Raw genomic sequence first — 55,649 nt, forward strand, 5'->3', positions numbered from 1 at the left:
AGCCGGCCCCGGCGATGACGAGCCGCGGTGTCAGGGGCGAGGAGATGATCAGGGACTGTTCCGCCGTCGGGCTGTTCTTCTCCCCCAGCATGGCGGAAAGTTCCTCCGGGCTGAACCGCGGCGCGGGAACACCCCCGGACGTCGGCCCTGCAGGCGGTTCTGCCGGGCCGGCCGGGCTGGCTTCGGGAGTCATTCAGTAACCTGCTTTCCCCGCACGCACAGCGGGCACACTTCCGGGAGCCGGCAGCCGTGGCCGCCGTGGCTTCCCTTGGACGGATCATGGCGGGCCTGGAAGGTCCGGCCGGCCATGAGGCGGGCGGCGTCACCGACCATCTCCAGCGCCCAGTTGTCCTGCGGATCCAGGGGCGGCTGGGCCTGGATCCCCGGGCTCTTGGTGGTGGTGCCGAGCTGGGCCAGGACAGCCCCGCCCGGCAGCGGCGGCGGCCCGTCGTCCGGACCGGCGAAGCCGCCGGCCAGCACGGCGGCCTGATAGGCGCCCAGCTGCGGGTGCCGCTCCAGCTCCGCCTTGCCGGGCTGGCGCTTGCCGGTCTTCAGGTCCACGATCACCAGCCGTCCCTCGGCATCGATCTCCAGCCTGTCCACCTGGCCGCGAAGCACGGCGGGCCGCGCCGGGCCTGTGGTGTCGCCGTCGCCGCCTGCTCCGCCGGCGGTGTCCGCGGGAAGGTCCGCCAGCTTGACCTCGAAGTCCTGCTCGATGCCGACCAGGCTCCGGCCTTCGCTGCGCATCACGAGGACATACTGGGCGAGCTTGCGGACCATGGCTTCGGCCCGTTGGAAGTCCAATTTGCCTTCCCAGTTGTCCTTCATCCCGAGCGTGGGCCAGCGCCGGACGAGTTCGGCGACGTATTCGCTGCCCGAGGCGTCCGGGAGGTCCTGCGCAATCGCGTGGACCAGGGTGCCCAGGCTGCGGGCGAAATCCGTGGCGGCTTCGCCGCCCGCGGCCTGGACGAACCAGTCCAGCGGCGACTTCTGCACGGTTTCGACCTTGGACGGCGACACGAAGACCGTGCTGCCGGCCGGGACGACCGGCTCCCCGGACGAGAGCCCGGCCAGTCCCCACCAGCTCTCCGGGTGGGCGCCGGGAACCGGGGGTTGCGCCCCGGCCAGTCCGCCCAGCACGGCCGCTGCCTCGGCCGACTCGGCCCCGGCGGGGTCAAGCTGGGCGTACTGGCGCAGTTCCGCGACCAGCGCCCGGAGTGTCAGCGGGCGCTCGACCGGGGTGAAGCCCCGGCGCTCCTGCCCCGGGAGCAGCGGCGCCACGTAGTCCAGGAAGGAGGACGGCTGCTCGTCCTCCGAGGACACGGCCGTGCAGATCAGCACCTCGCGGGCGCGGGACACCGCGGTGGAAAAGCTCCGGAGTTCGTCGTAGCGGATTTCACGCAGCCGGCTGAGTGGATCCAGCTGCAGGGCGTACTCCACGCCGTGTTCGACGGCGTCGGCGAACAGGGTGCTGCCGAGCAGCTCGCCGCGCAGCCGGGTGTTGGGCCATACGCCTTCCTGGAGCCCGGCCACGATCACGACTGGCCATTCCCGGCCGGCGGCGCTGGCCGGCGTCATGAGTTCCACCGCGTCTTCCACCTGCGCCCGGGCGGCCAGGGTGTCCATGGGGAGTTCCTGGCTCAGCAGGTACTCCAGGAACTGCTCCGGCCCGGAGCCCGGCAGCTGGTCCACAAACCGCTCCGCCGTATGGAACAAGGCCATCATGGCGTCGAGGTCGCGGTCGGCCCGGGCACCGGCAGCGCCTCCGGCCAGGGCAGCGTCGGTCCAGCGTCCGGCGAGCCCGGTGGAGTGCCAGAGCGCCCAAAGGACCGTTTCCGCGTTGCTGCCGGGGGCTCCGGCAGCGTCCCGTCCGGCGCCGATCATCCGCGCGATCCGGCGGGCCGACTGCCCCTCGATGCCCAGCGTGGCCAGGGCGCCGGGCTCCAGCAGGGCCTCGACCAGGAGGGTGTCGCTGGTGCGTCCGCCGCCGCCCAGGAGCTCCTCCCGGCGGAGCGACTGCCGCAGCCGCCTCAGTTCGATCGAGGTGGCGCCGCCGATCCGGGACGTCAGCAAGGACACGGCCGCTTCCGGTGTGAGCGCGGCCGGGTCCAGGGCAACGGCAAAGGCGTCGAGCAGGGGCCGGACGGCGACCTCGTCCCGGACGGCCGATTCGGCCACGGGAATCCGGACCGGGATCCCCTGGCCGGCGAGGTATCGCTGCAGCTGGCTGAGCTGGCCGCCGTTGCGCACGATCACGGCAATGTCCCCGAGGTCCCGGTCGTCGTTGAGCTGTGCTTCGAGGATCCGCTGCGCCACGTACCGCAGTTCGTGGACCGGGGACGGCAGCAGGTGCGCCTCGACGGTCCCTTGTCGGGCGCTGCCGGCGCCGGGATCCCCTTCCGGCTCCGCGGGTTGGCCGGGTTGTTCGAGGCGTCGGGCGGACTGGCCGCCGGAGCGCCGGGCAATGCGCCCTGCCACCGACAGCCACGCCCCGGCCACCTCGGGAGCCTGCCGGTGCGCGGTCCCGAGCGGCCGTTCCAGGATCATTCCGTCCGCAGCCAGCAGGCGGGGAAGTTCCGCCACGAGATCCGGCCGGGCTCCGCGGAAGCCCTGGACGACGGTGTCCGGGGAGGCGGTGATGATGGCATCCTTGCCGGCGGCGACGTCAGCCAGCAGTTCGAAGACCGCAGGGTTGGCCTCCTGAATGTCGTCCACGAGGATCAGCTGCAGGCGGTCGCGCTCGGCGGCGAGGAAATCCGGGGCGTCCTGGAAGATCTGGCGCGCGGCGGTGATGATGCCGGCGGGGTCGAAGGCCTCGGGCATGCGCAGGTCCAGGACGTCGCGGTATTCGGAGTACAGGGCGGCTGCCGGGATCCAGTCGGACCGGTTGCACCGCCGGGCCAGTGCCACGAGGTCCTCGGCCGTCCGCCCGGATTCGATGATCCGGTCAAACAGCTGGCGTACCTCCTGGCGGAACCCGCGGGTCTGCAGGGCGGCGCCCAGGTCCTCCGGCCAGGGCAGTTCGAGCCCGGGCAGGGCATGGCCCTCGAGCAGTTCCTTGATGATGAGGTCCTGTTCCGGGCCGGAGAGCAGCTTGGGCGGGCGGGGCAGCGGCAGGATCCCTTCCGCTTTGGCCCGGCGGATCAGGTCGAAGGCGTAGGAGGCCCAAGTGCGCGCCGGCGTCGTGCTCAGGCTGCGGTCCAGCCGGGCCGTGAAGCGGTCGCGGAGGGTGTCGGCGGCGAGCCGGCCGGGGGCCAGGATGAGCATCCGTTCCGGGTCCAGGCCGTCGCGCCGGGTGCGGTGGACGGCGGCTTCGACGAGGACGGTCGATTTGCCGGTGCCCGGTGCGCCGGGGACCAGGACGGGGCCGGAGCCTGCCGGGAGGTCGACGGCGGCGCGCTGGTCCGGTGAGAGCACCGGCACCGCGCCGTGGTGGGTCCGCGGCGGCAGCAGCCGAAGGCCGGCGCGCGGTCGCGGTGACTGCGTGCTGCGGTCTTGCACGCTGCCGTCTTGCGGGCTGCGGTCTTGCGGGCTGTGGCTGGGGGTACTCACACAGTCATTTCATCATCGGGTACCGACAATCGATGCAACTGCCGGTCGAGCCGTTCAGCGATGACGTCGATCCGGTCGAATTCGGCGTCCGTGGGCGCCCACCGGCCGGCGGCCAGATCCACGCGCCAGCGCCCCTCGCCGGTCCGGCGATAGTCAGTGTAGTTGCCCAGCAGCGGTGTCCCCTCGGCCAGGTAGAGCTCCAGCGCCTCGCGCTCGTGGCCGGGCGGTGCGTCCCCGCTGGACTTCAGGACACGCCACCAGGGCACGCCGCTGCCATGGTGGCTCATGACGGAGCCGACCTGCCGGGGGCCGCCGGAACCGAGCAGTTCGGCGACATCGCCGTAGGCCACCGCCGCACCGGCGGGGATCAACGCCACCAGGTCCAGCACCGCCTCGACATACTCCGTCCGCATCAATCCAGCCTAACGTTTCCGCGGGCTCAGACACGCCGCCCGGGCGGCGCGCCCGGGCGGCGGTCAAGAAGTGTCGGAGGCAGCAGGTAGCGTTGAAGCATGAGCACTTGGAACAGCCTTCCCCGCGCAGCTTTCGACCTCGAAACGACGGGCCGCAACTCCCGCTCGGCGCGGATTGTCACGGCGTCGGTCACGGTTGTGGATGCCGCCGGCGAGGTCGTCAAGGAACACGAGTGGCTCGCCGACCCGGGGGTCGAGATTCCCGCCGAGGCCAGCGAGGTCCACGGGATCACCACGGAGAAGGCCCGCAGCGAGGGCCGGCCCGCCGCCGAGGTGACGCGCGAACTCGCCGCCGTGCTCCAGGAGCTCTTCGACACCGGCGTGCCGGTCATCGCCTTCAATGCCAGCTACGACTTCACGGTGCTCGCGGCCGAGTCGGCCCGCTACGGAGTTCCTCAGCTGAGCCGGTTCCCCGTCCTGGACCCCTACATCATGAACAAGCAGGTGGACCGGTACCGCAAAGGCAAGCGCACCCTGACGGCTCTGTGCGAGGAATACGGCGTCAGCCTGGACAACGCCCACACCTCGGCCGCCGACGCCCTGGCCACCTTGCGCATGCTCGATGCCATGGCCGGGAAATTCCCCAAGCTGAGGATGCCCGCAGGCAACCTGCACCAGCTCCAGGTCGAATGGGCCTCCGCCCAGGCGGCGGATTTCCAGAGCTACCTGCGCAAGACCAAACCGGCCGCCGTGATTGAGGGCGACTGGCCCGTCCTGCCCCCGGAGGACGCCGGCCGGGGCGAGTTCTGAACGGCAAATCCCGGCCGCGGGACGTCTTAATAAGCAACCTTCGCCCGCACGGGCGTCACAACTAGACCGCCGTGGCGCGCAATTCCAGCTATTGAGACCGAACTCACACGCCCGGCGGCGCCCCGCCGGCGGAAGCCGCCGCGCCGAAGATTCCGCCCGGCCCGGCCCGGGCTGTCCGGAGCGATGAGCATCAGCCATGATCCTGAAGATGCTTCGCGCCCAGCATCTCTTGCCTCCGAATAATTCGGATTGAATCCGCGTCCGCGTCCGGTGACACAATTATCTTTCGCAGCTTGCCCGCCGTCCGGCGCCCGAGCTCGCTGCCGGGGCCCCTTCGAGTCCCCCGCGAACCACTGAACTTCAGACGAAAGTGACTGCGTTATGAAAAGCAAAGCCTTGAAGTGGCTGACAACCGTTCCCGTGGCGATAGCCGTGGCCGTCTCCCTGGCGGCGTGCGGCGGCGGCTCGGCGCAGTCAACCGCGTCACCGACGGATGCGCTCCAGGGCAGCGACCAGACGTCCCTGGACAAGTACACGACCAAGGACGTCACCCCGCTGGACAAGATTGACAAGTCCAAGCTCGGTCTCCTGACCGAGGGAACCCTCACCGTGGGCACACTCTCGGATGCCCCGCCGAACATTTTCATCGACAAGTCCGGCAAGTTCACCGGCTACGACAACGAGCTCCTGCGCGCCATCGCGGACAAGCTGGGCCTCAAGGTCGAATTCAAGTCGACCTCCTTCTCCTCGCTGCTCGCGCAGGTCGCCAACAAGCAGTTCGACCTCGGATCGTCCTCGATTTCCACCACCGACGCCCGCCGCAAGACCGTCGGCTTCACCAACGGCTACGACTTCGGCTACATGGCCGTCGTCGCCAAGAAGGACGCCAAGATCAAGGGCTTCAAGGACCTGACCAAGGACACCCGGATCGCCGTCGTCCAGGGCACCGTGCAGGACGACTACGTCACGAACACCCTTCAGATCGAGCCGGTCCGCTTCGAGGACTACAACACCGCTTACGCCAACGTGAAGAACGGTCAGGTTGACGCCTGGGTGGCACCGTCCCAGCAGGCCACCGGCCAGGTCAAGGAAGGCGACGGCACCGTCATCGCCGAGTCGGTTGTGAACACCCAGAACTTCACCGCCTACGCCGTGAACAAGGACAACCAGCCGCTTATCGACGCGCTGAACTCCGGCCTGGACGCCGTGATTGCAGACGGCACCTGGTCCAAGCTGACCAAGGAATGGTACCCGGACCGCGAGACCCCGGCCACGTGGTCCCCGGGATCCAAGGCTGTCACCGTTCCGAAGTCCTAGGGAGTCCTAGTCCGTGGATGCACTCGATCAACTCGTAAAGACCTTCTTTGACTGGGAGGCGATGGCGGCCGTCCTACCGAACATGATCATGGTCGGCCTGCCCAATACCCTGATTCTGGCGGTTTCATCGGGCGTGCTCGGGTGCATCCTGGGCATGGTCCTGGCCATCATGGGCACGTCCCGCCGGACCCCGCTGCGCTGGCTTTCCCGGATTTACACGGATGTTTTCCGCGGCGTCCCCGCCATTGTGGTGATTCTCCTCATCGGCATCGGGCTCGGCCCCGTGTTCCGGGAACTGACCGGCTCCACCAATCCGTTCCCGCTCGGCATCCTCGCCCTTACGCTCATGGCGGCGGCCTACATCGGCGAGATCTTCCGATCCGGCATCCAGAGCGTGGAAAAGGGCCAGCTGGAGGCCTCCCGGGCACTGGGCTTCAGCTACGGCTCGTCCATGCGCCTCGTGGTGATTCCGCAGGGCATCCGCCGGGTGCTCCCGGCCCTGGTGAACCAGTTCATCTCGCTGATCAAGGACTCGTCTCTGATCTACCTGCTGGGCCTGCTCGCCAGCCAGCGCGAGATCTTCCGCATCGGTAACGACGCCGCCGCCAACACCGGGAACCTTTCGCCGCTCATTGCGGCGGCCGTGATGTACCTGATCCTGACCGTTCCGCTCACGCACCTGGTCAACTACATCGACAACCGCCTGCGCACCGGCCGTCCGGAAAAACGGCAACCGGACGACGCCGCAGCCCTGATCGGGAAGGGAGCACAGCCATGAGCGACTTCGCCTCCGGCTCGCTGACCGGCAAGAACCTGCACCTGTCCTTCGGCTCGAACCATGTCCTGCGCGGCATCGACCTGCACGTCGAGAAGGGCACCACCGCCTCGGTGATCGGCCCCTCCGGGTCGGGCAAGTCCACGCTGCTGCGGGTCATGAACCGCCTGATCGAACCGGACCAGGGCGACATCCTGCTCGACGGCCGGTCCGTCCTGAAGGACAACCCGGACGAGCTCCGGCAGCGGATCGGCATGGTGTTCCAGCAGTTCAACCTGTTCCCGCACAAGACCGTGGTGGACAACGTCTCGCTGGCGCTGCGGAAGCTGCGAAAGCTCCCCGCCGAGCAGGCGCGCGCCGAGGCGCTCGAACAGCTGGACCTCGTGGGCCTCAAGCACAAGGCCGACGCGCGCCCTGCCAACCTCTCCGGCGGGCAGCAACAGCGCGTCGCCATTGCCCGCGCCCTGGCCATGAAGCCGGAGGTGATGTTCTTCGACGAGGCCACCTCCGCGCTCGACCCGGAGCTTGTCAAGGGCGTCCTGGCGCTGATGACCGACCTCGCCAAGGGCGGCATGACCATGGTGGTGGTGACGCACGAGATGGGATTCTCCCGCAACGTCTCGGACACCGTCACGTTCATGGACGGCGGCGTCGTGGTGGAATCCGGCCCGCCGGAGCAGATCTTCACCAACCCGCAGACCGAGCGGCTGCAGGGTTTCCTCTCCGACGTGCTGTAGGACTGCCGGCCGCGCCGGCCCGGCGCCAAGAGCAGCGACAGCAGCGCAAACACTGATGGCACCCGCCGCGGCGGGTGCCATCAGTGTTTAATCAGACGTGCTCAGGCCTTGGCTGCTGCCGCCGCCTTGGCCGCGGCCGGCAGGGCGTCGAAGATCCGGTTCATCGCGGCGTCGTCGTGCGCGGCGGAGAGGAACCAGGCTTCGAAGACCGATGGCGGGAGGTAGACCCCGGAGTCCAGCATGGAGTGGAAGAACGGGGCGTAGCGGAACACGTCCTGGCCCTGGGCGTCGTCGTAGTTGTGGACGCCGCGCGCGCCCGTGCCGAACGCCACGGAGAACAGGTTGCCGGCGCGCTGGATCGAGTGGTCCACGCCGGCGGCATCGAGGGCGGAGGACAGCGCTGCGGACAGTTCCAGCGAGCGGGCGTCCACGAACGAGTAGACCTCCGGGGTGGCGTGCGTGAGCGTCGCGACACCGGCGGCCATCGCCACCGGGTTACCGGAGAGGGTGCCGGCCTGGTAGACGGGACCCACAGGAGCGAGGTAGTCCATGACTTCGGCGCGGCCCCCGAGGGCCGCCGTCGGCATGCCGCCGCCGATCACCTTCCCGAACGTCAGCAGGTCCGGCGCCCAGGGGTCGGCGGCGTCGGCTGCCCCGCCGGTCAGGCCCCAGTAGCCGGAGTATCCGGTGCGGAACCCGGTGAGGACTTCGTCGAGGATGAGCAGTGCGCCGTGCTCGCGGGTGATCCGGGACAGGCCGGCGTTGAAGCCCTCCCCCGGGGTCACCACGCCCATGTTGGCCGGGGCGGCTTCGGTGATGACCGCGGCGATGCTGTCGCCGTGCTTCGCGAACGCGGCCTCGACGGCGGCGAGGTCGTTGTACGGGAGCACAAGCGTCTCCGCGGCGGTCGCGGCCGTGACACCGGCCGAGCCGGGCAGCGCCAGGGTCGCCAGGCCGGAGCCCGCGGCGGCGAGGAGGCCGTCGAGGTGGCCGTGGTAGCAGCCGGCGAACTTGATGACGAGGTTCCGGCCGGTGTAGCCGCGGGCCAGCCGGATGGCGGTCATGGTGGCTTCGGTGCCGGTGGAGACCATCCGGACGCGTTCGGCGGCCGGGACGCGTTCCTTGACGATCGCGGCGAGGTTCGCCTCGTCCGGCGTGGACGCGCCGAAGGACAGGCCGCGGTCGACGGCGGCGTGCACGGCGGCGAGGACCTCCGGGTGGGCGTGTCCCAGCAGCGCCGGGCCCCAGGAACAGACGAGGTCGACGTAGTCGGCGCCGTCGGCGTCGGTGAGGTAGGCGCCTTTGGCGGACACCATGAACCGCGGCGTCCCGCCGACCGACCCGAAGGCGCGCACGGGTGAGTTCACGCCGCCGGGCATCAGCTGGCGGGCGCGGTCAAAGAGTTCCTCGTTGCGAGGCATGCTGGAAGTCATGGTTCCTATTCTTTCAGTTCGCTGGCGGGGCGGTTCACGGCTGCCGCGGCGGGCAGTTCGCGGGCCGGGTCAGCCGGCGGCCGGCCCGGCCAGCAGGGCGGACACCCGGGGCGCCACTTCGGTGCCGAACAGCTCGATGGAGCGCATCATGGCCGCGTGCGGCAGGGTGCCGTTGCTGTACTTCAGGTCGAAGCGGTCCACGCCCAGGTTCTTCTTCAGCAGGGCGATCTTCGCGGCCACGGTTTCCGGGGAGCCGACGTAGAGTGCCCCTTCGGGCGTGCACATGGCGTCGAATTCGGTCCTGCTGCCCGGTCCCCAGCCGCGTTCCGCGCCGATCCGGTTGCGCATGGCGATCCAGTGCGGGAAGAACTCCTCCCGGGCGTCCTCGTCCGTGGCGGCGACGTGGCCGGGCGAATGCGTGGCCATCTGCTGCATCGGGTGCCCGTACTTGGCCATGGCCTCACGGTAGAGCCCGGCCAGCGGAGCGAAGGACCGCGGCTGGCCGCCGATGATGGCGAAGATGATGGGGTAGCCGTATTCGGCGCAGCGCAGCACGGATTCAGGGGTGCCGCCGACGCCGATCCAGGCCGGCAGAAGGTGGTGTTCCAGCGGCGGGTAGACGCTCAGGCCCTTGATGGCCGGCCGGGTGCGGCCTTCCCAGTGGACGGGTTCCTGCGCCCGGACCCTGTCGAAGAGTTCGAGCTTCTCCTCGAAGAGGACGTCGTAGTCCGCCAGGTCCAGGCCGAACAGCGGGAACGACTCGATGAACGATCCCCGGCCCAGCATGACCTCGGCCCGGCCGCTGGAGAGGGCGTCCACCGTCGCGAAGCGCTGGAAGACCCGGATCGGGTCATCGGAGCTGAGCACCGTCACGGCGGAACCGAGCCGGATGCGTTTGGTCCGCGCGGCCGCCGCGGCCAGGAAGACCTCGGGGGCGGACACCGCGAAGTCGCGGCGGTGGTGCTCCCCCACGCCGAAGGCGTGCAGGCCCACCTCGTCGGCCAGTTCGGCCTGCTCCAGGAGCTGCCGGAGGACCTGGGCGTGCGGGACGGGGTGGCCGTCGGGGAAGACGCCGACGTCACCGAAGGTGTTCAGGCCCAGGAGGATGCGTTCGGGCCCCACCGGTGCGGTGGGACCGGCCGGCAGGGCGGGCCCGGAGGCCGGGGCCGCGCTCATCAGGACTCCTTCAGCCAGCCGGCGAGTTCGCTCGCCCAGTAGGTGAGCACCATGTTCGCGCCGGCACGTTTGATGCCCAGGACGGATTCGGTGATGGCGGCCCGGCGGTCGATCCAGCCGTTCGCGGCGGCAGCCTCGATCATCGAGTATTCGCCCGAGATCTGGTAGGCCGCCACGGGGACCGGGCTCATGGCGGCGACGTCGGCGAGGATGTCCAGGTAGCTCATGGCCGGCTTCACCATGACCATGTCCGCGCCCTCGGCCAGGTCCAGGTCCACCTCCAGGATGGCCTCCCGGCGGTTGGCGGCGTCCATCTGGTAGGTGCGGCGGTCGCCGGTCAGCTGCGAGTCGACGGCTTCCCGGAACGGTCCGTAGAACGCGGAGGCGTATTTCGCGGCGTAGGCCACGACCGCGGTGTTGGCGTGCCCGGCGTCCTCGAGGGCCTGCCGGATCACTGCGACCTGGCCGTCCATCATGCCGGACGGGCCCAGCACGTGGGCGCCGGCGTCGGCCTGGGCGACGGCCATCCGGCCGTAGATCTCCAGCGTCGCGTCGTTGTCGACGTAGCCGTTGGCGTCCAGGACGCCGCAGTGGCCGTGGTCGGTGAATTCGTCGAGGCAGACATCGCTCATGACCACGAGGTCGTCGCCGACCTCGGCGCGGACGTCCCGGATGGCCTTGTTCAGGACCCCGTCCGGATCCAGGGACGCGGTGCCGCGCGCGTCCCGGACGGCGGGGACACCGAAGAGCATGATGCCGCCGACGCCGAGCTCCACGGCCTCGGCCGCGGCCCGCTTGAGCGAGTCCGTGGTGTGCTGCTGCACCCCGGGCATCGAGGCAATGGGGTTGGGCTCGTCCAGGCCTTCCCGGATGAAGGCGGGCAGGATCAGCTCCGCGGCGGAGAGGCGGTGTTCTGCGGTCAGCCGCCGCATCGCGGGGATGGTGCGCAGCCGGCGCGGCCGGTGGGTCGGGAAGCTCATGTGTTGTCCTTCGCTCGATGCTCTGCTGGAAAACGGTCTGCGGGAAGCCGGCCGGCCGGGCGGCGGTCTGCCGTCTCCTGTGACCGGACGACGGCGGCGACGAGGCCCGACGCCGTCGGAGTTTCGGCGACGGCGTCCACGGTGAGCCCAAGGCGGTCCGCCTCGGCCGCCGTCGAGCGCCCGATGGCGACGAACCGGCAGGTGCCAAGCGGGGCGAGGTCTGCCTGGATGCGCCGGGCGGCGCTCGGTGAAGCGGCGACGACGGCGTCCAGCCGGCCGGCCCGGATCTCGCCTTTCGCGGCGGCCAGGGTCAGCACGTCGGCCGGCTGGCCGGCGCCGGGCTGTTCCAGCGGCGGCTGGCAGGCCGGCAGCCCCAGGCGGGGATCCGCCGGGTAGTCCACGGTCCGGTACGCGGTGACGGCCTGCACCGAGGCACCGCGGGCTTCGAGGCCGCGGCGGAGCCGGGGATCGGCGATGTCCGCCTGCGGGAGCAGTACGCTGCTGCGGCCTTCGGGCCAGATGCCGAGCAGCCCGGTTCCGGACTGCTGCGCCGTGGGCGCCAGGTCCACGCTGACACCCCGGGACTCGAGGATATGCCGCGTGGCGGGACCGATCGTGGCGACCTGGACGTGCCCGGGCAGCCAGGCGCACAGGGAGGAGCCCCGCTCCGCGGCTTTGGCCTCGAGCACCTGGACGGTGGTGACGCTGCTGATCACGAGCCAGTTGTAGGCACCGGCGCCGAGGGCATCGAAGGCGACGTCCAGGGAGTGCTGGTCGCTGGCCACTTCGAAATCGATCAGGGGCAGCAGCACGGGATCGGCACCGAGCCGGCGCAGGGCGGCGACGAGTTCGCCGGAGCGGTCCGGGCTGCGGGCGATCAGGATCCGGGCACCGTCCAGGGCCCCGTCCCCGGACGCCTCCGTCCCGCTCCCGGGGGCCCGGGCGCTGTCCCGGGTGCGGGCGCTCTCCTGTCCCATGGTGTGCTGGCTCCCGTGGCTCAGGACGCGGCCAGGTCCGCGATATCGGCGGCACCGCGGGCCAGCAGGACCTCGGCGAGTTCGATTCCCAGCAGGGTTGCCCCCACTTCGGTCAGCCCGTCGGTGGCCTTCCTGTCCCGGACGCTGGCCGTGCCGTCGACGGCGCAGACCACGGCTTCGAGGTGCAGCATGCTGCCCTTGCGGTAGGCGTACGCGCCCACCGGTGCGGCGCAGCCGGCCTCGAGGCGGGCCAGGAGCGCCCGTTCGGCGGTCACGGCAAGCCGGGTGTCGGGGTCGTCGAGGGCGGCGAGGGCCTGGGCGAGGACGCCCTGGGAGCCGTCCGTGGAGCCGGCCTTGCGGGGCGCGTCGGCTGTGCGGCATTCGAGGGCGAGGGAACCCTGCCCGGCGGCGGGCAGCATGATGTCCGTTGCCAGGTATTCGGTCACGGCGTCGAGCCGGCCGATCCGCTGCAGGCCGGCGGCGGCCAGGACCACCGCGTCGAGGTCGCACGACTTGCCTTCGACGACGGCGTCGGTGGTGTTGCCCGGCAGCCCCGGGACGCGTCCGAGCCGGGTGTCGACGTTGCCGCGGATGTCACGGATGTCCAGGTCCGGCCGGGCCGCGCGCAGCTGCGCCGCACGGCGCGGTGAGCCGGTGCCCACGGTGGCCCCGGCGGGCAGGTCCGCGAGGTTCAGGCCGTCGCGGGCGCAGAGGACGTCGCGGACGTCGACGCGTTTCGGCGTCGCCGCGAGGCTCAGGCCGAGGGCCGGCCCGGTGGGCAGGTCCTTGAGTGAATGCACGGCGACGTCACACGCGTCCCGCAGCAGGGCATCGCGCAGGGCCGCGACGAACACTCCGGTGCCGCCCATTTGGGACAGCGGGCCGGTGAGGACGTCGCCGTCCGTGCGGACATGCACGAGTTCGACGGCGAACCCGCCGACGGCGGCCAGCTGGTCCGCGGTCTGCTGGGTCTGGGTGAGGGCGAGCTTGCTGGCGCGGGTGCCGATCCGGACGGTCACAGTGCTGCCTGACCTGCGGCCGGGTAGGGATCGTGCCCCGTTCCGACCGTGGTGTCCGCGCCCGCGATGGTGGGCTTTTCGCCGCGGAAGTTGGCGCAGCAGCCCGGCCGGCAGACGTCGTACCAGGGGCCGAGCCGGGTCAGGTGCGGGCGGTCCGCGATATTGTTCGCCGCGGTCCGTTCGCAGATCAGGTCCACCACCCCTGTGACGAACTTGCGGTGGGTTCCGGGCGTGGGCACACGGATGGCCGTCAGGCCAAGGTTGGCGCAGGTCTCGAGGGCCTCGGTGTCCAGGTCCCAGACGACTTCCATGTGGTCGCTGACGAAGCCCAGCGGCACGATCACGATGCCCTTGACGCCCTGGCCGGCGAGCTCCTCAATGGCGTCGTTGATGTCGGGTTCAAGCCACGGGACGTGCGGGGCGCCGGACCGGGACTGGTAGACCAGGGACCACGGGGCGCCCACTCCGGTCTCGGCTTCAACCCGCCGGATGACCTCGGCGCCGGTGGCCAGGTGCTGGGCCACGTACGCGGAGTCCTGTTCGAACTCGCGGGGCTCGCCCTCGGAGCGGCCGGCGGCGTCGGCGTCGCGGGTCGGGATGGAGTGCGTGGCGAACAGGATGTGCACCGGAGCCTCGGGCGTGCCGGCGGAGGCGAGCCGGTCCCGGACCTCGGCCAGGCCGGCGGCGGTGCCCTCGATGAAGGGCTCCACGAAGCCGGGGTGGTCAAAGTACTGGCGCACCTTGTCCACCTCGAGCTTTCCGTCCAGGCCGGTTTCGGTCAGGGCCATGCCGATGTCCTCGCGGTACTGGCGGCAGCTGGAGTAGCAGGAGTAGGCGCTCGTGGTGAGCATGAGGACCTTGCGGTGTCCGGCGTCGTACATGGCCTGGAGCGTCTGCGGGATGTAGGGGTCCCAGTTGCGGTTGCCCCAGTAGACCGGCAGCTCGATGCCGCGGGCGGCCAGCTCCGTCTCCATGGCGGCCTTGAGCGCGCGGTTCTGCGCGTTGATGGGGCTGATGCCGCCGTTGGCGCGGTAATGGTGCGAGACCTCTTCGAGCCGCTCGTCCGGGATGCCGCGGCCCCGGGTGACGTTGCGCAGGAAGGGGATGACGTCCTCCTGGCCCTCCGGGCCGCCGAAGGAGGCAAGCAGGACGGCGTCGTACTCCTTGGGAGCCATCCGGCCGGCTTCGGTCACGGGGTTCACGGCCGTCAGCTCCGCAACGTCCGCCTGCGGGTCGAGCGGGCTCATGCCAGGACCTCGGCGACCTCGGCGGCGCTGACGCGCCGGCCGGTGTAGAACGGGATTTCCTCACGGACATGGTTGCGCGCCTCCGTGCTGCGCAGGTGCCGCATCAGGTCCACGAGGTCCACGAGCTCGGGTGCCTCCAGGCCCAGGATCCATTCCCAGTCGCCCAGGGCAAAGGAGGAGACCGTGTTGGAGATGACCTGCGGGAAGTCCCGGCCCAGGAGGCCGTGGTCGCGGAGCATCGCGCCGCGCTCGGCGTCCGGCAGGAGGTACCACTCGTAGGAGCGGACGAACGGGTAGACGCACAGCCACTCGGCCGGTTCGACGCCGCGGGAGAAGGCCGGAGTGTGGTTCTTGGCGAACTCGGCCTCGCGGTGGACGCCCATGGCGGACCACGCGATCTCGGTGCCGGTGAACAGCTTGCTGCGGCGGATGTCGCGGACCGCCTGCTGCAGGGCCTCGGGCTTGGGCCCGTGGAGCCAGATCATGATGTCCGCATCCGCGCGCATGGCAGAAACGTCATAGCTGCCGCGGTGGACAACACCGGCCTCGGCGAGCCGTGCCAGCAGCGACTCGAAGTCCCGGGCCGCTTCCGCATCGCGGGGGGCGTCCGCGGACCGCTTGAAAACGGTCCAGAGGGTGAAGAACTGCTCGGTTGAATCCTGGGGCGCCGATGCCCCGGCGGCTGACGCTCCGGGGACGGGCGTTCCGGTTTTAGTGACAGATTCGGCAGAAGTGTGGCTCATGAATACCAGTCTGCCCCCTCTCCCTAGCTAAGTCGAAAAAAAGCACTTCTACAACGCGTAGAAGTGCTTTATTTCACACGCCGGAGGCGGACCGCGTGGTGCGGGGCCCTCAGGCCCTGCGCATCCGGACGACGGCGACGCCGGCGCCGACGGACAGCGCCACCAGGCCCAGGCCCCAGCCAACGAGCGGCGAGAGCCCGGCGGGCTCCACGGCCGAGGTGGCCTGCAGCGAGGTGCTTCCCGCGTGGCCCTTGGCCGCTGCCGGCGTGGCCGTCCCGGTGGGGGAAGCCTTTGCCGTGGCGGTGTGCGACGGCGACGCCTTGGCTCCGCCGGCCGGGGCTGCGGATCCGTTCAGGGGCGCGGCGCCGTTTCCTGCGGTGGCCGCGGCGGACCCGGTAGTGGATCCGGAGGCTGCCTGGCCTGCCGCCGGGACGGATCCTGCCTGGCCTGCGGCGGGGGCTCCGGTCGCCGGGGACGTAAGCGGAGCGCCGGGGACCGGCGGCGCGGCGGGCGGAGCAACGCCGGCTGACGGGGTTCCCGACGGCGGCACGGCCGCGTGCGGGGCGGTGGGCTCGGGACTGCCGGGGGCCGGGTCGCTGGGCTCGGGGTCCCTGGGTTGCGGATCACTCGGTTCGGGATCGCCGGTTTCGGGAGTCGTGGGTTCCGGGCTGCTGCTGCGTGAGGGCGACGGCGTGGATGTGGCCCCGCCCGAGCCTGCCGACGGCGAGGGGCTCGGCGTCGAGGAGCCAAGCAGGCTGTCCAGGACGTCCCCGAGGCCGAGGGTCAGCGATCCCTGTGCCGTCGGTGCGGTGGACGCTGCCGGGGACAGCCCGGTCGCGGCATTGGAAGCAGGAACTCCCGCAGAAACAGCCAGTACCACCCCGAGCGCGGCTCCTGCTGCGCCGCGCCGGAGTCCTCCATGGCGCCCGGTCTTCGTTGTTGACACGTTGGACCTGAAAATAACCATGGTCATCGAGCCTAGCCGGAATCGACCGGGAGGAAAAACCGGCCGGAACCCGGGAAATACCGGCCGGTAACCCATGGTGCCGCCGGTGTTTTAGGTGAAGTTGCGACGAATGTGAAAGCTGTGACGGACGGGGTCCTAGGTGAGCAACGGGCGGATCTGCCGCGGCGTGTCGGCCACGATGGCGGCAAGGCCGTTGCCGGACAGCCAGCCGCCCACGACCGCGAGCGTGCCGTCCGCGGCGCAGGCGCTCCGGACGGCGGCGACGCGCTGCTTGTGGCCGAGGGACGCAAAGGGCAGCGCACCGGTCCAGCGGACCACGTCCCAGCCCGCCACGGCGGCTTCGGTGACCGGGACGCCGAGCAGGGCCGCGGCGTCGGCCAGGGCGGCGGAGAAGAGTTCGGCGTCCGAGCGCGGCGCGGCAACAGCTCCGGTGCCGTCGGAGGCGCCGCCGCGGCCGTAGGAGAGCCGGAGCACATGCTTGCCCGGCCCTGTCCGCTGCGCCAGCCAGGCCCACTTGGCGGTGCTGTGCGTCAGCGCCTTGGCTTGCACGCCGGGACTCTGCGGCGCCACGAGGACGCCGGTGCCGCGCGGCGCCCGGTCGAGTGCCGGGAGGTCCACGACGAGGGTGACCAGGCTGACGTCCGGCCCGGCGTCGGGGCGGAGGGGTTCAAGTTCCGGCAGGGCCGCACCGAGGAGGTCGACGGCGGCCGGGCCCTCGACCGCAACGACGAGCAGCCCGGCGTCGAACGTGTCGCGTTCCGTGCTGACCCGCCAGCCGCCGGCGGTGCGCTGGACCGACCGCGCCCGGGTGCCGCTGAGCAGGGTGACGCCCTGCCGGCGCACGTCGGCCACCAGGGCTGCCACGAGTGTGTGCATGCCGCCGCGCAGGCCGGCGACGGCGGAGCCGGCCTTCCGGGGCCCGGACGTTGCGGGTTGGGCTGTGTGCTGCCGGGCTGCCTGCTCCGGCGGCGCGGCCGCCGCTCCCCTGCGCTGGGCCGCGACGGCGGCGGCGAGGGAGCCGTGCTGACGGATGCCGGCCCGCAGCCCCGGGGCGACCATGTCGACGTCGAGCCCTGCCGGGTCGGCGGAATGGACGCCGCCCACCACCGGCGCCACGAGCCGGTCCAGCACCCGCCGGCCCATCCTCCTGCGGACCAGGGTTGACACGCTGGTGGCCTCAGCGGCGGTGCCGAGCGAGGCCGGCAGCACGGAGTCGATGGAAGCGCGGAGGGAACCGAGCAGGCCCAGGGACCGCCGGACCTCCGGGTCCCATGGGCTGGCCGGGATGCCGAGGATCCCGGTCTTGGGCAGTTCCCGCGGGCCGTCCGGCAGCTGGACCCAGGCCCCGCCGGGATTCGGCGCGACGATCTCGCCGGCCAGGCCGAGGTCGGCCGCGAGATCGGCGACCGCCGTGCTGCGGGTGGCAAACGATTCCGCCCCGCTGTCGAGCGTCAGCCCGGCCACGGTGTGGCTGCCGACGCAGCCGCCCCACGCCTCGCCGGCCTCCAGGATTGTGGTGCGGACGCCGGCCCGGGCGAACTCCCGGGCAGCCAGCAGGCCGGAGATTCCTCCGCCGATCACCAGCGCGGTCCTGTCAGGGCGCTGCCCTGCGGAGCCGGCGGCCGCGGACATCCCGGCGGTGCCTGCGTCCATGGCCTACTCCGGGGAGATGGAGTGGATGAGTTCGACGACGCGCGTCAGCACGGCAGGGTCCGTTTCCGGGGGCACGCCGTGGCCCAGGTTCAGGACGTGGCCGGGCGCGGCGGAGCCGGCGGCGATCACGTCGCGGACGTGCGCTTCCAGGATCTCCCACGGTGCGGACAGCAGTGCGGGGTCGATGTTGCCCTGCAGCGGAACGGTCCCGCCGAGCCGCCGGTTGGCTTCGTCCAGCGGGAGCCGGTAGTCAACGCCCACGACGTCGACGCCGACGTCGCGCATGGCCACGAGCAGTTCCGAGGTGCCGGTGCCGAAGTGGACCAGCGGTGCGCCGAGGTGGCGGACGTGGTCCAGGGCACGGGCCGACGCCGGAGCGACGTAACGCTGGTAGTCGGCCAGCCCCAGCGAGCCGGCCCACGAGTCGAAAAGCTGGCCGGCCGAGGCGCCGGCCTCCAGCTGCGCCCTGAGGAACATGCCGGAGGCGTCGGCGGCCCAGTTGGCCAGGGCGGTCCACGTCTCCGGGTCGGCGTGCATCATGGTGCGCGGGCCGAGGTGGTCGCGGGACGGCTTGCCTTCCACCATGTAGGCGGCGAGCGTGAAGGGCGCGCCGGCGAAGCCGATCAGCGGGGTGCTGCCGAGCTCAGCCACGGTAAGACGTACGGCCTCGCGGATGGGTTCCAGGGCCTCCCACGTCAGCTGCGGCAGGGCGGCGACGTCCGCTGCGGTGCGCACCGGCGCGTCCAGGACGGGGCCAACGCCGGGGACGATGTCCACACCGACGCCGGCCAGCTTGAGCGGGATGACGATATCGGAGAAGAAGATGGCGGCATCGACGTCGTGCCGCCGGACCGGCTGCAGGGTGATCTCCGCGGCCAGCTCCGGGCGCAGGCATGAGTCCAGCATCGCGACGCCCTCGCGGACCTTGAGGTACTCCGGCAGCGAGCGGCCGGCCTGGCGCATGAACCAGACGGGACGGCGCGAGGGCGTGCCGCCCCGGTAGGCGGTGATGAGGGGCGAGTCCGAGGTGCGGCCGTCCATGAGCGGGTGCCCGGCGTCGAGCCCGCGGTCGGACGTACTGGAATTTGTCGTGCCGGCGCTTGCCGCAGCCCTTGGAGTCATGCCTTCGATTGTGCCCAAATTTGCGCCCAAAAGATAACGACAGCCTGTCACGCGCATCGTTACACCGGCAACGATCGCGGTGCCGTGGCGGGAATCACAGCAGGGGGTGCCCGATCCCACTCGGACATGTTGTTCTACACGGACACGAAAAAGCTATGATGGTGATGCTGTGGTTCTTTTCTCATTGGTGGCTACACACGCCGACATCGACCTCGAAACCGTTGCTCAGCTGAGCACCGGCGCTTCCGGGCTTGCCACATCCGCCCTCGCCGGATCGCCGGCCGTGGCGGGTGCCGTTGTCCTTGCCACCTGCAACCGCTTCGAAATCTATGGCGAGGCACCGAACCCCGACGCGGTCGACGCGGCCCGGGCGGCCCTTATCTCGCAGATCAGCGGTGCCAGCGGGCTGAACGATCAGCTCGTCTCCCGCGCGTTCAGCACCCGCACCGGTGCCGAGGTCAGCCGGCATCTGTTCGCCGTCAGTTCCGGGCTGGACTCCGCCGTTGTCGGTGAACGCGAAATCGCCGGCCAGGTCCGCCGCGCCCTGATCACCGCCCAGCATGAGGGCACGGCGAGCTCCGGGCTGGTAAGGCTCTTCCAGGCCGCGTCCAAGACGGCCAAGGATGTCGGCGCCCAGACGGCCCTGGGCTCCCGCGGCCTCTCGATCGTCTCGGTGGCGCTGGATCTGGCCACGGACCTCTCGGAAAACCCCGACTGGTCGGCCAAGAAGGCTGTCGTCTTCGGCACCGGCGCCTACGCCGGTGCCACCATGTCGCTGCTGCGCGAACGCGGCTGCACCGACGTCCATGTCTACTCCTCCTCCGGGCGCGCCCCCGGGTTCGTCGCCACCCGGGGCGGCACGGCCCTGGATGAGGACACCCTCCCGGCAGCGGTGGCCGCGGCGGACGTCATGATCGGCTGCAGCGGCTCGGACAGCCGGGTCGAAGCGGACGAGCTCGCCCGGATCCGGGCGGACTCGGTCCAGCCGCTGATCGCGATCGACCTCGCCCTGACCCACGACTTCGACCCCGCGGTGGGCGAGCTCGACGGCGTCGAACTGCTGACGCTGGAATCCGTCCGGCTGGCGGCACCCCAGGAACAGGCCGAGTCGCTCGCGCAGGCCAGCAGCATTGTCTCCGGTGCGGCCAGCGCCTTTGAGCAGGAGCGTGAGGCACGCTCGGTTGATTCGGCGATCGTTGCCCTGCGCCGGCACACGATGAACGTCCTGGACGCGGAAATGGAAAAGGTCCGCGCCCGGCACGGCTGCACCGCCGCCGCCGAGGAAGTCGAGTTCGCCCTGCGCCGCATGGTAAAGCAGCTGTTGCACATCCCCACGGTCCGGGCGCGGGAACTTGCCGCCGACGGGCAGCAGGACGCCTACGTTGCCGGTCTTGAGGCGTTGTACGGCATCACCGTGGAGCCCTCCCCCGCCGCCGGTTCCGCCCTGGCGGCGCCCGCCCCCGTCGTGTCCGACGCTGAGTGCCCGGTGGAACACGGCGGAGCCGGCGAAATCCGCGAAACCGCGTAGCGTCCCGTCTAAGTACCCTTTTCGCGGAACGGTACCCTTCTCGCGGAACCTGGACTATCCGGGCTCACCCGGCGAAAGCGTTGATCCCGGTCATGTCGGCGGACACCTGCCACAGCCGGGCGGCCGCGTCCGGGTCCACTGCATGGGCGTCCACGCCCCTGATTCTGGCCTCGGGCGATCCCGGAACGGTGGGTTCGGCGATGTCGCAGTCCTCGCAGTACACGCCGCCCATGCCCTCCAGTGCCGGCGACGTCGCCGCCCAGACCGACGTGGCCGCGCCCTGTTCCGGGGTCTTGAACCGGGCGTCGACGGTGCCGTGCTCATCCATCCAGCCCGCGGCAATCATTTCCTCGCGCGGCAGATGGCGCTGCAGTTCCGTCATGATGCCGCCGGGGTGAACGGCGAAGGCCCTCACGCCGAAGTCCCGGCCGAGGGCGTCGAGCCGGACGGCGAAGAGGGCGTTGGCCGTCTTCGCCTGGCCGTACGCGCGCCATTTGTCGTAGCCGGCGTCGAAGTTGATGTCATCGAAGCGGATCGGCGAGAGCTTGTGCCCCGTGGAGGACAGCGAGACGACGCGGGCCCCGTCCGCCGCGGCGAGGGCCGGCCACAGCAGGTTGGTGAGCGCAAAGTGGCCCAGGTGGTTGGTCGCAAACTGGGCCTCCCAACCGGGGCCCACCCGGTGCTCCGGGCTGGCCATGATGGCGGCGTTGTTGATGAGGATGTCCAGGCTGCGGGGCGGGTTGGCCGCCGCGGCAGCCAGGAAGCCGGCGGCGAACTCCTGCACGCTCGCCTGGTCCGCCAGATCCAGTTCGGCCACGCTGACATCGCCGCCCCGGGCTCCCGGGGCCAGCCCGGCCGCGGCCAGGACGTCGCGGGCGTGGTCGGGCCGTCGGGCGGGCACCACAACGGAGGCCCCGGCGGACGCGAGTGCCCGCACGGTTTCCAGGCCGAGTCCGGAGTAGCCGCCGGTGACGATCGCGGTCTTCCCGGCCAGACCGATGCCGGAGATGACGTCGGCGGCCGTCGAATCACGGCCGAAGCCGGAGCCGATCTTGCGCTGTGGTGTCCGGGCGGGTTCCTCGCTCATGGCAGGGCCTCTCAGTAGACCGGTTTCCCGGGTTCCACGTCCCGCACCCAGGCGAGGATGCCGCCTTCGAGGTGGCTGACGCGCTCGTACCCGGCAGCGCGGGCCGCTGACAGGACGGCGGCGGACCGTGTTCCGGCCTTGCAGTGGAAGACGATATCGGCGTCCTGGGGCAGGTCCTGCCACGCTTCGCCGGCCAGGATGCGGCCCTGCGGGATCAGCACCGCCCCGTCGATCCGGACGATGTCGTACTCCCCGCTTTCCCGCACGTCCACCAGGTGGAAGTCCTTGAGTCCGGCCTTTCGCGAGGCGAGCATGGTGGCGAGCTGGGTTGCCGTGACCGTGTGCCCGGCCCCGGCATCCGCTGTGGGGGTGATGCCGCAGAAGGCCTCGTAATCGGTCAGTTCCGTGATGCGCGGCGCCGCGGGATCCCGGGCCACCTTGATCTCGCGCCAGGTGCCGCCGAGCGCGTCGTAGAGCGCCAGCCGGCCGAGCAGGGACCGCCCGACGCCGGTGATCAGCTTGACGGCTTCGGTCACCATCAGGGATCCGACGGCGGCGCACAGCATGCCGAACACGCCGCCTTCCCCGCAGGACGGCACGGAGCCGGCCGGGGGTGCTTCCGGGTACAGGTCCCGGTAGGTGGGTCCGTGCTGTTCCCAAAAGACGCTGACCTGGCCGTCGAACCGGAAGATCGATCCCCAGACATAGGGCTTGCCGAGGATCGCCGCGGCGTCGTTGACGAGGTAGCGGGTGGCGAAGTTGTCGGCGCCGTCGAGGATGAGGTCGTAGCCGGCGAAAAGGTCCAGGGCATTGGACGCATCGAGGCGGATGTTGTGCAGCCGGACGTCGACCAGCGGGTTCAGCGCCGCAATGGCGTCCCGGGCCGATTCGATTTTGGGCCGGCCCACGTCCGCGACGCCGTGGATGATCTGGCGCTGCAGGTTGCTGAGGTCGACGTCGTCGTCATCGACGATCCCGAGGGTGCCGACCCCGGCGGCGGCGAGGTAGAGCAGCGCGGGCGAACCCAGTCCGCCGGCCCCGATGACCAGGACTTTCGCGTTCTTGAGCCGGCGCTGGCCGATCGCGCCGATCTCCGGAATGATCAGGTGGCGCGAGTAGCGCTCCACCTCCTCCGGGCTGAGGTCTGCCGCGGGCTCAACCAGCGGTCCGGGCCGGGGATCCAGCTGCATCCGGGAGGTTGCGGGGGCGCCGTCGGCGGCGATGTTTGAGGCCATACTTCAATCTATGCCTGAAGATACCGTCAGGTCATATTACCCGCGCGTAAAGTGTATTTCAGGGCAAGGTAGTGCAGTGCCGTTTATGGCTGCAGTGTTGTTTACGGCAGTGCTGTTGAATATATTGCGCGTTATTGGGTGAAGAGGGAAAGAAGGCCGACAGTGGTTCATCAGGCACCGGTGGAGCGGGACGGGACCGGCAAGCCGCCGGCCGGACAGACGCGGAGCGGACATCGCTCGGCGCGCCTGCCCCGCGACGAACGCCGGGCGCAGCTGCTGGCGGCTGCGCAGGAAGTCTTCGTGGCGAACGGCTACCACGGTGCCGCCATGGATGAAATCGCCGAGACCGCGCACGTCAGCAAGCCTGTCCTGTACCAGCACTTCCCGTCCAAGCGGGACCTCTACCTGGCGCTGCTGGACAGCCACCTCAGCAAGTTGATCGACCTCCTGCTGGGCGCCCTGAATTCCACCACGGACAATGACGAACGTGTCCAGGCGGTGATGCGCGCCTACTTCCGCTTCATCGCCAACGATGATCAGGCACACCGGCTCGTGTTTGAATCGGACCTGATTAATGACCCCGACGTCAGCGCACGGCTGGAAACGTTCAACAAGACCTTTGCCGACGCCGTCGCGCACGTCATTGCCGAGGACACCAAGCTGCCGGAGCTCGAAGCCCAACTCCTGGGCCGCGGACTGGCCGGAATGGCCCACGTGAGCGCGCGGTACTGGCTCGAGACGGACGGGAACCTGGACCTCGATGTGGCCAGTGACCTCATCTACCGTTTAGCTTGGCGCGGAATCTCCCGCTTCCCCAAGGAGACCTAGACTACAACTAGAGATTGACCTTAGAGATTTAATCGACTTTGACCGGCTGGGAGGCCTCGCTGTGGAAGTAAAGATTGGTATTCAGAACATTGGCCGCGAAATCGTGCTCGAATCCAGCCAGGATGCCGACGCCGTCGCCAAGGTGGTGGGCGACGCGATCGCCAAGGGCAGCGAGCTGCGGCTGACGGATGACAAGGGCCGGCTGATCATTGTCCCCGCCAATGTCCTTGGTTACGTCGAAATCGGAGCAGAAGAGGCCCGCCGCGTCGGTTTCGGCGCCCTCTAGTTCCCCCTCTTCCAGAGTCCGTTCTTCACCGCAGTTTCCTGAACGCGAGGGGTCCTGAATGCTTTCCCTGATTGTGGTGGCCATGGTCACCGTTGCCGCGGGCTTCGTAGTATGGGCAAATGACAAACGGCACACGAAGTACGGCATCAGTGTTCCGGCCGGGGTCGCCGCCGCCGTCGGCATGCTGAGCTGGATCATCTTCATGGCGGCCGGGTTCGGCTACCAGCCGGGACTGACCTGGATTCCGTGGATCCTGCCCATGGTCCTGGGCACTGCAGCCTCCATCGGGGCCGTGGTGTACCTCGGCAGGACCCGGACCCGGCACGATACCGACCGGCTCACCGCCATCCTGAAGCTCTAGCAGGACGCGGATCGTCAGCAGGACGCCAATCCCTGGCCGGAAAAAGCAGTGGCCACGCTCCTCGTCGGGAGCGTGGCCACTGTTTTTGACTCCGTTTCTTGAGCGTCGTCGGGCCCCTGTTAGAGGAACTCGGCCCGGCCTTCCATGGCCGAGGACGCCAGTGCGTGCTCGCGGCGCGGGATCCGGCCGGCCGACTTTGCCAGCCTGCCCGCGATGACGGCGTGCCTGAACGCCTCGCCCATGACGGCGGGATTCTGCGCCCGGGTCACGGCCGTGGCGAGCAGCACGGCGTCGCAGCCCAGTTCCATCGCCAGGGCAGCATCCGAGGCCGTGCCGATCCCGGCGTCGAGCACCACGGGAACCGATGCCCGCGCTACGATCAGCTCGATGTTGTGCGGGTTCAGGATGCCCAGTCCGGTGCCGATCGGGGCGCCAAGCGGCATCACCGCCGTCGCGCCGAGGTTTTCCAGCCGGAGGGCCAGCACGGGATCGTCGTTGGTGTAGGCAAAAACCTTGAACCCGCGGGCCACGAGCTGTTCGGTGGCGTCCACGAGTTCCACCGCGTCCGGAAGCAGGGTGTGCTCGTCGGCAATGACTTCGAGCTTGACCCAGTCCGTCTCCAAGGCTTCGCGGGCCAGCTCCGCGGTGAGGACGGCGTCCTTGGCGGTGAAGCAGCCGGCCGTGTTGGGCAGCACCCGGATGTTGTGGTCCACCAGCAGCTGGAACAGCGAGCCCGTCTCCGCCGGTGAATAGCGGCGCATCGCCACCGTGGTCAGTTCCGTCCCGGAGGCCAGCAGTGCCGCGCCCAGCCCGTCCAGGCTCGGCGCGCCGCCGGTGCCCATGATGAGGCGCGAGCCAAGTGTCACGCCGTCGACCACGAACGGGTCGGCGGCCGTTGCCGCAGGGGACCCGGCCGGTGTGCCGGCAAGAGCCGTCGGTCCGGCAAAAACAGTCTCGTTCATGGTGCTCATCCTCCCTGGACTGCTGTGACGAGTTCGACGTCGTCGCCCTCGGCGAGCGCCGTGGCGTGCCACTGGCTGCGCGGCACGACTTCGGCGTTGCGGGCCACGGCGACGCCGAGCTTCCTGCCGTCCGCGGCGCGGCCGTCGGGGCCGATGCTCCGGCCGGTGAGCTCGCTGACAAGGGCGCTGACGGAGGCGCCGTCGGCGACGCTCTGCTCCGTTCCGTTCAGTCTGATGTTCATGCTGCTTCCTTGTTAGGGCTGTCCCCGGACGCATCCGGGATTCGGGAAAAACGGTCGGGGCGGAACGCGGACCAGCGCGGGTCCGCTGTCCCGTCCATGAGCTCGCGGCAGACGGCGGCGGCCGCCGGCGTCAGCAGGACGCCGTGCCGGAAGAAGCCGGTCGCGATGATGAGCCCGGGGATATCCCCGCCACCACGGCCGCGGACCGCGACCCGCCCCAGCAGCGGGGCGTTGTCCGGCGTGCCCGGACGTGCCCGCGCCGTGGCTTCCAGCAGCTCCAGCTCCGCCACGGCGGGCACCAGTTGCTGGGCGTCGCGGAGCAGCTGGTACACGCCCCCGGCGGACACTGCCCGGGGATCGGTCGGGCCGTCCTCGCGCTGGGTGGCGCCGATCACCACGGTGCCGTCCTGCCGCGGGACGATGTACACGGGCACCCCGCGCACCATCCCCCGCACCGTGGCGGTCACCAGCGGCCGCAGATGGGCGGGCACCCGGAGCCGGAGGATGTCGCCGTAGACCGGCCGCAGCGGCAGCGCCAGGCCGTCGGGCAGGCCCTCCAGGCCGGGCGCGCCGAGCCCGTTGGCCACGATCGTTTCCGTGGCCCGGATGGTACCGCCGCCGGCCAGCCGGACTCCCGTGACGGCGCCGCCGTCCCAGAGCAGCCCGGCCGCGCGGCGCCGGACCAGACTGCCGTGGCCCTCCGTGCCCAGCAGGCCGGCGAGACGGGCGATCAGCAGCCGGGGATCCACCTGGTGGTCTGCCGGAATGTCGAAGGCACACGAGATGCCGGGGCTCAGCAGCGGTTCGCGGCTGCGGGCCTCGCGCACGGTCAGGGGGTCGACGGTGAGGCCGCAGGCCCGCTGGACCTCCCTGAGGTCCGCGAGCGCGCGGCGGTCCGCCGCGTCGGCACCGACGGCGAGGGTCGGCGTCCTCTGGTACCCCGTGCCGGCCGCGGACTCCGGAGCGGTGGCACCGGCGTCGATCCCGGCAGCGAACCCGGGCCACAGCCGGGAGGACTCCAGCATCAGTTCCAGGAGTTCTTCCTCCTGGTAATGCAGTTCGCTGACGGGCGCGAGCATCCCGGCCGCGGCCCAGCTGGCCCCGCTGCCGGGTGCGTCATCGATCAGCACGACGGAGCGGCCGGCGCGGCCGGCCTCGAACGCGATGCCGTGGCCGATCACCCCGCCGCCGATCACGGCGACGTCGGCGGTGCAATCCCCGGCGGCATCGGGTCTGCTGTCATAAATCCGGGAAGCGGCGTCATCTGCGGGCTCGGCTTCACGGCTGGCTCCTGGACCCATAAAAAAATTCCTTCCCTACGCCGGTACTAGCCGGATCAGGTCAAGCGGTCGGCTCTGACGCCCTCTCAGCCGTTGCAGCGGCATTGCCGCTGCGGGCTCCCGCGGTATGCGCCCAGTTTAGAGGAACTAGGCTGGTCCCATGACCCAGGACGCCATCCACACCACCGCCCGCCTCTACCTGTGCACCGACGCCCGCCGGGACCGCGGCGACTTCGAGGCCTTCGTGGACGCCGCTTTCGCCGGCGGGGTGGACATCATCCAGCTGCGTGACAAGTCGCTCGAGGCGGCCGAGGAACTGGAATTCCTGGAGGTCCTGCAGGCCGCGGCGCAACGCCACGGCCGGTTGTGGTCCGTCAATGACCGGGCGGACATCGCGTCCCTGTCGGGGGCGCCGGTGTTCCATGTCGGGCAGAAGGACATTTCGCTCGGTGCCGCCCGCGGTTTCCTCGGCAAGGACACCGTGATCGGGCTGTCCACGCACAGCCCGGAGCAGGTGGACGCGGCCATCGCGGCCTCGCCCGGCCGCAAGGGCCTGGATTACTTCTGTGTCGGGCCCGTGTGGGCCACCCCCACCAAGCCGGGACGCGCCGCCGTCGGCCTCGACCTGGTGCGCTACGCCGCCCGGGCGATCGAAAAGGCGGACGCGGAGGGAACCGGCACGGTGGACGGGGTGGTGCCCTGGTTCGCGATCGGCGGGATCGACCTCGGCAACGTGGAGCAGGTGGTCGACGCCGGCGCCCGGCGGATCGTCGTGGTCCGGGCCATCACCGACGCCGATGATCCGGCACACGCTGCGGGAGCGCTGCTGGCGGCACTGGACGCCGCGGACGCCTGAGCGCGTCGGCCAGAACGCTCCGGGCGGGCCGCGCCGGGCAGGCCGGCCTGGCTTACGCGGCCAGTCCCAGCCCCGCCATCCGGCGTGCGTGGTTCGCCGCGAGTTCGGCCGCGAGACCGCTGGCCATGTCCTTGGCAGCGTCGTCGTCGAGACCGGACAGGCCGCCGAGGAGCGCGTGCTCGATGCCCACCCGCTGGGCCTGGGTCAGGGCTTCGCCCAGCAGGCGCCGGGCCCACAACGCCAGGCGGGAAGCCAGCCGCGGGTCATCGGCCAGGGCCGCCTTGAGGCGGTCCCGCAGCACGGCCGTGGATGTTTCCGCGGACTGGATCTGTTCGATCAGTTCCCGGGTCCCGGCGTCGACGTACCGGGCGACGGCCCGGTAGACGTCCGCGGAGACGGTGTCGATCACGTAGGCCTTCATGAGCGATTCGTACCAGTCCGCCGGGCGGGTGCGCTCATGGAAGTGGTCCACGGACGGCTGGAACGGGAGCATCGCGGCCTCCGTGTCCAGGCCCATGGCCTCGAGCCGGCTCCGGACCAGTTCGTAGTGCTGGAACTCCACCACGGCCATCCTGCCCAGCACCGCGCGGTCATGCAGCGTAGGCGAATACCGGGCATCGGAGGACAACCGTTCGAAGGCCGAGAGCTCGCCATAGGCCATCACTCCCAGCAGATCCGCGAGGAAGCTGTTGTAGCGGGCAGGATCGTCCGGACTGGCGCTCATCTTTCAAGACTAATGGCGGAAATCGGGCTACCCTGATTTTCGTGTCCCATCATCGCCTGACCCCGAGTGTCCACGAGCAGCAGAACCAGCTGGCCGCGGCACTCAAGGCGCTGCGCACGACCCTGGAACTGCCCGGTCCGTTCCCCGAAAACGTGCTCCGCGACGCCCGGGCCGCGGTGGCCGAACACAAGCTGCCGGACCTGGACCTGACGCATGTGGAGTTCGTGACGATCGATCCGGCGTCGTCCACGGACCTCGACCAGGCCCTGTTCATCGAGCGCAGGGGTGCCGGGTACAAAGTGCTGTACGCCATCGCCGACGTTCCGTCCTTTGTCGCTCCGGGCGGCCCGCTCGACGCCGAAACCCGCCGCCGCGGCCAGACCTTCTACACCCCGGACGGCCGGATCCCGCTGCACCCGGAGGTCATCAGCGAGGCCGCCGGGAGCCTGCTCGCCGGGCAGCTGTGTGCGGCCTTCGTGTGGGAGTTCGATCTGGACGCCGCGGCCGAGGTGACCTCGGTGCTGGTCCGCCGGGCGCAGGTGCGCAGCCGCGCGAAGCTCAGCTACAAGGGCGTGCAGGCCGAGCTCGACGCCGGCACCGCGCCGGCCATGTTGCAGCTGCTCAGGGAGGTGGGCATCAAGCGGGTGGAGCTGGAGCGCCTGCGCGGCGGCGCGAGCCTGAACATGCCGGAGCAGGAGATCCAGCAGCTGCCCGACGGCGGCTACCGGATCGTGGCGGCCCCGCCGCTGCCCGTGGAGGACTGGAACGCCCAGATTTCCCTCATGACCGGGATGGCCGCAGCCGGTCTCATGATCCGGGGCAAGGTCGGCATCCTGCGCACCATGCCCGCCCCGGATGAGGCGTCGCTGCGGCACTTCCACCGCCAGACCCACGCCCTGGGCAAGCCCTGGGACGGGGAGATCCGCTACGGCGAATACCTTCGCACCCTCGATCCCACCGATCCCCGGCAGCTGGCGATCGTGCATTCGGCCGGGATGCTGTTCCGCGGCGCCGGCTACACCCCGTTCGACGGCACCGTCCCGGAGGCCGCCATCCAGGCAGCCATCGGCGCCGCCTACGCCCACTCCACGGCGCCGCTGCGGCGCCTGGTGGACCGTTTCGTCCTGGTCATCTGCGAGGCCCTGAGCAACGGCACGGAGGTTCCGGCCTGGGCCCGGGAAGCCCTGCCGTCGCTTCCTGCCATCATGGCCACCTCGGACCAGCTGGCCGCGAAGCTGGAGCGCCTCGCCCTGGACACGGTGGAGGCGGCGCTGCTGGTCAACCACGTCGGCCAGGAGTTCGACGCCGTCGTCATCTCCGGTTCAAAGCCGCCGAAGAACGGCGGCACCGCTTCCGGCGGAGCCAGTGCCAGTGCCAGTGGGAGTGCCAGTGCCAGTACCAACGGCAGCGCCGGCGGGAACGGGAACGGGCCCTCCGGCATGGTCCAGATCGCCGAGCCCGCCGTGACCGCGCGGTGCCCCGGCGAGCTCGAACCCGGCACGCAGGTCCGGGTCCGGGTGCTGTCCTCGGACATCGCCACCCGCGAAATCCGGCTCGAGCTCGCCGGCTGACGGGCCGCCTCCGGGCGCACTTCCGCGGCGCTCCGGCGGCCCCGGTCGAGGATCCGGGCCGCGTACAGCTAGACTGGAGAGGTAGAAATGGATGCCCGGTCGTTGATTTCCATGATTTTCGAATTCAACAAGCCCGCCCCTACGCGATCTTGAGATAGACCCGCTGGTCCCCAGTGCCAGCATTTAGATAGCCCGCGATCGGCTTCCACTGGATTTGCCTGCGCGCCCGAGCGTGCTCCGGAACGGCCACCCCGGCCGGCCCCGTTGAGCAAGCAGCGCAGCCCAAAATGAATAAGGAAACTCACCTGTGAGTGAATTGCACACGCACCAGCTTCTGACCGATGAGTCCGGCACGGAAACCATCGAGCCCGAAGAAACCATCATCTCGGACGAAAAGCCGCACGAGATTGCCGAAAAAACGTTTGCCGATTTCAGTGTCCGCGCCGACATTGTGGAGTCCCTGGCCGACGCCGGCATCACCCATCCCTTCCCGATCCAGGCCATGACGCTGCCGGTCGCCCTGGCCGGACACGACATCATCGGCCAGGCCAAGACCGGCACGGGCAAGACCCTCGGCTTCGGCATCCCGGCCCTGCAGCGCGTCGTCGGACGTGACGACGCCGGCTTCGAGAAGCTGGCCGTTCCGGGCGCCCCGCAGGCCCTCGTGATCGTGCCCACGCGGGAGCTCGCCATTCAGGTCGCCAAGGACCTTGAGACGGCCGCGAAGAAGCGCAACGCCCGGATCGCCACCATTTACGGCGGCCGCGCCTACGAGCCGCAGGTCGAGGCGCTGCAGAACGGCGTCGAAATCGTCGTCGGCACCCCGGGGCGCCTGATCGACCTGCACAAGCAGAAGCACCTGAGCCTGAAGAACGTCAAGATGGTCATCCTCGATGAGGCCGACGAAATGCTGGACCTCGGCTTCCTCCCGGACGTTGAAACCCTGATCGCCGGCACCCCGGCGGTCCGCCAGACACTGCTGTTCTCGGCCACTATGCCCGGCCCGGTCATCGCCATGGCCCGCCGGTACATGTCCCAGCCGACCCACATCCGCGCCGCGGACCCGGACGACGAGGGCCTGACCAAGCGCGACATCCGCCAGCTTGTCTACCGCGCCCACAGCATGGACAAAGTCGAAGTGGTGGCCCGTATCCTGCAGGCCCGCGGCCGCGGCCGCACCATCATCTTCACCAAGACCAAGCGCACCGCCGCGAAGGTCGCAGAGGAGCTTGTGGACCGCGGTTTCGCCGCCGCCGCCATCCACGGCGACCTCGGCCAGGGCGCCCGCGAGCAGGCGCTGCGGGCCTTCCGCAACAACAAGGTGGACGTCCTTGTCGCCACCGATGTCGCCGCCCGCGGCATCGACGTCGACGACGTCACGCACGTGATCAACTACCAGTGCGTCGAGGACGAGAAGATCTACCTGCACCGCGTCGGCCGCACCGGCCGTGCCGGCAACAAGGGCACCGCCGTGACCTTTGTCGACTGGGACGATGTCCCGCGCTGGGGACTCATCAACAAGGCCCTGGGCCTGGACTTCCCGGAGCCCGTGGAGACCTACTCCTCCTCGCCGCACCTGTTCGAGGAACTCGACATCCCCGAGGGCACGAAGGGCCGGCTGCCGCGGGACAAGCGTGTGCTGGCCGGCGTCGACGCCGAGGTCCTGGAGGACCTCGGCGAGACCGGCAAGAAGAACTCGCGCGGCGGGGGACGCGACGGCGGCCGCGGCGGCCGCGCCGGTGGACGCGAAGCCGGACGTGAGGGCGGGCGCGAAGGCGGACGCACCGGCACCCGGTCTCCGCGCCGCAGCGGCACCGAAACCGGCGCACGCTCGGGTGAGCGCCGCCGTCGTTCCGCCGATACGGACGCCGCCGCCCCGGCCGAGGCTTCGGCCCAGGCCCCCGTTTCGGCACCGGCCTCGGCACGCGCGGCTTCGGCCAGTGCGCCGACCGAGGTGGACCGGGCAACCCGTGCCCGGCGCCGGACCCGCACCCGCCGCCGCAACGGCGAGGTGGTGGCCGGCGGCGACGCACAGCCAAGCGGCGCCGAGGCCTAACCCCCTCCATGACTGACACCGTCTGGGCGCCGGACGGCAGCAACCTGGTGGTTCACGCGGACAACGCGGAGTTCCTCCCCACGCTGCCGGACGGCGCCTTCACACTGATTTACGTGGACCCGCCGTTCAACACCGGGCGGGTCCAGCGGCGCCAGGAGACCCGGATGGTGCTCAATGCCGGCGGCGAGGGTGACCGGGTCGGGTTCAAGGGCCGGTCCTACGACACCATCAAGGGCGCGCTGCACAGCTACGACGACGCCTTCAGCGACTACTGGTCCTTCCTCGAGCCCCGGCTCGTGGAAGCGTGGCGGCTCCTGGCCGACGACGGCACCTTGTACCTGCATCTGGACTACCGCGAGGTGCACTACGCGAAGGTCATGCTGGATGCGATCTTCGGCCGCGAGTGCTTCCTGAACGAGATCATCTGGGCGTATGACTACGGCGCCCGGGCCAAGAACCGCTGGCCCACCAAGCACGACAACATCCTCGTCTACGTCAAGAACCCGGCGAAGTACCACTTCGACAGCGCCGAAGTGGACCGGGAGCCGTACATGGCGCCGGGCCTCGTGACCCCCGCCAAGCGCGAGCTCGGCAAGCTTCCCACCGACGTCTGGTGGCACACCATCGTCTCCCCCACCGGCAAGGAGAAGACCGGCTACCCGACGCAGAAGCCCGAGGGCCTCATCCGCCGGGTGGTCGCGGCCTCGAGCAGGCCCGGCGACTGGTGCCTGGACTTCTTCGCCGGCTCCGGAACGCTCGGCGCCGTGGCCGCGAAGCTGGACCGCAGGTTCGTGTGCGTGGACCAGAACCCGGCGGCCGTCGACGTCATGGCCAAACGCCTGTCCCGGCACGCCGCCTTCACCGCGTACCCCTCCGCCTAAGTAGCCCGCAGCAGCGGCCGTTCCGGGACCTCAGAACGGCCCCTGCTGCCAGTTGGTTCGGTGCGGGGTCAGCGGATGACCGACGAGCCGGTCCCCAGTTCCTCGATCCGGGCAAAGACTTCCGGGGAGGTCACGTTCTCCCCCAGAAGGTTCGGCTTTCCGGTGCCGTGGTAGTCGGAGGACCCGGTCACCAGCAGCCCGTACCGGTCGGCAAGCCGGCGCAGGAACGCCCGGCCGTCCTCCGGATTATCCCGGTGATAGATCTCAAGGCCGGCCAGTCCGGCGTCGATCATCTCCCGGTACGTGCCCTCCCCCACGATCCGCCCGCGCGCGGACGCGACCGGGTGGGCAAAGACCGGCACGCCGCCGGCCGCCCGGACGAGTTCGACGGCGAGCGCCGGCTCCGGCGCGTAATGCTGGACCCAATAACGCGAACGCGAGGTAAGGATGGAGCTGAAGGCCTCGGCCCGGTCCTCCACCACGCCCGCGGCGACGAGCGCGTCGGCGATGTGCGGGCGGCCGAGCGTGGCCCCCGGTGCCACATGGTGGATCACATCGTCCCATGTCAGCGGGTAGTCCTCGGCCAGCAGGGTGACCATCTTCTGCGCCCTCGTCTGCCGGGCGTCCTTGGCCTTTGTGATTTCCTCGAGAAGTCCCGGGTGCGACGGATCATGCAGGTAGCTCAGCAGGTGCACGCTGATGCCCTCCGCGGTCCGGCAGGAGATCTCCATGCCCGGCACCAGCGCGACCCCGGTTTGCCTGGCCGCGGCGGCGGCCCCGGCCCACCCGTCGGTGGAGTCGTGGTCGGTCAGGGCGACGACGTCGAGCCCGGCTGCCGCGGCGGACCCGACGACGTCGGCCGGCGCCTGGGTGCCGTCGGAAACGTTCGAGTGCGCATGCAGGTCAATCCTCACTCCACCAGCCTAGTAGGTGCCCGGTTCCACGGCCGCAGACGCGCGCGGTCGGGCGCCCCGCGGCGGCAGCGCGCCGTTGGCCTAAGCCGCGGGGCTGGTGAGACTATGGGACGGTGAACGATGCAGATAACACCCAAGTCTCCGCTTCCCAGCCCCTCGACGAGCGCGTCAACAACCGCTCGCAGCGGCCCAGCTCCGATGCTTTCAAGGCTTTCATGGCCAGCAACTGGGCGCCTGCGACGCAGCAGCTGCCCGAGCGCGACGCCGTCGCGGACCACGCCGCGGCCCGGCGCCGCGCCATTTCCGGCCAGTTCAAGGGCGAACGCCTGGTCATCCCCGCCGGCCCGCTGAAGGTCCGCTCGAACGACTGCGACTACCGCTTCCGGCCGCACTCGGCCTTCGCGCACCTCACCGGCCTGGGCCTGGACCACGAGCCCGACGCGGTCCTGATCCTGGAACCGGTAGCCGAGGGCACCGGCGACGACGGCGGAAACCACCACGCCACCTTGTACTTCCGTCCGCTGGCCGGCCGCGACACCGAGCAGTTCTACGCCGACTCCCGCTCCGGCGAGTTCTGGATCGGCGCGCGCCCGACCCTCGCCGAGTTCAAGGCCAAGCTCGGACTGGACACCGCGGACATCAGCGAGCTCGAACTGGCCATCACCAAGAACGTCGGTGCCCCCGAAATCGGCGGCATCTCCATCCGGCTGGTCCGCAAGGTCGACGAGAACATTGACGCCCTCGTGGACACCGCCCGCTACAACACGGCCAAGGATCCGGACAACCTCGACCTCAGCGTCCTGGACGCCCTGGATGAAAAGCTCACCGAGGCCCTCTCCGAACTGCGCCTGCTCAAGGACGAGTGGGAAATCGAACAGATGAAGACCGCCGTGGCCGCCACCGTGGCCGGCTTCACCGAGGTGGTCAAGGCACTCCCGCGGGCCCTGACCCACCACCGCGGCGAGCGCGTCGTGGAAGGGGCGTTCTTCGCCCGCGCCCGCGAGGAAGGCAACGAACTCGGCTACGACACCATCGCCGCTTCCGGCAACAACGCCACCGTGCTGCACTGGACCCGGAACACCGGCAAGGTCACGGCCGGCGAACTGCTGCTCCTGGACGCCGGCGTCGAGGCCGACTCCCTGTACACGGCCGACATCACCCGCACCCTGCCGGCCAACGGAAAATTCTCCGACATCCAGCGCAAGGTCTACGAGGCAGTCCTCGACGCCGCCGACGCCGGTTTCGCCGCCGCCCAGCCCGGCACCAGGTTCCGCGACATCCACACCGCGGCCACCACGGTCCTGGCCGAACGGCTCGCCGAATGGGGCCTCCTGCCCGTTTCCGTGGAGGAAGCCGTCAGCACCGAGGGCCAGCAGCACCGCCGGTGGATGCCGCACGGTACCAGCCACCACCTGGGCCTGGACGTCCACGACTGCGCCCAGGCGAAGCGGGACCTCTACCTTGACGGGGTGCTCACGCCCGGGATGGTCTTCACGATCGAACCCGGCCTGTACTTCAAGAATGAGGACATCGGCATCCCCGAGGAATACCGCGGCATCGGCGTCCGGATCGAGGACGACATCCTGATGACGGCGGACGGGCCGGTGAACCTGAGCGCCGCCCTGCCGCGCAAGGCGGACGACGTCGAATCCTGGATGGCGGGCATCTACCTGGAATTTGACGGCCAGATCGGCTGAAACTCGTCACGTGCTGAAACACAGAAAGGGAGGGTCCGCGGACCCTCCCTTTTCTGCTGCTGCGTGTGCAGGTGCTGCTGTGCCTGCGGCGCGCCGCGCCTACTGCTGCTGGCCGTCCGGGCCCTGCGCCTGCCTGTCGGCGTCGGTGACCCTGACCCCGTACTGCGGGCGGCCGTCCGGGAGATCCGGGTAGCTCACGCCGGAGCTCCGGCCGGCCGGCCGGGTTGCCTCTTCCTCCGTGCCGTGGGCGGCCGGAGCCTGGCCCGGGGCGCCCTGGCCGGGCTGGCCGCCCTCCGGCGTCCTCTGGCCGTACGGATCATTCCAGCCGGCGGGGCGCTGGGGTGCGTGGCCCTGCTGCCCCGGCTGCTGCGGGTTGTAGTGCTGGGGTTCCTGGGGCCGGTAGTCGTGCTGCGGGTGCCCGGCAGCGGCGCCGGACGCGTCATGCGGCGTCATGGGCAGCTGGTGCAGCAGGCGCCGGGCCTCTCCGGCAGCCTCGAAGGAGACGACGACGTCGTAGTTCGTCGCCACCACTTGGCTGGTGGAGGTGAAGTCCCGCTTGCCGCGCTGCATGGCGTACGTGACGATGCCGAAGAGCATGAAGAACGCGGCGCCCATCAGCACGGACGTGACGATCGAGAAATACCCGGGGGTCGTGGAGAAGAAGGACAGCATGACGCCGACGAACAGGCCGAACCACATGCCGCTGAGAGCACCGGACAACGCGACGCGCGGATAGGTGAGCCGGCCGGTCACCCGCTCCACCATCTTCAGGTCGTTGCCCACGATCGAGACCATCTGCACCGGGAACTGCTGGTCGGCGAGGTAGTCCACCGCCTTCTGGGCATCCAGGTAGGAGTTGTACGAGCCGATGACGTCACCTCGCGGGACGGCACGGGCGTCATCCGGGCCGTTGGGGGCACCGGCCCTGGGCGCACCAAAAATGTTTGACATACGCCCATTCTCACCCATCAGGCTGGTGTGCGGCGGGAAATTCAGCTAAAAGAGAGCAGACTCGGTAGCCTGTAGGGGTGAGCACGAATCTTTCGCGGGTGTTTGTCGCGCGCCTTCTCGGACTGGACGTCTTCGACCCCCTGGGCGACCGTCTGGGCCGGCTGCGCGACGTCGTGGTGCTCTCCCGCGGGACCCGGGGCGCCCCGCACGTGGTGGGCATCGTCGTCGAAGTCCCGGGCAAGAAGCGCGTTTTCGTGCCGATGACCCGGATCACTTCGATCGACCAGACGCAGGTGATCTGCACCGGCCTGGTGAATCTGCGCCGGTTCGAGCAGCGCGGCGCGGAGACCCTCGTCGTCGCCGAAATGTTTGACCGCCGGGTGACCCTCGCGGACGGCAGCGGGGACGCCACCATCGAGGACATTGCGATGGACAGGCACCGCTCCGGCGACTGGTTTGTCTCCAAGCTCTTTGTCCGCCGCGGCCACTCCCTCTCGCCGCTGAGCCGGCTGCGCCGCAACGAGACCCTGATCATCGACTGGGCCGATGCCCGGCAGGGTGCCAAGACCGAGCCGCAGGCCGCCACGCAGTTCGTGGCGACCCACGAGGACCTCAAGCCGGCCGACTTCGCCGAAGCCCTGCAGGAAATGAGCGACAAGCGCCGCTTCGAAGTCGCCAGCGAACTGCAGGACGAACGGCTCGCCGACGTCCTGCAGGAAATGCCCGAAGGCGACCAGGTGGAAATCCTCTCCGCCCTGGACGTCAACCGCGCCGCCGACGTCCTGGAGGAGATGGATCCCGACGACGCCGCCGACCTCCTGGCCGAACTGCCCACCGCCCAGGCCGAGGAGCTCCTGCAGCTGATGGAGCCCGAAGGCGCCGAAGACGTCCGCCGCCTCCTCGAATACGACGAGGACACCGCCGGCGGCCTCATGACGCCGGTCCCGGTCATCCTCCCGCCGGAAGCCACCGTGGCCGAGGCCCTCGCCCACGTCCGCCGCGAGGAGCTCTCCCCCGCGCTGGCGTCCTCGATCTTCGTCGCCCGCCCGCCGCTGGAAACACCCACCGGGCGTTTCCTCGGCGTCGTGCACATCCAGCAACTGCTGCGCTACCCGCCGCCGGAGCCGCTGGGCAACCTCGTGGACAAGAACCTGGAGCCGGTTTCCGACCAGGCCCACATCAGCGAGGTGGCCCGGGCCCTGGCCACCTACAACCTCAACTCGCTCCCCGTAGTCAACGAGGACGGACGTCTTGTGGGGGCGGTGACTGTTGATGACGTGCTGGATCACCTGTTGCCGGATGACTGGCGCGCCCACGAGGACGACGCCCCGATAAGGAAACTTGGAGGCCGCATTGGCTGAGTCCACACCACCCCGGAGCTCCAACGTCCGGTCCGGCAGCAGGACTGCCGGCGCCCTCGACACGCCGCTCAGCGCCCGGAAACGTGTCCTGCCCAAGTTCCGCCCGGACCCGGACGCCTTCGGCCACGCCACGGAAGGCTTCGCCCGTTTCATGGGCACGCCCCAGTTCCTGCTGTACATGACCGTGTTCTGTGTGTTCTGGCTGGGCTGGAACACGTGGGCACCGGAGGCGTGGCAGTTCGACTCCAAGGCGCTGGGCTTCACGCTATTGACCCTCATGCTGTCCCTGCAGGCCTCCTACGCAGCGCCCCTGCTCCTGCTGGCCCAGAACCGGCAGGACGACCGGGACCGCGTCTCGCTTCAGCAGGACCGGCAGCGGGCCGAACGGAACCTCTCTGACACCGAGTACCTGACCCGGGAACTCGCCTCGCTGCGCATCGCGCTGCGCGAGGTCGCCACCCGCGACTACGTCCGCGCCGAGCTCCGCAGCCTGCTCGAGGACATGCTGGAGGCCCAGGAGGAGCTGCGCCACCACGACCCCTCCAGCGGCGCGCATGAGACCCCGCGGGACAAGGTCAAGGAGAAACTGAAGGAGCGGCGCGACAAGCAGCGCGGCCCCCGCACCCAGCAAATCCCCCGCGTCAAGCCCGCCGGCAAGCCGGACACGCCGCCGGCGGACCCGCCTGCCAACCCGCCGGCGGCCCCTGCCGACTCCGTCCGCCTGCCCGCACACCGCACCTTCCCCGAAAGCTGAGCCCCGCCCGCATGACCACCCCGCTGGAACAGGAAGTGCACTCCGCACTTGCCACCGTGATCGATCCTGAGCTCCGCCGTCCCATCACCGAACTCGGCATGGTGGACTCCGTGGAGGTCTCCGACGCCGGCCGCGTGCGGATCGCCGTGCTGCTGACCATCGCGGGCTGCCCGCTGCGCGGCACCATCACGGCCGACACCGAGGCCGCCCTGTCCGCCGTTCCGGGCGTCACCGGCGTCGATGTTGATTTGAAGGTCATGACGCAGGAGCAGCGCGATGCCCTCAAGGAACGACTGCGCGGTTCCGGCGGCCAGCGCGGCATCCCGTTTAACGCACCCGGCTCGCTGACCCGGGTGTACGCCGTCGCCAGCGGCAAGGGCGGCGTCGGCAAGTCGTCGGTGACCGTCAACCTGGCGTGCGCACTGGCCGCCCAGGGGCTGCGGGTGGGGATCGTGGACGCGGATGTCTACGGCTTCTCCGTCCCGGCGCTGATGGGCATCACCCAGGCCCCCACGCGGGTGGACGACATGATCCTGCCGCCGGTCGCGCACGGGGTGAAGGTGATCTCCATCGGCATGTTCGTCACCGGCAACCAGCCCGTGGCCTGGCGCGGGCCGATGCTGCACCGCGCGCTGGAGCAGTTCCTCACGGACGTCTACTTCGGCGACCTCGACGCCCTGTTCCTGGACCTGCCCCCGGGCACCGGCGACATCGCCATCTCCGTCGCCCAGCTGCTGCCCAAGGCGCAGATCCTTGTTGTCACCACGCCCCAGGCGGCCGCCGCGGACGTGGCTGAGCGGGCCGGGGCTATCGCCGCCCAGACCGGCCAGACCGTGGCCGGCGTGGTGGAGAACATGTCCTATCTTGAACTGCCCGACGGCGGCAGGATGGACCTGTTCGGCAGCGGCGGCGGCGCCGTGCTCGCCGAACGTCTCTCGGCCACCGTGGGTGAGGATGTTCCCCTGCTCGGCCAGATCCCACTCGAGGTCCTGCTGCGTGAAGGCGGGGACGCCGGAATGCCGGTGGTGCTCGGACGCCCGGAGACCCCGGCCGCACTGGCCCTCGCCGGGGTGGCCGGTAAACTCGCGGCGGTTCCGCGCGGCCTCAAGGGCATGCCGCTGGGCCTGCAGCCCCGCTGACCGCCCGGCAGCACGGCACGCGCCGGGGCCCGGTCCTTCGTCGGTGCCGGTCAGGAAAAGGTTGCGAGGTTTACCGCCAGCACCGCGGCCGCTCCGGCGACGATCGTGGGCACGTTCCAGGTCGTGACCACTCCACTGCCCATGGTTGCGGTCCCCGCGGCCCGGGCGTCACGCCATGCCGCGGCGATGGCATCCCGGCCCGTGGGCCGCCACTGGGACGCGTAGACAACCCAGGAGGCAAGGTAAAGCCAGGGTGCTGCGCGCATCGCGGCGGTGGCGTCACCGGCCGCCAGGAGCCACCCGAGCGTGCCCGCCGCGAGAATCCATATGGCCGCAGCCAGCGGCCGGGCAGAAGTTGCGGGCAGCGGCGCCGCTCAGCCGGTCGCAGAGACAGTGCGGGGCTTAGGTCGCCTCGGAGTCGAAGGGCGCCGGTTCGCCTTCGGGCAGCCGCTCAAAAACCCTGGCCGGGCGGTGCTCCGCGACGGCCGTGGCGGCCGCGGCCGTGGACACCGCCACGGGGGCACCGGGGCTCACCGGTTTGGTGTCGTCTTCAAGGAGCGCTTCCTTGATGATCCGGCGCGGATCGTACTGCCGGGGATCGTATTTCTTCCAGTCGACCTCATCGATATCGATGCCGACTTCTTCCTTGATCTGTTCCCGCGCGCCGGACGCCATCCGGCGCACTTCCTTGACGATGTTGGCAAGTTTCTGGGTGTATTCGGGCAGCCTGCTGGGACCAATCACCAGAAGGCCGATGATCAGCAGAAGTAAGAACTCCGGTCCATTGATTCCAAGCACTTTAGGAAGATTACCCTCTCGTTCGGGCTGACGACGATTTCACGAAGCCCGCACGCCGACGATGTCGGACCGGTTCCCGCATCATGAGGCCAGGTGCCCCAATATCCGGGCCAGTCCGCGTTCTATCCGCTCCGGGATTCCCTCGTGTGCCGCCGCCTCCGGTACCGCGCCGCCCGCGCGGGCAAGGGCGGCAGCGCCGTCATCAGCCTGACCTGCCGGCAGGTCCGAAATGTAGGTGTAGGTGGCCGCGGAGGTCCGGTAGATGGCCCGGTACGGCGGGGCGTCGTTGACCCAGAGCGTGCCGTTCCCGGAGACGGGCGTGCCGGTTCCGGCTCCGGCCAGGGTGAAGCCGTCCGCCGCGGCGGTATGGCCGGTCAGCACATTGACCGGCGAACTGTCGGCCGGGGCGGGCGCCGGGGGCGTCCCCGGCGTCCGGGGCGAGGACGCGTGCTGTTCCACCACGGTGGCGAAGTGCTGCCCGTCCGTGAGGCGCAGCTCGACGACCTGGCTGCCGGACATGACTCCGGCGCGGGCCCACATGAGGTGGAACCCGAGGTCGCGCAGCTCCGGGCATGTCCATCCCTGCGAGCGCAGCGCGGCAAGCTGCTCGGCGCTCAGGGCCCCGGCCGGGGTCAGGTCCGGTTCGCCGTTCAGGCCGAGCCCGGGCCGGGCCTCCTCCCCGGCACCGGAGACGTCTCCGATCGGGTCGGACGGCAGAGCTGCCGGCGGCGCGGCATTCAGCGGTGCGGGGGCACCGGAGCTGCTGGCCAGGACAACGGTGTCGTCGCCCATGACGTAGGCGGTGCCGGCCATGAGGGCCAGGGCGGCGAATGCGCCTCCGGCCGCCACGACCGGCAGCCGCAGGCCGCTCCGCCGGCCGCCCGGACGATACGCCGCCGGCGCCGGTCCAACGGGCCGCGCCCGGTCCGGTGAACCCGACGGCGCCGCGGCCGTCTTTTCGGCGTCTGCCCGTTCTGCGGCCAGCTGCTCGGTCCGCGCCAGGAGCCGTGCCGTCAGGTCCTGGCTGGCCTCCGGCACCGCGGCGCCGCGAAGTTTTTCAAGGTACTGGCGCTCACGCTGCTGCCGGGCCCGGCATTCGGCGCACTCTTCGACGTGGTCGTGGTGCCCGGCGGCCCGCTTCCGGGTGGCGCCGATCCGGCCGTGCCCGGCCCTGCCCGAGAACCTGCAGCCAGAGCTTCCCAATAGTCGATTCAGAAGACCCATTGACCGCTTTAGAGGAGGCCGGCGATGCGCGGCATCTTCAGCCGCGGCTTGAGGGACTGCTTGGCCTGCTGGGCCGGACGCGGATCGCGGTGCGCGAGCTTTTCGCGCAGCATCGTCCGGCCGCGGTGGATCCGGGACCTGACGGTGCCCAGTTTGATGTCCAGCGCGGCGGCAACCTCGTCATAGGACAGTCCTTCGAGGTCGCAGAGGACGACGGCGGCGCGGAAGTCCGGGGGAAGTTCTTCGAGCGCGGCCTGCACATCGACGTCGAGGTTGTTGAACTCGAAGCTCTGTTCCGGGCCCGGCTCCCGGCCGGGAATCCGGGACTCGGCATCCTCGGCCAGGGCGTCGAAACGGATCCGGCTCTTGCGCCGTGCCTGGTCCAGGAAGAGGTTGGTGGTGATCCGGTGCAGCCAGCCGTCCAGGGTGCCCGGCTTGAAGTTCTCCAGCGAACGGAAGACCCGGACAAACACCTCCTGGGTGAGGTCCTCGGCGTCGTACTTGTTCCCGGTCAGCCGGTATGCAAGGCGGTAGACCTTGGCGGAGTGGTTCGTCACCACTTCCTCCCAGGTGGGCCGCACCCAGTCGGCGTCCGCCGCGATCGGGGACGGGCCGGTGGGATCAGTTGATTCAGTTGCCGGGACAGGTGTCAGAACCGACATCGTCCGCTCCCCTCATGGATGGTCCCTACGCCTGAATGGTGCCTGCTCGCACAGGTTCCTGCACCCTTCATTCGACGCCGATCACCACGCGGATGAGCGGATACCCATCATTTCAAAATAAGCTGGGAATTTCCTGACGCACCGCGGCCTTCCGCCCAAGGCAGAACGCCGGCCGCCCGCGCCGCCGCTGCCAGGGCCACGGCGCGGTAGCCTGCCGGTCCCGTACCGCCCGACACAGTACGCTGTAGGGAGAACTCCCCTGCCGCCCAGAAAGCGATTACCCATGAGCGCCGATAAGTCCACGAGCTGGTCCTATGCAGAAGATCTGCCTGCCGAGGATGAGGTCCTGTTGCACGCGCGCGAACGGTCCTTCGAGCTTGGCGTGACCCCGATCAGCCCCGGCGTGGGCGCAGTGCTGACCGTGCTCGCGGCAGCGTCCAAGGCGCAGACCGCGGTGGAGATCGGCACCGGAGCCGGCGTGTCCGGGGTATGCATCCTGCGCGGGCTGGGCCCGCAGGCGGTCCTGACGACCATCGACGTCGACGTCGAACACCTCAAAGCCGCGCGCGAGGCCTTCCAGGAAGCCGGGAGCCCGGCCAACCGCACCCGCACCATTTCGGGCCGGGCCGGCGATGTCCTGCCGCGCCTGACCGACGGGGCTTACGACCTCGTCTTCATCGACGCCGACAAGCCCAGCTACCCCGGTTACGTCGAACAGGCCGTGCGGCTGCTCAAGTCCGGCGGACTGCTGATCGTCAACGACGCCCTCGACAAGGACCGGGTGGCGAACCCGGCCGCCCGGGACGCCACCACGGTGGTTCTCCGCCAGATCGGCAAGTCCATCCGCGACGACGATCGTCTGGCCTCCGCGATGCTGCCCACCGGTGACGGCCTGCTGATCGCTGTCAAGAAGTAGCGGTCAAGAAGTAGCGGTGAAGAAGTAACGGCCGGAGGAACGGCGCAGGCCGGGGAGCACAGCGAAAAGGGCGGGGTCCCGGCCGTAGCCGGGACCCCGCCCTTTTGCGAAGCTCTTGGTGTGAAGCTATTCGGTGACGCCCACGAGGCATTCCTTGAGGTTTGTCGCCTCAGCAGCATTGAGTTCGACCACGAGTCGCCCCCCGCCTTCGAGCGGAACACGCATGATCAGGCTACGTCCCTCTTTCGTCACTTCCATAGGGCCGTCGCCGGTGCGTGGTTTCATTGCCGCCATAAGGAATATCCCCTCCATTAGTCCTTGACATAGCAGCCCGGCGGGCTGCGTCCGCTTGGCCAATCAAGCCGCCGCGGCGGCACTCCGGGAGGCCGCCCTGACAGGTGAACGCACCAACAGATCAGTGCGTTAAACCGCGTTTTTCTTGGTGCTTCTTGTCCTTGCTTATCCTCTATTATCGCGTAACAATGCGCCCGGAGCTAATCGTTGGACTTTCCAGCGCGCCCCGCAAAGCCGGGGCGGTGCCGCAAAATGGTGTCGCGCGTCACGGCGGGTAATCGCCTCCGCCCGGCAGCGGCGCCCATGCCCACAGCCATACAATCCACACGATCTGCAGCAGCACGAACATGACCACCACGGTGCCGCGGTAGGCGCGGGAGCGCGAGACGAGGGCGGCGCTGAGCGCCAGGGGGAACAGCGGCAGCAGCATCCGGAACGTACTGGTCTGGGGGTGCAGGAAGACCAGCAGGTAGCCCATGTAGCAGCAGCACCAGAGCCTCAGTTCGGTACCAAGCGCGACGACGGGCCGGGACATCATCAGCAGGGTGAACGCGGCAACGAGCACGAACGGGGCCAGCACGCCGAGCGTCGGACCGAAGAGCATGACGCCGGTGTCGAACCAGGGTTTGAAGGGCACCAGGTCATCGCCGCGCCACGCGGTTTCGGTCTTGGTGTAGGCGCCCGGATCACCGGTCGAGGCCCAGGCGATGGCCGGCCAGAGCAGAGCCCCGATTCCGCTGGCGGCCGTGAGGCCGGCGAGGGACCAAAGCTGCGCGTTGCTATGGATCCCCGGAACAGTCTCTCCCTGAACAGTCTTTCGCTGCGCTGTGACGCGCTGCCAGAGGCGGTAGAGGAACAGCAGGCCCATCGTCGCGGCCAATGGAACCCCGGTGGGTCGGGACAGGCACATCAGGAGTGCCACCGGCATCGCCCACAGGTACCGGCGTTCCATGACCAGCAGCAGCGCGCCGCCCAGCAGCAGCAGATTGAGGGATTCGGCATAAGGTACCTGGAGCACCGGCGCCACCGGGAAAGCAGCGAGGAACACCACCCCCCACAGCGCCGTGCGGTGCCCGGCCCGGTGCCGGAAGATCCGGTACGCCACGAGGACCGCTCCCAGCCCGGCGACCAGCGCGATGACCGTGAGCGACCACGCCGGGCCGGTGCCCGTGAGCCCCGAAAGGACCCTGCCCAGCATCGGAAACAGCGGGTAGAAGGCCCACGCGTTCTCCTGCACGATACCCTCGGCGCTGGTCGGCAGCAGTGCGGGGTAGCCGTGCTGCAGCGCTTCGGCGTACCAGCGGGCGTCCCAAATGTTGATGAAGTTCCAGTAGTCCGGCTTGGCGGGGAACCACGGATTTACGCCCTGGTGCAGGGCCGCGGCCATGAAGATGCAGGCACTGACCAGCCGGGCGGCGATATACAGTCCGGAAACCTGGACCCACCACGGCCACCGCGACATCCGGGCGCCGGCGGACGCGATCCGGGTCCATGCCGCGGCGTTCAGCCCCTGCGGGCCCCGGGGCCCGGGGGCCGCGGCGGTCTCCGGATTGTCCACGTGGTTCACGGACGCGGCTCTGTCGGCGGCCGGAGGCGTTCCAGCTCCTCCCCGAGCGCCTGGATCCGCTGGTCCCTGGCCGTGATCTGCTCGCGCAGGTCATCCAGGACCTGGTCCACCTGGTCCATGCGGTAGCCGCGGAGGCCGACGCCGAAGCGGAGACGGTCGATGTCCGCCGCGGCCGCGTGCTCGGGCAGCAGGACCGGCGGCAGCGAGGCGACCGGCTCGTCGAAGCCGTCGTCAAAGGAGGCGCGGCCGCCGGCCCGGCCACGGCGGGAGATTTTCGATGCCAGGCCATTGCCAACGAGGACGGCGACGCCGATCAGCGCAATCGCCAGGAAGACCAGGAAGAGACTCACTAGACCATCGTGCCAGACGACGGCGGCCGGAACCGCCAGCCGCGGCCCGTCAGCCCCTCGTTCCGTTGCCGTTCGGGGAACCGGGGGAGCCTCCGTTCGGGTTCCGGTGGCGGGCCGCGCCCTCGACGACGAGTTCGACCGCGAGCGCGGGGTCATCCACGACCTGCACGAGGTCCAGGTCCTCCTCGGAGACCATGCCCTCGGCAACAAGCGTGTCCCGGACCCAGTCGAGCATCGGAGTCCAGAAGGCCGTTCCGACCAGGACTATCGGAAACGACGTGACCTTGTGGGTCTGGACCAGGACCATGGCTTCGAAGAGCTCGTCCAGGGTGCCCAGGCCCCCGGGGAGCACGATGAAGCCCTGGGCGTACTTGACGAACATGGTCTTACGGGCGAAGAAGTACCGGAAGTTGATGCCCAGGTCCACCCACTGGTTCATGCCCTGCTCGAACGGCAGCTCGATCCCGAGCCCCACGGAGACGCCGTTGCCCTGCACGGCGCCTTTGTTCGCCGCCTCCATCGATCCGGGGCCGCCGCCGGTGATCACGGCCAGCCCGGCCTCGGCCAGCTTGCGTCCGACCTCGACGCCGAGCTCGTAGTTCAGGCTTCCGGGTAAGGTGCGGGCCGAACCGAAGACGCTGACGGCCGGGCCCAGATCGGCGAGGGCGCCGAATCCTTCCACGAACTCGCTCTGGATCCGCAGGACGCGCCACGGGTCGGTGTGAACGAACTGGCCGGGCCCCTTGGTGTCCAGAAGGGTCTGGTCCGACATCGTGACCTTGGCCGCCTTGCGGCGCAGCTCGAGCGGGCCCTTATGGCGGATGCCGTTGGGGGCCGGGGTACTGCGGACCTCGCGGGCCGGCTGCCCGGCGGGGTTCTGTTCGGAGTTCTGCTGGGGGCCAGGCTGCGGATCGGTACTCATGCCCATAGGCTAGCGCGGAACATCGCCGGCACCGTTCCGGCGCGTCCGCGCCACACCCGCGCCACACCCGGGCCACACCCGGTCGGAGGCGGCGGCCGCGGTCCCGGCGCACCGGCCGGAATCCTACAGACAAACCCCGGCGCCGGCGCTGACGTGCAGGTATCTCTTGAGTCACGATCTTCAGCAAACTGAGTGATTGAGGTCATATCGCGTCAAAATTCGCTAGATTCGATGTATGACTACTCAAGTGCCCGGCGATGCGCTCGTCTCCCTGAAGGCCGTGAACAAGCATTACGGCCAGTTGCACGTCTTGAAGGACATCAACCTGAATGTCCGCAAGGGTGAGGTTGTTGTTGTCATCGGCCCGTCGGGTTCCGGCAAGTCAACGCTTTGCCGCGCCATCAACCGTCTCGAGACGATCGACGACGGCGAGATCCGGATCGATGGCAAGGAACTGCCCGCCGAGGGCAAGGAATTGGCCAAACTGCGCGCCGACGTCGGCATGGTCTTCCAGTCCTTCAACCTTTTCGCCCACAAGACCATCCTGGAAAACGTCACCCTGGGCCCCATCAAGGTCAAGGGCGTTGCCAAGGCCGAGGCCGACAAGGAGGCCATGGCACTGCTGGAGCGGGTGGGCGTGGGGCACCAGGCCCCGAAGCTCCCGGCCCAGCTTTCCGGCGGCCAGCAGCAGCGCGTGGCGATCGCGCGTGCCCTGGCCATGAAGCCCAAAGTCATGCTCTTCGATGAGCCCACCTCGGCCCTCGACCCGGAAATGATCAACGAGGTCCTGGACGTCATGGTCCAACTCGCCAAGGAGGGCATGACCATGATCGTGGTCACCCACGAGATGGGCTTCGCCCGCAAGGCCGCCGACCGGGTCGTGTTCATGGCCGACGGCCAGATCGTCGAGGACGCGACCCCCGAGGAATTCTTCACCAATCCGAAGAGCAGCCGGGCCAAGGATTTCCTGTCCAAGCTGCTGACGCACTAAGTCCTTACGAGTTCGCACCCTGGCCGCCGGAAGGCGGCCGTCCAATGAAAGGAATGTCATGAAGGCATTTTTGACCCGAAGGAAATCCCTTCTGGTTGCCGCATCCGCAGCACTGGCGCTCAGCCTGAGCGCCTGTGGCGGCAGCTCCTCCACTACCACCAACCCGCCTGTAGCCGAGAAGCCGAGCTTTGCTGCCGATTCCACCATGGCCAAGCTTTCGAACGCAGGGAAGATCACCATCGGCACGAAGTTCGACCAGCCGCTGTTCGGCCAGAAGGGCCTCGACGGCAAGCCGGTCGGCTTCGACGTCGAAATCGGCAAGCTGATTGCCGCCAAGCTGGGCATCCCCGCCGACAAGATCGAGTGGGTTGAGACTGTCTCCGCCAACCGCGAGGAATTCCTCAAGCAGGGCAAGGTGGACATGATCGTCGCCACCTACACCATCAACGACAAGCGGAAAACCCAGGTTGACTTCGCCGGCCCGTACTACGAAGCCGGCCAGGCCCTCATGGTGAACAAGGACAACAACTCCATCACCAAGCCCGAGGACGTCAAGGGCAAGAATGTCTGTTCCGTGACCGGGTCCACCCCCGCCGCGACGATCGTGGAGAAGTACCAAGCCGTCCTGGTGCCGGCGGCCACCTACTCCGCCTGCCTCGAGCCGCTGCGCAACAAGCAGGTCGAAGCGATCACCACCGACAACGTGATCCTGGCCGGGTTCGTCTCCAAGGAACCGGACGCCTTCAAGCTGGCCTCGGACCAGACCTTCACGAAGGAGCCCTACGGCATCGGCCTGAAGAAGGACGACACCGCGTTCCGCATGTGGATCAACGACCAGCTGGAAGCGTTCGCCAAGGACGGGTCCTACAAGAAGGCGTGGGAAGACACTGCCGGCACGGTCATCAAGACCGCTCCCGAGCTCCCCACGATCGACCGCTACTAGCCGGTCCTGGCGGTTGCCGGGCGCGGGGTTCCTCCGCGGCCCGGCAGCCGCCACTGCCGTCTAACGCCTGGATTCCCCCTAAACGCAGCTGAAGGAATATATGGACGTCATCATTGAAAACCTCCCCCAGTATTGGGACGGTTTTCTCAGAACCCTTTTCCTGTCCTTGGTCTCGGGGATTATCGCCCTGGTCGTCGGCACCGTACTGGCCGCGGCCCGCGTCTCTCCCGTCGCCGCCCTGCGCGGCTTCAGCATGGTGTACGTCGAGATTGTCCGGAACACTCCGCTGACCATCGCGTTCTTTTTCGCCGCCGTCGTCCTGCCCCGGGTCGGCATCACGTTCCAGCAGTTCGAGGTAGCCGCCATCATCGCCCTGAGCGCCTACACCTCGGCCTTCATCGCCGAGGCCGTGCGCTCGGGCGTCAACAGCGTCCCGGTGGGCCAGGCGGAGGCTGCGCGCAGCATCGGCATGAAGTTCAGCCAGGTGCTCTCCCTCATCGTCCTGCCGCAGGCACTGCGCACCGTCATCCCGCCGCTGATCAACATCCTGATCGCCCTGGTCAAGAACTCCTCCGTGGCCGGTGCCTTCTATGTACTGGAACTGTTCGGCTACGGCAAGCAGCTGGCCAACGCCAACGGTGACGCCGTCGTGTGGGTCCTGGTCGGCGTCGCCTTCTTCTACCTGCTGATAACCGTCCCGCTTGGCTTCCTCGCCAACTTCGTTGAACGAAAGGTGGCAATCGCGCGATGAGCTCTGTTCTCTACGACGTCCCCGGCCCCAAAGCCCGCCGGATTTCGCTGATCGGCTCCATCATCGGCGTCATCGTGATCGGCGGCCTCCTCGTCCTGGCCGTCATGACGCTCGCCCAGCAGGGAATCTTCGACCCCAAACGCTGGGCTGTCTTCCAGATTCCCGATGTCTGGGTGCTGATCGCCAACGGCATCGGCGCGACGCTCGCCGCGGCAGCCGTAGCGGCCGTCATTGCCTTCCCGCTGGGCCTGATCGTGTGCCTGCTGCGCATCTCCGACAACCCGTGGGTCCGGGTGCCCACCAGGGTCGTGCTGGAATTCCTGCGCGGCATGCCCGTGGTGCTCATGATGCTGTTCGTGCTCCTGGTCTTCGCCACGAGCTCGTTCGTCGCCGTCGTGGCCGGCCTGGTCCTGTACAACTCGGCGATCTTCGCCGAGATCATCCGCGCCGGCATCCAGTCGCTGCCCAAGGGCCAGCGGGAAGCCGGCCTGGCGATCGGGCTGACCAGTTTCCAGTCCCGGCTGACCATCGAGCTGCCGCAGGCCATCCGGCGCATGCTGCCCTCGCTCGTCGCTCAGCTCGTGGTGCTGCTCAAGGACACCTCGCTCGGCTACATCGTCGCCTACGGCGAACTGCTCCGGGCCGTACAGGTCATGGCCGACTTCCTCGGCCCGCAGTACCTGTTCCCGGTGTTCTTCGTGGCCGCCGCCATCTACATCGCGATCGACCTGGCGGTCTCCCGCCTGGCCATCTGGCTCGAACGCCGCGGCTCCAAGCGGGCCGCTGGCGGCGTCGCCCACGTCCCGGTCGCCGGGATCGCGGCCAAGTAGCGCCCCGGTAAGACTCGCCGCACAGGCGCACAAAAAGGTCCGGAACCCTTCGGGGTTCCGGACCTTTTGCGTTTCGATACAGCGGGGCCGGTTTTCAGGCCCGGAGCCAAGTCCGCAGCGCCCGCAGGCACTCGCGGATCGCGTCCGCCTCGACGTGCTCATTGTCCTTGTGGGCCAGCAGCGCATCACCGGGGCCGAAGTTCACCGCGGGAATGCCCAGTTCACTGAAGCGGGCGACGTCGGTCCAGCCGTACTTGGGTTTCGGCTCCGCGCCGACGGCGGCCACGAACGACGCGGCGGCCGGGTGGTTCAGGCCGGGCCGCGCCCCCGCGGCGCTGTCGGTCCGGACGACGTCGAACCCGTCAAGCAGTTCCCGCACGACGGCTTCAGCCCCGTCCGGAGTCTTGTCCGGGGCGAACCGGTAGTTGATTTCCACCACACAGGCATCGGGGATGACGTTCCCGGCCGTGCCGCCCTGAATCCTGACGGCGTTGAGGCTTTCCCGGTAGTCGAGGCCGTCAACCGTCACGGTCTGCGGCTCGTACGCCGCCAGCCGGGCCAGGATCGGGGCCGCAGCATGGATGGCGTTGCTGCCCATCCACGCCCTGGCCGAGTGCGCCGCCTCGCCGCGCGTGGTCACTTCGAACCGGCTGGTGCCGTTGCAGCCGCCTTCCACCGTCCCGTCGGTGGGCTCGAGCAGGATCGCGAAATCCCCGCCGAGCAGCGCTCCGTGATTGCGCACCAGCCGGCCGAGGCCGCTCTTGACGGCCTCGACTTCCTCGTGGTCGTAGAAAACGAAGGTGACGTCCTTGTCCGGCTCCGCCCCGCCGTCGAACAAGGTGGCCGCCAGCGCCAACTGCACGGCGACGCCGCCTTTCATGTCGGTGGCGCCGCGGCCGTACAGGATGCCCTCCCCCGGCGCCCCGGAAGGCCAGTAGGCGGGAACGGTCCCGAGCGAGCCCTCCGTCAGGGGCAGCGGAACCGTGTCCAGATGCCCGGCGAGGATCACGCGTTCGGCGCGGCCGAGGTTGGTGCGGGCGATGATCGAATCGCCGTCGCGGACCAGCTCCAGCTGCGGCAGCGCCCGGAGGGCTTGCTCCACGGCGTCAGCCAGCGGCTTTTCGTTGCCGGACACGCTGTTGATGTCGATCAGGGCAGCCGTGAGCAGCGCGACATCCTGCCGCAGGTCCAGGTGGACGGGCGGGTGGGCGGGGGGCTGGTTGGCGGCGCGGTCAGGGGTGCGGTTGCTGGTGGTCACCGTCCCACTGTAGCTGTCCTGCGGCCCACGTCCCGGGCTGTCATGTTTCAGCGCCCGGGAAGGCTCTCGTTAGACTTGGGACATGACTGAAACTGCTTCTTCCGCCGTGCCCGCCGACGCCCGTTCCGATGCCCGCTCTGCCTACGGCTATGGGGTCGCCACCGTTTCGACGCGCAACGGCGAGGCCACCGTCCTGGATGTCTGGTTTCCGGCGCCGGCGCTCGGGGTGGCGGCGGAGAGCCTCCGCGACGTGGACAACGCGGACCAGTCACTGATCGACATCGCCGCCCACGGCACCGACCCCGACCGGGGCACGGAGCAGAAGGTGGTCTTTGCCCAGATCAACCTGGATGAAGCCCCGGCGGACACGGCCGACGCCTATCTGCGCCTGCACCTGCTCTCCCACCGGCTCGTCCAGCCCAACACGATCAACCTCGACGGCATCTTCGGCAAGCTCCCCAACGTGGTGTGGACCAACTTTGGCCCCGCGGCGGTGGAGGACTTCGAACTGACCCGTGCACGCCTGCGCAAGCGCGGAGCCGTCACCGTATTCGGCGTGGACAAGTTCCCCCGCATGGTGGACTACGTGATCCCCTCCGGTGTCCGGATCGCCGACGCCGACCGTGTCCGGCTTGGCGCGCACCTGGCCGAAGGCACCACGGTTATGCACGAAGGCTTCGTGAACTTCAACGCGGGCACGCTGGGCACCTCCATGGTCGAGGGCCGGATCTCGGCCGGTGTCGTCGCCGGTGACGGGTCCGACGTCGGCGGCGGTGCGTCCATCATGGGCACCCTCTCCGGCGGCGGCAAGGAAAAGATCGCCCTCGGCGAGCGGGTCCTGCTGGGCGCCAATTCGGGTGTGGGCATCAGCCTGGGCGACGACTCCGTGGTGGAGGCCGGGCTGTATGTCACGGCCGGCACCCGGGTGCGGGTCGTCAGCCCCCGGAACGCTGAGGGCGAGGACACCAGCCGGGTGGTCAAGGCTATCGAGCTTTCCGGCGTTCCGAACCTTCTCTTCCGCCGCAATTCCGCCACCGGCGCCGTCGAAGCGCTCCCCCGCAAGGGACAGACGGTGGAGCTGAACGCGGACCTGCACGCCAACTGACCGCACCGGCTGGTACGGTATGGCGGGCGGTGCAGACCGCCCGCCGGGTCCGACCCGGCATTAATGCAGCCGACGACGCAGCCCGCCAGGGCCTGAGGGAGTACGTTTCGTGGCACGACGAGGGAGCTGGCGGCGCCGGATCGTCCTTCTGCTGACCCTGGCAATGGTCGCAGGGGCGATCTACACCGCCGTGGCGTTTCTGCAGCGCTCGGAAACGCTCATCACCGAGCGCTGCACCGCGGCGGGCAGCGGCGGCGACGACCTCGCCACGGACCAGGCCGCGAACGCCTCCCTCATCACGGCCGTGGCGGTCCGGCGCGGGCTTCCGGCCCGCGCGGCCAGCATCGCCCTGGCCACCGCGATGCAGGAGTCCAAGTTGCGCAACATCGGCCACGGCGACCAGGCCGGTCCGGATTCGCGCGGCCTGTTCCAGCAGCGGCCCTCCCAGGGCTGGGGCACCGCGGCCCAGGTAATGGACCCGTACCACGCCAGCAACGCCTTCTACGATGCGCTCGTAGAGGTCTCCGGCTACGAGTCGATGGACATCACCGTCGCCGCCCAAAAGGTGCAGCGCTCAGCCTACCCGGGCGCCTACGCCCAGCATCAGGTGATGGCCCGCGCGTTTGCGTCCGCACTGAGCGGCCAGACGCCGGCCGGCCTGGACTGCTCACTGCGGTCCCCCGAGGCCGCCGGCGATCCGGCCGCCGTTGCGGATGAGCTGACAGCGGCCCTCGGCAATCTGCCCGTCTCCACCAGCGGCCGGACGCTGCTGGTCGACGCCGAGGGCACCGAGGCCTGGTCGGTGGCCCAGTGGGCCGTGGCCAACGCCAAGACGCTGGCTATCACCGGCGTCGAAGTGGACGGACACGCCTGGAACCGGCAGTCCCGTGACGGCTGGCAGCCCGCGCAGGTCCCGGCCGGGCAGGTGCGGATCACGGTCGCCGACACCCCGGCCGGCTAGCGCCGGCGCAGCCGGCAGCCTTCGGTCAGACGAGGAGATCGACCACGGGCTGCACGTAGCTGCGGAACAGTTCCGGCTGCGACAACAACTCGTGGCTCATGATGATCTTGTCCGGCTCGAGGTACCAGGCGCGCGGCTCCGCGAGCGGGAGCTCGATGATCGTCAGGCTGAAGTCCTTCGCGGCACGGCCCACTTCCAGCAGGCGGTCCTCCACCATGTCGGCCAGGAGCTCATTGGCGCTATTGGCCTCGCGTTCGGCCTCCAGTGCGCCGTATTCCGCAAGCCGTTCCCGGGACCACGTGAGCGCGGCGCCGAAGTGCGCCTGCAGCACCCGCCGGAGCGCCGGCGAGTTGCTGAACGTGCCAAATCCCGGCGGGGAGAGCTCGGGCGACATCTCCGGATGGGCCTTCAGCAGCTGCTCCCACCAGGCCTCCCACTCCGTCTTGAGCGCCGCAGGGCCGCCGACTTCGGAGATCAGGTGCGCATGATCCGCGGCGCGGATCTTCGGTGCCACATGGCACAGCGCCGGATGCCCGGCTGTGTCCAGGCCGGCGGCGTCACGAACGTAAAGGGCAATGAGCATGGGACCCGAAGTATCCATGGTGATCCGCCAGCCAGGTCCGCCGGTGTGGTGCATCCAATTGCCTCCCTTGGCAAGACGTACTATCTCAGTCTATTCCTGTTGTTAGTGCACGTTAACGGCTGGCTGCCCGGCTGATTGTACGGTCCGCCAGCCGGCGGTTCAGGCCCTCGAGATGGGATTCCAGCACATCCTTGCACATCCGGGCGGTCATCCATTCCGGCTGCAGGAGGGCGTGCATGGTCAGCCCGTCCAGGACCGCCAGGAGCAGCTCGGCCTCGGTGACGAGCACCTGCTGATCGATGCCGTCCGCCGACCCGTCGTCGCCGTCGTCAGTGCCGTCCGCGCCGCCGCCTGCCAGGCCCAGGACGAGCCCGCCCACCACCGCTGCCACGGCGCGGTGGCTGCGGTCCGCTTCCGCGGCCAGGAACGGCCGCGTCCGGGCGGCATTCTTGAAGGCCATCCAGACGCAGGCGTCCACCGCCCGCACCTCGTCCAGCGGAAGGAACTCACCCAGCAGGCCCAGGACCGCACCGTGGTGCTCCTCCGAGCCCGGCCGCAGCTCCCCCAGGCGCACGTCCGCGTCCGCGAGCCGTCCGACAATCCGGTCGATCACTGCCGCGAAAGCGTGGGAGAGCAGCTCGTCGCTGCTGGCGAAGTAGTGCCGCACCGAGCCGACGGCCAGCTGCGCTTCATCCGCCACTTCGCGCAGGGATGCCCGTTCGAAGCCGTCGGCGGCGATGATTCTGAAAACCGCGTCTACTATTTCCTGGCGCCGGATGGCGGCGTCGACAAATTTAGGCACTGGTCTTTTTTAGCACGTCTGTACGGCGGCCCCGGCAGGGCACACCGGCGCCCTGCGGCGTGTGGGGCGCGTCACAGCGGCGCGCACTGTCCGGAAAACGACGCCGGCCGCGCACCCCTGCTGGGGTGCGCGGCCGGCGTCGTCCATGCCGTGCGTTGTCCTCGCCGTGCGGCGGCTGCCGCGAACGGCGGACCCGCTACAGCGACGGGTAGTTGCGTTCCGGTTCCCCGACGTAGAGCTGGCGCGGACGGCCGATCTTGGTGTTGGGGTCGCTGATCATCTCGCGCCACTGGGCGATCCAGCCCGGCAGGCGCCCGATGGCGAACAGAACGGTGAACATCTTCTCGGGGAAGCCCATGGCCTTGTAGATCAGGCCGGTGTAGAAGTCCACGTTGGGGTAGAGCTTGCGCTGGATGAAGTAGTCGTCGCCGAGCGCCTTCTCTTCCAGGCGCATGGCAATGTCCAGGAGCTCGTCGTTGCCGCCGAGCTTGCTGAGGACCTCGTGGGCCGTGGCCTTGATGATCTTGGCGCGGGGATCGTAGTTCTTGTAGACGCGGTGCCCGAACCCCATGAGGCGGACGCCGTCTTCCTTATTCTTGACCTTCTCCATGTAGTCCTCGGGCTTGATGCCTTCGGCCTGGATCTGGCGCAGCATCTTCAGGACGGCCTCATTGGCGCCGCCGTGGGCGGGGCCGAAGAGGGCGTTGATGCCGGCGGAGACGGACGCAAAGAGGTTCGCGTTCGAGGAACCGACCAGGCGGACGGTGGAGGTCGAACAGTTCTGCTCGTGGTCGGCGTGCAGGATCAGGAGCAGGTCCAGGGCCTTGGCGATGACCGGGTCGATCTCGTACTGCTCGGCCGGCAGGCCGAAGCTGAGCCGCATGAAGTTCTCGACGAGGTTCATCGAGTTGTCCGGATACAGCATGGGCTGGCCGATCGACTTCTTGTGCGCGTAGGCGGCGATGACCGGCATCTTGGCCATGAGGCGGATGGTGGAAACTTCCACCTGCTCGGCGTTGAACGGATCCAGCGAGTCCTGGTAGAACGTCGAGAGCGCG

At 69.4% G+C, this 55,649-nt stretch carries 56 protein-coding genes and 1 riboswitch (2 of these 57 running past the window's edge); of the genes, 23 read left to right on the forward strand and 33 right to left on the reverse strand.

The genetic code is table 11. The features are described from left to right. From CFN17_RS19275 to CFN17_RS19285, 3 genes are all read right to left on the reverse strand, one after another. Positions 1-91 carry the 5' end (the start) of an ATP-dependent DNA helicase gene (locus CFN17_RS19275; protein WP_261792497.1) on the reverse strand. It extends 3,368 nt beyond the left edge of the window, so 91 of the gene's 3,459 nt are visible here — the first part of the coding sequence; it begins with the start codon at positions 89-91; its stop codon lies off the left edge, out of view. Positions 92-189: 98 nt separating this feature from the next. Then, positions 190-3,501, reverse strand: a complete 3,312-nt coding sequence (locus CFN17_RS19280; protein WP_208751600.1) for an ATP-dependent DNA helicase — start codon at positions 3,499-3,501, stop codon at positions 190-192. Between the two features lie 47 nt (positions 3,502-3,548). After that, entirely contained in the window at positions 3,549-3,965 is a 417-nt protein-coding gene (locus CFN17_RS19285) for an MGMT family protein (RefSeq protein WP_208749271.1), read from the reverse strand. A 99-nt stretch (positions 3,966-4,064) separates the two neighbouring features. Here CFN17_RS19285 and CFN17_RS19290 point away from each other — a divergent pair, with 99 nt between their 5' ends. The 4 genes from CFN17_RS19290 to CFN17_RS19305 all read left to right on the forward strand — a co-directional run bounded on the left by CFN17_RS19290 (position 4,065) and on the right by CFN17_RS19305 (position 7,604). Continuing rightward, positions 4,065-4,775 carry a 3'-5' exonuclease gene (locus tag CFN17_RS19290; RefSeq protein WP_208749272.1) on the forward strand — a complete coding sequence of 237 codons (711 nt, stop codon included), beginning with the start codon at positions 4,065-4,067 and terminating at the stop codon, positions 4,773-4,775. Positions 4,776-5,156: 381 nt separating this feature from the next. Next, a complete protein-coding gene (locus CFN17_RS19295; RefSeq protein ID WP_208749273.1) occupies positions 5,157-6,092 on the forward strand; it encodes an ABC transporter substrate-binding protein in 936 nt (311 codons plus the stop codon). Positions 6,093-6,105: 13 nt separating this feature from the next. Further along, positions 6,106-6,870, forward strand: coding sequence for an amino acid ABC transporter permease (locus CFN17_RS19300; protein WP_208749274.1), 765 nt, complete (start codon positions 6,106-6,108; stop codon positions 6,868-6,870). After that, complete coding sequence (locus CFN17_RS19305; RefSeq protein ID WP_208749275.1) at positions 6,867-7,604, forward strand: amino acid ABC transporter ATP-binding protein; 738 nt, start codon at positions 6,867-6,869, stop codon at positions 7,602-7,604. The genes CFN17_RS19300 and CFN17_RS19305 overlap by 4 nt, the downstream gene beginning before the upstream one ends. Positions 7,605-7,705: 101 nt before the next feature. On the opposite strand, the gene hemL is transcribed toward CFN17_RS19305, so the two are convergent. The 10 genes from hemL to hemE all read right to left on the reverse strand — a co-directional run bounded on the left by hemL (position 7,706) and on the right by hemE (position 18,921). Then, complete coding sequence (gene hemL, locus CFN17_RS19310; RefSeq protein WP_208749276.1) at positions 7,706-9,037, reverse strand: glutamate-1-semialdehyde 2,1-aminomutase; 1,332 nt, start codon at positions 9,035-9,037, stop codon at positions 7,706-7,708. Between the two features lie 69 nt (positions 9,038-9,106). Continuing rightward, positions 9,107-10,213 (reverse strand): LLM class flavin-dependent oxidoreductase, encoded by a 1,107-nt coding sequence (locus CFN17_RS19315; protein ID WP_208749277.1) that lies wholly within the window; start codon positions 10,211-10,213, stop codon positions 9,107-9,109. Further along, the gene (gene hemB / locus CFN17_RS19320; protein ID WP_208749278.1) at positions 10,213-11,193 is read right to left on the reverse strand and encodes a porphobilinogen synthase; all 981 of its coding nucleotides are present in this window, start codon (positions 11,191-11,193) and stop codon (positions 10,213-10,215) included. Before hemB ends, CFN17_RS19315 begins: the two co-directional genes overlap by 1 nt. Further along, positions 11,190-12,170, reverse strand: coding sequence for a uroporphyrinogen-III synthase (locus tag CFN17_RS19325; protein ID WP_208749279.1), 981 nt, complete (start codon positions 12,168-12,170; stop codon positions 11,190-11,192). Before CFN17_RS19325 ends, hemB begins: the two co-directional genes overlap by 4 nt. A 20-nt stretch (positions 12,171-12,190) precedes the next feature. Next, positions 12,191-13,189, reverse strand: coding sequence for a hydroxymethylbilane synthase (gene hemC, locus CFN17_RS19330; RefSeq protein WP_208749280.1), 999 nt, complete (start codon positions 13,187-13,189; stop codon positions 12,191-12,193). Continuing rightward, entirely contained in the window at positions 13,186-14,436 is a 1,251-nt protein-coding gene (locus tag CFN17_RS19335) for a ferrochelatase (RefSeq protein WP_208749281.1), read from the reverse strand. Before CFN17_RS19335 ends, hemC begins: the two co-directional genes overlap by 4 nt. Next, entirely contained in the window at positions 14,433-15,179 is a 747-nt protein-coding gene (gene hemQ, locus CFN17_RS19340) for a hydrogen peroxide-dependent heme synthase (RefSeq protein ID WP_208749282.1), read from the reverse strand. Before hemQ ends, CFN17_RS19335 begins: the two co-directional genes overlap by 4 nt. Positions 15,180-15,288: 109 nt before the next feature. After that, positions 15,289-16,146: a hypothetical protein gene (locus CFN17_RS19345; protein WP_208749283.1), complete on the reverse strand. Its 858-nt coding sequence runs from the start codon at positions 16,144-16,146 to the stop codon at positions 15,289-15,291. Positions 16,147-16,281: 135 nt separating this feature from the next. After that, on the reverse strand, positions 16,282-17,778 hold the full coding sequence (gene hemG, locus CFN17_RS19350; RefSeq protein WP_208751601.1) for a protoporphyrinogen oxidase: 1,497 nt from the start codon (positions 17,776-17,778) through the stop codon (positions 16,282-16,284). A gap of 24 nt (positions 17,779-17,802) precedes the next feature. Beyond that, the gene (gene hemE / locus CFN17_RS19355; RefSeq protein WP_208749284.1) at positions 17,803-18,921 is read right to left on the reverse strand and encodes a uroporphyrinogen decarboxylase; all 1,119 of its coding nucleotides are present in this window, start codon (positions 18,919-18,921) and stop codon (positions 17,803-17,805) included. A gap of 169 nt (positions 18,922-19,090) precedes the next feature. Between hemE and CFN17_RS19360 the strand changes: the two genes are divergently transcribed. Next, positions 19,091-20,449 carry a glutamyl-tRNA reductase gene (locus CFN17_RS19360; protein ID WP_208749285.1) on the forward strand — a complete coding sequence of 453 codons (1,359 nt, stop codon included), beginning with the start codon at positions 19,091-19,093 and terminating at the stop codon, positions 20,447-20,449. Between the two features lie 64 nt (positions 20,450-20,513). Here CFN17_RS19360 and CFN17_RS19365 read toward each other — a convergent pair whose 3' ends face one another. Together CFN17_RS19365 and moeB are read right to left on the reverse strand one after the other, a co-directional pair. Beyond that, entirely contained in the window at positions 20,514-21,536 is a 1,023-nt protein-coding gene (locus tag CFN17_RS19365) for an SDR family NAD(P)-dependent oxidoreductase (protein ID WP_208749286.1), read from the reverse strand. An 11-nt stretch (positions 21,537-21,547) separates the two neighbouring features. After that, positions 21,548-22,726: a molybdopterin-synthase adenylyltransferase MoeB gene (gene moeB, locus CFN17_RS19370; RefSeq protein WP_208751602.1), complete on the reverse strand. Its 1,179-nt coding sequence runs from the start codon at positions 22,724-22,726 to the stop codon at positions 21,548-21,550. Positions 22,727-22,951: 225 nt separating this feature from the next. Here moeB and CFN17_RS19375 point away from each other — a divergent pair, with 225 nt between their 5' ends. The 3 genes from CFN17_RS19375 to CFN17_RS19385 all read left to right on the forward strand — a co-directional run bounded on the left by CFN17_RS19375 (position 22,952) and on the right by CFN17_RS19385 (position 24,246). Then, positions 22,952-23,599: a TetR/AcrR family transcriptional regulator gene (locus tag CFN17_RS19375; protein WP_208751603.1), complete on the forward strand. Its 648-nt coding sequence runs from the start codon at positions 22,952-22,954 to the stop codon at positions 23,597-23,599. Positions 23,600-23,660: 61 nt separating this feature from the next. Then, positions 23,661-23,885, forward strand: a complete 225-nt coding sequence (locus CFN17_RS19380; protein ID WP_208749287.1) for a DUF3107 domain-containing protein — start codon at positions 23,661-23,663, stop codon at positions 23,883-23,885. Positions 23,886-23,943: 58 nt separating this feature from the next. Beyond that, positions 23,944-24,246, forward strand: a complete 303-nt coding sequence (locus CFN17_RS19385; protein ID WP_208749288.1) for a hypothetical protein — start codon at positions 23,944-23,946, stop codon at positions 24,244-24,246. 119 nt (positions 24,247-24,365) lie between these two features. On the opposite strand, the gene CFN17_RS19390 is transcribed toward CFN17_RS19385, so the two are convergent. From CFN17_RS19390 to thiO, 3 genes are all read right to left on the reverse strand, one after another. After that, positions 24,366-25,208 (reverse strand): thiazole synthase, encoded by an 843-nt coding sequence (locus tag CFN17_RS19390; protein WP_261792284.1) that lies wholly within the window; start codon positions 25,206-25,208, stop codon positions 24,366-24,368. Between the two features lie 5 nt (positions 25,209-25,213). Next, positions 25,214-25,450, reverse strand: coding sequence for a sulfur carrier protein ThiS (gene thiS, locus CFN17_RS19395; RefSeq protein WP_208749289.1), 237 nt, complete (start codon positions 25,448-25,450; stop codon positions 25,214-25,216). Continuing rightward, on the reverse strand, positions 25,447-26,751 hold the full coding sequence (gene thiO, locus CFN17_RS19400; protein ID WP_208749290.1) for a glycine oxidase ThiO: 1,305 nt from the start codon (positions 26,749-26,751) through the stop codon (positions 25,447-25,449). Before thiO ends, thiS begins: the two co-directional genes overlap by 4 nt. Next, positions 26,746-26,864: riboswitch (TPP riboswitch) on the reverse strand. It overlaps the preceding gene by 6 nt. 26 nt (positions 26,865-26,890) lie before the next feature. Here thiO and thiE point away from each other — a divergent pair. Then, complete coding sequence (gene thiE / locus CFN17_RS19405; RefSeq protein WP_208749291.1) at positions 26,891-27,586, forward strand: thiamine phosphate synthase; 696 nt, start codon at positions 26,891-26,893, stop codon at positions 27,584-27,586. A gap of 52 nt (positions 27,587-27,638) precedes the next feature. Here the strand turns inward: thiE and CFN17_RS19410 are convergent, their stop codons facing one another. Continuing rightward, positions 27,639-28,310, reverse strand: coding sequence for a ferritin-like fold-containing protein (locus CFN17_RS19410; RefSeq protein WP_208749292.1), 672 nt, complete (start codon positions 28,308-28,310; stop codon positions 27,639-27,641). Between the two features lie 41 nt (positions 28,311-28,351). Between CFN17_RS19410 and CFN17_RS19415 the strand changes: the two genes are divergently transcribed. The 3 genes from CFN17_RS19415 to CFN17_RS19425 all read left to right on the forward strand — a co-directional run bounded on the left by CFN17_RS19415 (position 28,352) and on the right by CFN17_RS19425 (position 32,818). Next, a complete protein-coding gene (locus CFN17_RS19415) occupies positions 28,352-29,881 on the forward strand; it encodes an RNB domain-containing ribonuclease (RefSeq protein WP_208749293.1) in 1,530 nt (509 codons plus the stop codon). Between the two features lie 307 nt (positions 29,882-30,188). Beyond that, a complete protein-coding gene (locus CFN17_RS19420; RefSeq protein WP_208749294.1) occupies positions 30,189-31,937 on the forward strand; it encodes a DEAD/DEAH box helicase in 1,749 nt (582 codons plus the stop codon). An 8-nt stretch (positions 31,938-31,945) separates the two neighbouring features. Beyond that, the gene (locus CFN17_RS19425) at positions 31,946-32,818 is read left to right on the forward strand and encodes a site-specific DNA-methyltransferase (RefSeq protein ID WP_208749295.1); all 873 of its coding nucleotides are present in this window, start codon (positions 31,946-31,948) and stop codon (positions 32,816-32,818) included. A 68-nt stretch (positions 32,819-32,886) separates the two neighbouring features. Here the strand turns inward: CFN17_RS19425 and CFN17_RS19430 are convergent, their stop codons facing one another. Next, the gene (locus CFN17_RS19430) at positions 32,887-33,732 is read right to left on the reverse strand and encodes a PHP domain-containing protein (protein ID WP_208749296.1); all 846 of its coding nucleotides are present in this window, start codon (positions 33,730-33,732) and stop codon (positions 32,887-32,889) included. A gap of 113 nt (positions 33,733-33,845) precedes the next feature. Here CFN17_RS19430 and CFN17_RS19435 point away from each other — a divergent pair, with 113 nt between their 5' ends. Next, positions 33,846-35,429 carry an aminopeptidase P family protein gene (locus CFN17_RS19435; RefSeq protein WP_208749297.1) on the forward strand — a complete coding sequence of 528 codons (1,584 nt, stop codon included), beginning with the start codon at positions 33,846-33,848 and terminating at the stop codon, positions 35,427-35,429. A gap of 99 nt (positions 35,430-35,528) precedes the next feature. Here the strand turns inward: CFN17_RS19435 and CFN17_RS19440 are convergent, their stop codons facing one another. Beyond that, positions 35,529-36,380, reverse strand: coding sequence for a general stress protein (locus CFN17_RS19440; RefSeq protein WP_208749298.1), 852 nt, complete (start codon positions 36,378-36,380; stop codon positions 35,529-35,531). A 77-nt stretch (positions 36,381-36,457) separates the two neighbouring features. On the opposite strand from CFN17_RS19440, the gene CFN17_RS19445 reads away from it, so the two are divergent. Genes CFN17_RS19445 through CFN17_RS19455 form a run of 3 tightly spaced genes read left to right on the forward strand, consistent with a single transcriptional unit; the run spans position 36,458 to position 39,634 of the window. Beyond that, positions 36,458-37,741, forward strand: a complete 1,284-nt coding sequence (locus CFN17_RS19445) for a magnesium transporter MgtE N-terminal domain-containing protein (RefSeq protein WP_208749299.1) — start codon at positions 36,458-36,460, stop codon at positions 37,739-37,741. Next, a complete protein-coding gene (locus tag CFN17_RS19450; protein ID WP_208749300.1) occupies positions 37,722-38,495 on the forward strand; it encodes a DUF1003 domain-containing protein in 774 nt (257 codons plus the stop codon). Before CFN17_RS19445 ends, CFN17_RS19450 begins: the two co-directional genes overlap by 20 nt. Before the next feature lie 11 nt (positions 38,496-38,506). After that, a complete protein-coding gene (locus CFN17_RS19455; RefSeq protein WP_208749301.1) occupies positions 38,507-39,634 on the forward strand; it encodes an Mrp/NBP35 family ATP-binding protein in 1,128 nt (375 codons plus the stop codon). A gap of 50 nt (positions 39,635-39,684) precedes the next feature. Here CFN17_RS19455 and CFN17_RS19460 read toward each other — a convergent pair whose 3' ends face one another. From CFN17_RS19460 to sigE, 4 genes are all read right to left on the reverse strand, one after another. Further along, positions 39,685-39,900 (reverse strand): hypothetical protein, encoded by a 216-nt coding sequence (locus tag CFN17_RS19460; protein ID WP_208749302.1) that lies wholly within the window; start codon positions 39,898-39,900, stop codon positions 39,685-39,687. A 136-nt stretch (positions 39,901-40,036) separates the two neighbouring features. Next, complete coding sequence (locus CFN17_RS19465) at positions 40,037-40,432, reverse strand: twin-arginine translocase TatA/TatE family subunit (protein WP_208749303.1); 396 nt, start codon at positions 40,430-40,432, stop codon at positions 40,037-40,039. Between the two features lie 81 nt (positions 40,433-40,513). Beyond that, positions 40,514-41,635 carry a hypothetical protein gene (locus CFN17_RS19470; protein WP_208749304.1) on the reverse strand — a complete coding sequence of 374 codons (1,122 nt, stop codon included), beginning with the start codon at positions 41,633-41,635 and terminating at the stop codon, positions 40,514-40,516. 29 nt (positions 41,636-41,664) lie between these two features. Then, entirely contained in the window at positions 41,665-42,318 is a 654-nt protein-coding gene (sigE, locus tag CFN17_RS19475) for an RNA polymerase sigma factor SigE (RefSeq protein WP_208749305.1), read from the reverse strand. Positions 42,319-42,601: 283 nt separating this feature from the next. On the opposite strand from sigE, the gene CFN17_RS19480 reads away from it, so the two are divergent. After that, complete coding sequence (locus tag CFN17_RS19480) at positions 42,602-43,234, forward strand: O-methyltransferase (RefSeq protein WP_208749306.1); 633 nt, start codon at positions 42,602-42,604, stop codon at positions 43,232-43,234. Positions 43,235-43,360: 126 nt separating this feature from the next. Here CFN17_RS19480 and CFN17_RS19485 read toward each other — a convergent pair whose 3' ends face one another. From CFN17_RS19485 to CFN17_RS19500, 4 genes are all read right to left on the reverse strand, one after another. Beyond that, positions 43,361-43,528 (reverse strand): DUF3117 domain-containing protein, encoded by a 168-nt coding sequence (locus tag CFN17_RS19485; RefSeq protein ID WP_079550332.1) that lies wholly within the window; start codon positions 43,526-43,528, stop codon positions 43,361-43,363. 265 nt (positions 43,529-43,793) lie between these two features. Continuing rightward, positions 43,794-44,990, reverse strand: coding sequence for a glycosyltransferase family 39 protein (locus CFN17_RS19490; protein WP_208751605.1), 1,197 nt, complete (start codon positions 44,988-44,990; stop codon positions 43,794-43,796). 101 nt (positions 44,991-45,091) lie between these two features. Continuing rightward, on the reverse strand, positions 45,092-45,445 hold the full coding sequence (locus CFN17_RS19495; RefSeq protein WP_208749307.1) for a DivIVA domain-containing protein: 354 nt from the start codon (positions 45,443-45,445) through the stop codon (positions 45,092-45,094). Positions 45,446-45,494: 49 nt separating this feature from the next. Next, positions 45,495-46,217, reverse strand: a complete 723-nt coding sequence (locus CFN17_RS19500) for a TIGR00730 family Rossman fold protein (protein WP_261792498.1) — start codon at positions 46,215-46,217, stop codon at positions 45,495-45,497. 385 nt (positions 46,218-46,602) lie between these two features. Between CFN17_RS19500 and CFN17_RS19505 the strand changes: the two genes are divergently transcribed. The 4 genes from CFN17_RS19505 to CFN17_RS19520 all read left to right on the forward strand — a co-directional run bounded on the left by CFN17_RS19505 (position 46,603) and on the right by CFN17_RS19520 (position 49,882). Next, positions 46,603-47,358 (forward strand): amino acid ABC transporter ATP-binding protein, encoded by a 756-nt coding sequence (locus tag CFN17_RS19505; RefSeq protein WP_208749308.1) that lies wholly within the window; start codon positions 46,603-46,605, stop codon positions 47,356-47,358. Between the two features lie 58 nt (positions 47,359-47,416). Next, positions 47,417-48,301 (forward strand): glutamate ABC transporter substrate-binding protein, encoded by an 885-nt coding sequence (locus tag CFN17_RS19510; RefSeq protein ID WP_208749309.1) that lies wholly within the window; start codon positions 47,417-47,419, stop codon positions 48,299-48,301. A gap of 100 nt (positions 48,302-48,401) precedes the next feature. After that, entirely contained in the window at positions 48,402-49,052 is a 651-nt protein-coding gene (locus CFN17_RS19515) for an amino acid ABC transporter permease (protein ID WP_208749310.1), read from the forward strand. Continuing rightward, positions 49,049-49,882, forward strand: a complete 834-nt coding sequence (locus tag CFN17_RS19520) for an amino acid ABC transporter permease (protein ID WP_208749311.1) — start codon at positions 49,049-49,051, stop codon at positions 49,880-49,882. The genes CFN17_RS19515 and CFN17_RS19520 overlap by 4 nt, the downstream gene beginning before the upstream one ends. Before the next feature lie 94 nt (positions 49,883-49,976). Here the strand turns inward: CFN17_RS19520 and dapE are convergent, their stop codons facing one another. After that, positions 49,977-51,074, reverse strand: coding sequence for a succinyl-diaminopimelate desuccinylase (gene dapE / locus CFN17_RS19525; RefSeq protein ID WP_208751607.1), 1,098 nt, complete (start codon positions 51,072-51,074; stop codon positions 49,977-49,979). 148 nt (positions 51,075-51,222) lie between these two features. Between dapE and dapD the strand changes: the two genes are divergently transcribed. Together dapD and CFN17_RS19535 are read left to right on the forward strand one after the other, a co-directional pair. Further along, positions 51,223-52,245 (forward strand): 2,3,4,5-tetrahydropyridine-2,6-dicarboxylate N-succinyltransferase, encoded by a 1,023-nt coding sequence (dapD, locus tag CFN17_RS19530; RefSeq protein ID WP_208749312.1) that lies wholly within the window; start codon positions 51,223-51,225, stop codon positions 52,243-52,245. Positions 52,246-52,408: 163 nt separating this feature from the next. Beyond that, positions 52,409-53,206, forward strand: a complete 798-nt coding sequence (locus tag CFN17_RS19535) for a hypothetical protein (protein ID WP_208751608.1) — start codon at positions 52,409-52,411, stop codon at positions 53,204-53,206. 25 nt (positions 53,207-53,231) lie between these two features. Here the strand turns inward: CFN17_RS19535 and CFN17_RS19540 are convergent, their stop codons facing one another. From CFN17_RS19540 to CFN17_RS19550, 3 genes are all read right to left on the reverse strand, one after another. Beyond that, positions 53,232-53,843 carry a hypothetical protein gene (locus tag CFN17_RS19540; protein WP_208749313.1) on the reverse strand — a complete coding sequence of 204 codons (612 nt, stop codon included), beginning with the start codon at positions 53,841-53,843 and terminating at the stop codon, positions 53,232-53,234. Positions 53,844-53,901: 58 nt separating this feature from the next. After that, positions 53,902-54,591 carry a TetR/AcrR family transcriptional regulator gene (locus tag CFN17_RS19545; RefSeq protein ID WP_208749314.1) on the reverse strand — a complete coding sequence of 230 codons (690 nt, stop codon included), beginning with the start codon at positions 54,589-54,591 and terminating at the stop codon, positions 53,902-53,904. Between the two features lie 196 nt (positions 54,592-54,787). Next, positions 54,788-55,649 carry the 3' portion of a citrate synthase gene (locus tag CFN17_RS19550; RefSeq protein WP_208749315.1) on the reverse strand. Its footprint extends 422 nt past the window's final position, so 862 of the gene's 1,284 nt are visible here — the last part of the coding sequence; the start codon falls outside the window, past its right edge; its stop codon occupies positions 54,788-54,790.

It is taken from the genome of Arthrobacter sp. PM3, from assembly GCF_003352915.1.
In the GTDB taxonomy this organism is placed as follows: domain Bacteria; phylum Actinomycetota; class Actinomycetes; order Actinomycetales; family Micrococcaceae; genus Arthrobacter.

Coding starts and splice junctions, on each gene's coding strand:
- CFN17_RS19410 (WP_208749292.1), bottom strand. CDS start 28,310: ATGAGCGCCAGTCCGGACGATCCTGCCCGCTACAACAGCTTCCTCGCG.
- CFN17_RS19290 (WP_208749272.1), top strand. CDS start 4,065: ATGAGCACTTGGAACAGCCTTCCCCGCGCAGCTTTCGACCTCGAAACG.
- CFN17_RS19455 (WP_208749301.1), top strand. CDS start 38,507: ATGACCACCCCGCTGGAACAGGAAGTGCACTCCGCACTTGCCACCGTG.
- CFN17_RS19385 (WP_208749288.1), top strand. CDS start 23,944: ATGCTTTCCCTGATTGTGGTGGCCATGGTCACCGTTGCCGCGGGCTTC.
- dapD (WP_208749312.1), top strand. CDS start 51,223: ATGACTGAAACTGCTTCTTCCGCCGTGCCCGCCGACGCCCGTTCCGAT.
- CFN17_RS19480 (WP_208749306.1), top strand. CDS start 42,602: ATGAGCGCCGATAAGTCCACGAGCTGGTCCTATGCAGAAGATCTGCCT.
- CFN17_RS19285 (WP_208749271.1), bottom strand. CDS start 3,965: ATGCGGACGGAGTATGTCGAGGCGGTGCTGGACCTGGTGGCGTTGATC.
- CFN17_RS19520 (WP_208749311.1), top strand. CDS start 49,049: ATGAGCTCTGTTCTCTACGACGTCCCCGGCCCCAAAGCCCGCCGGATT.
- CFN17_RS19315 (WP_208749277.1), bottom strand. CDS start 10,213: ATGAGCGCGGCCCCGGCCTCCGGGCCCGCCCTGCCGGCCGGTCCCACC.
- CFN17_RS19535 (WP_208751608.1), top strand. CDS start 52,409: ATGGTCGCAGGGGCGATCTACACCGCCGTGGCGTTTCTGCAGCGCTCG.
- CFN17_RS19440 (WP_208749298.1), bottom strand. CDS start 36,380: ATGTCAAACATTTTTGGTGCGCCCAGGGCCGGTGCCCCCAACGGCCCG.
- CFN17_RS19365 (WP_208749286.1), bottom strand. CDS start 21,536: ATGAGCGAGGAACCCGCCCGGACACCACAGCGCAAGATCGGCTCCGGC.
- CFN17_RS19505 (WP_208749308.1), top strand. CDS start 46,603: ATGACTACTCAAGTGCCCGGCGATGCGCTCGTCTCCCTGAAGGCCGTG.
- sigE (WP_208749305.1), bottom strand. CDS start 42,318: ATGTCGGTTCTGACACCTGTCCCGGCAACTGAATCAACTGATCCCACC.
- CFN17_RS19540 (WP_208749313.1), bottom strand. CDS start 53,843: ATGCACCACACCGGCGGACCTGGCTGGCGGATCACCATGGATACTTCG.
- hemG (WP_208751601.1), bottom strand. CDS start 17,778: ATGTCCGCGGCCGCCGGCTCCGCAGGGCAGCGCCCTGACAGGACCGCG.
- CFN17_RS19295 (WP_208749273.1), top strand. CDS start 5,157: ATGAAAAGCAAAGCCTTGAAGTGGCTGACAACCGTTCCCGTGGCGATA.
- CFN17_RS19335 (WP_208749281.1), bottom strand. CDS start 14,436: ATGAGCCCGCTCGACCCGCAGGCGGACGTTGCGGAGCTGACGGCCGTG.
- CFN17_RS19325 (WP_208749279.1), bottom strand. CDS start 12,170: ATGGGACAGGAGAGCGCCCGCACCCGGGACAGCGCCCGGGCCCCCGGG.
- CFN17_RS19345 (WP_208749283.1), bottom strand. CDS start 16,146: ATGGTTATTTTCAGGTCCAACGTGTCAACAACGAAGACCGGGCGCCAT.
- hemB (WP_208749278.1), bottom strand. CDS start 11,193: ATGAGCTTCCCGACCCACCGGCCGCGCCGGCTGCGCACCATCCCCGCG.
- CFN17_RS19490 (WP_208751605.1), bottom strand. CDS start 44,990: ATGTCGCGGTGGCCGTGGTGGGTCCAGGTTTCCGGACTGTATATCGCC.
- moeB (WP_208751602.1), bottom strand. CDS start 22,726: ATGCAGCTGGATCCCCGGCCCGGACCGCTGGTTGAGCCCGCGGCAGAC.
- CFN17_RS19485 (WP_079550332.1), bottom strand. CDS start 43,528: ATGGCGGCAATGAAACCACGCACCGGCGACGGCCCTATGGAAGTGACG.
- hemL (WP_208749276.1), bottom strand. CDS start 9,037: ATGACTTCCAGCATGCCTCGCAACGAGGAACTCTTTGACCGCGCCCGC.
- CFN17_RS19305 (WP_208749275.1), top strand. CDS start 6,867: ATGAGCGACTTCGCCTCCGGCTCGCTGACCGGCAAGAACCTGCACCTG.
- CFN17_RS19425 (WP_208749295.1), top strand. CDS start 31,946: ATGACTGACACCGTCTGGGCGCCGGACGGCAGCAACCTGGTGGTTCAC.
- thiO (WP_208749290.1), bottom strand. CDS start 26,751: ATGGGTCCAGGAGCCAGCCGTGAAGCCGAGCCCGCAGATGACGCCGCT.
- hemE (WP_208749284.1), bottom strand. CDS start 18,921: ATGACTCCAAGGGCTGCGGCAAGCGCCGGCACGACAAATTCCAGTACG.
- hemQ (WP_208749282.1), bottom strand. CDS start 15,179: ATGAGCCACACTTCTGCCGAATCTGTCACTAAAACCGGAACGCCCGTC.
- thiS (WP_208749289.1), bottom strand. CDS start 25,450: ATGAACATCAGACTGAACGGAACGGAGCAGAGCGTCGCCGACGGCGCC.
- CFN17_RS19390 (WP_261792284.1), bottom strand. CDS start 25,208: ATGAACGAGACTGTTTTTGCCGGACCGACGGCTCTTGCCGGCACACCG.
- CFN17_RS19460 (WP_208749302.1), bottom strand. CDS start 39,900: ATGCGCGCAGCACCCTGGCTTTACCTTGCCTCCTGGGTTGTCTACGCG.
- CFN17_RS19500 (WP_261792498.1), bottom strand. CDS start 46,217: ATGTCGGACCAGACCCTTCTGGACACCAAGGGGCCCGGCCAGTTCGTT.
- CFN17_RS19510 (WP_208749309.1), top strand. CDS start 47,417: ATGAAGGCATTTTTGACCCGAAGGAAATCCCTTCTGGTTGCCGCATCC.
- thiE (WP_208749291.1), top strand. CDS start 26,891: ATGACCCAGGACGCCATCCACACCACCGCCCGCCTCTACCTGTGCACC.
- CFN17_RS19515 (WP_208749310.1), top strand. CDS start 48,402: ATGGACGTCATCATTGAAAACCTCCCCCAGTATTGGGACGGTTTTCTC.